53 protein-coding genes and 1 pseudogene (1 of these 54 cut by a window edge) are annotated in these 57382 nt (G+C 74.0%); 22 read left to right on the top strand and 32 right to left on the bottom strand.

Translation table 11 applies throughout. The features are described 5' to 3' along the window. Both ACI793_RS18370 and ACI793_RS18365 read right to left on the bottom strand, forming a co-directional pair. On the bottom strand, positions 1–759 hold the 5' portion of the coding sequence (locus tag ACI793_RS18370; protein WP_456607820.1) for a VanZ family protein. 207 nt of this gene lie to the left of the window's left edge; only the first 759 of its 966 coding nucleotides appear in the window; the start codon lies at positions 757–759; the stop codon falls past the left edge of the window. Positions 760–1052: 293 nt separating this feature from the next. After that, positions 1053–1253 (bottom strand): hypothetical protein, encoded by a 201-nt coding sequence (locus ACI793_RS18365; protein ID WP_456607819.1) that lies wholly within the window; start codon positions 1251–1253, stop codon positions 1053–1055. Between the two features lie 73 nt (positions 1254–1326). On the opposite strand from ACI793_RS18365, the gene ACI793_RS18360 reads away from it, so the two are divergent. The 4 genes from ACI793_RS18360 to ACI793_RS18345 all read left to right on the top strand — a co-directional run bounded on the left by ACI793_RS18360 (position 1327) and on the right by ACI793_RS18345 (position 4719). After that, complete coding sequence (locus tag ACI793_RS18360; protein WP_456607818.1) at positions 1327–1596, top strand: hypothetical protein; 270 nt, start codon at positions 1327–1329, stop codon at positions 1594–1596. A gap of 107 nt (positions 1597–1703) precedes the next feature. Continuing rightward, the gene (locus tag ACI793_RS18355; RefSeq protein ID WP_456607817.1) at positions 1704–2795 is read left to right on the top strand and encodes a peptidoglycan-binding domain-containing protein; all 1092 of its coding nucleotides are present in this window, start codon (positions 1704–1706) and stop codon (positions 2793–2795) included. After that, positions 2792–3505 carry an ABC transporter ATP-binding protein gene (locus ACI793_RS18350; RefSeq protein WP_456607816.1) on the top strand — a complete coding sequence of 238 codons (714 nt, stop codon included), beginning with the start codon at positions 2792–2794 and terminating at the stop codon, positions 3503–3505. The genes ACI793_RS18355 and ACI793_RS18350 overlap by 4 nt, the downstream gene beginning before the upstream one ends. Next, positions 3502–4719 (top strand): ABC transporter permease, encoded by a 1218-nt coding sequence (locus tag ACI793_RS18345; RefSeq protein ID WP_456607815.1) that lies wholly within the window; start codon positions 3502–3504, stop codon positions 4717–4719. Before ACI793_RS18350 ends, ACI793_RS18345 begins: the two co-directional genes overlap by 4 nt. A 205-nt stretch (positions 4720–4924) precedes the next feature. On the opposite strand, the gene ACI793_RS18340 is transcribed toward ACI793_RS18345, so the two are convergent. The 3 genes from ACI793_RS18340 to ACI793_RS18330 all read right to left on the bottom strand — a co-directional run bounded on the left by ACI793_RS18340 (position 4925) and on the right by ACI793_RS18330 (position 6478). Then, a complete protein-coding gene (locus ACI793_RS18340) occupies positions 4925–5674 on the bottom strand; it encodes an alpha/beta fold hydrolase (RefSeq protein WP_456607814.1) in 750 nt (249 codons plus the stop codon). A 133-nt stretch (positions 5675–5807) separates the two neighbouring features. Then, on the bottom strand, positions 5808–6059 hold the full coding sequence (locus ACI793_RS18335) for a helix-turn-helix domain-containing protein (RefSeq protein ID WP_456607813.1): 252 nt from the start codon (positions 6057–6059) through the stop codon (positions 5808–5810). Between the two features lie 230 nt (positions 6060–6289). After that, entirely contained in the window at positions 6290–6478 is a 189-nt protein-coding gene (locus ACI793_RS18330) for a hypothetical protein (RefSeq protein ID WP_456607812.1), read from the bottom strand. A gap of 291 nt (positions 6479–6769) precedes the next feature. Here ACI793_RS18330 and ACI793_RS18325 point away from each other — a divergent pair, with 291 nt between their 5' ends. After that, positions 6770–7594, top strand: coding sequence for an alpha/beta fold hydrolase (locus tag ACI793_RS18325; RefSeq protein WP_456607811.1), 825 nt, complete (start codon positions 6770–6772; stop codon positions 7592–7594). Positions 7595–7878: 284 nt separating this feature from the next. After that, complete coding sequence (locus tag ACI793_RS18320; RefSeq protein ID WP_456607810.1) at positions 7879–8976, top strand: alkene reductase; 1098 nt, start codon at positions 7879–7881, stop codon at positions 8974–8976. Between the two features lie 687 nt (positions 8977–9663). Here ACI793_RS18320 and ACI793_RS18315 read toward each other — a convergent pair. Continuing rightward, complete coding sequence (locus tag ACI793_RS18315; protein WP_456607809.1) at positions 9664–10392, bottom strand: NADPH-dependent F420 reductase; 729 nt, start codon at positions 10390–10392, stop codon at positions 9664–9666. An 80-nt stretch (positions 10393–10472) separates the two neighbouring features. Between ACI793_RS18315 and ACI793_RS18310 the strand changes: the two genes are divergently transcribed. The 3 genes from ACI793_RS18310 to ACI793_RS18300 are packed head-to-tail and all read left to right on the top strand — an operon-like array spanning position 10473 to position 13617. Continuing rightward, positions 10473–10853, top strand: coding sequence for an LLM class flavin-dependent oxidoreductase (locus ACI793_RS18310; RefSeq protein ID WP_456607808.1), 381 nt, complete (start codon positions 10473–10475; stop codon positions 10851–10853). Continuing rightward, positions 10850–12724: an FAD-binding protein gene (locus ACI793_RS18305; RefSeq protein WP_456607807.1), complete on the top strand. Its 1875-nt coding sequence runs from the start codon at positions 10850–10852 to the stop codon at positions 12722–12724. The genes ACI793_RS18310 and ACI793_RS18305 overlap by 4 nt, the downstream gene beginning before the upstream one ends. Then, complete coding sequence (locus ACI793_RS18300; RefSeq protein ID WP_456607806.1) at positions 12721–13617, top strand: LLM class flavin-dependent oxidoreductase; 897 nt, start codon at positions 12721–12723, stop codon at positions 13615–13617. The genes ACI793_RS18305 and ACI793_RS18300 overlap by 4 nt, the downstream gene beginning before the upstream one ends. 34 nt (positions 13618–13651) lie before the next feature. Here the strand turns inward: ACI793_RS18300 and ACI793_RS18295 are convergent, their stop codons facing one another. The 9 genes and pseudogenes from ACI793_RS18295 to ACI793_RS18255 all read right to left on the bottom strand — a co-directional run bounded on the left by ACI793_RS18295 (position 13652) and on the right by ACI793_RS18255 (position 21237). Continuing rightward, a complete protein-coding gene (locus tag ACI793_RS18295) occupies positions 13652–14140 on the bottom strand; it encodes a MarR family winged helix-turn-helix transcriptional regulator (RefSeq protein ID WP_456607805.1) in 489 nt (162 codons plus the stop codon). A gap of 131 nt (positions 14141–14271) precedes the next feature. Then, positions 14272–14955 carry an FMN-dependent NADH-azoreductase gene (locus tag ACI793_RS18290; RefSeq protein ID WP_456607804.1) on the bottom strand — a complete coding sequence of 228 codons (684 nt, stop codon included), beginning with the start codon at positions 14953–14955 and terminating at the stop codon, positions 14272–14274. 377 nt (positions 14956–15332) lie between these two features. Then, entirely contained in the window at positions 15333–15647 is a 315-nt protein-coding gene (locus ACI793_RS18285; RefSeq protein ID WP_456607803.1) for an MGMT family protein, read from the bottom strand. Beyond that, positions 15644–16849 (bottom strand): hypothetical protein, encoded by a 1206-nt coding sequence (locus ACI793_RS18280; protein ID WP_456607802.1) that lies wholly within the window; start codon positions 16847–16849, stop codon positions 15644–15646. Before ACI793_RS18280 ends, ACI793_RS18285 begins: the two co-directional genes overlap by 4 nt. A 15-nt stretch (positions 16850–16864) precedes the next feature. Then, positions 16865–17650 carry an SDR family oxidoreductase gene (locus ACI793_RS18275; protein ID WP_456607801.1) on the bottom strand — a complete coding sequence of 262 codons (786 nt, stop codon included), beginning with the start codon at positions 17648–17650 and terminating at the stop codon, positions 16865–16867. 151 nt (positions 17651–17801) lie between these two features. Continuing rightward, a pseudogene (locus ACI793_RS18270) lies at positions 17802–18668 on the bottom strand (NAD(P)/FAD-dependent oxidoreductase); the annotation flags it as partial. Positions 18669–18690: 22 nt separating this feature from the next. Beyond that, complete coding sequence (locus ACI793_RS18265; RefSeq protein WP_456607800.1) at positions 18691–19335, bottom strand: trimeric intracellular cation channel family protein; 645 nt, start codon at positions 19333–19335, stop codon at positions 18691–18693. 71 nt (positions 19336–19406) lie between these two features. Next, positions 19407–20156, bottom strand: coding sequence for an alpha/beta fold hydrolase (locus tag ACI793_RS18260; RefSeq protein WP_456607799.1), 750 nt, complete (start codon positions 20154–20156; stop codon positions 19407–19409). 118 nt (positions 20157–20274) lie between these two features. Further along, a complete protein-coding gene (locus ACI793_RS18255) occupies positions 20275–21237 on the bottom strand; it encodes an alpha/beta hydrolase (RefSeq protein ID WP_456607798.1) in 963 nt (320 codons plus the stop codon). 226 nt (positions 21238–21463) lie between these two features. Between ACI793_RS18255 and ACI793_RS18250 the strand changes: the two genes are divergently transcribed. After that, entirely contained in the window at positions 21464–24220 is a 2757-nt protein-coding gene (locus tag ACI793_RS18250; protein ID WP_456607797.1) for an AAA family ATPase, read from the top strand. Here the strand turns inward: ACI793_RS18250 and ACI793_RS18245 are convergent. Both ACI793_RS18245 and ACI793_RS18240 read right to left on the bottom strand, forming a co-directional pair. Further along, the gene (locus ACI793_RS18245; protein ID WP_456607796.1) at positions 24213–24932 is read right to left on the bottom strand and encodes a hypothetical protein; all 720 of its coding nucleotides are present in this window, start codon (positions 24930–24932) and stop codon (positions 24213–24215) included. The genes ACI793_RS18250 and ACI793_RS18245 overlap by 8 nt on opposite strands. Before the next feature lie 273 nt (positions 24933–25205). Next, positions 25206–27962, bottom strand: a complete 2757-nt coding sequence (locus ACI793_RS18240; RefSeq protein WP_456607795.1) for a helix-turn-helix transcriptional regulator — start codon at positions 27960–27962, stop codon at positions 25206–25208. Between the two features lie 143 nt (positions 27963–28105). Between ACI793_RS18240 and ACI793_RS18235 the strand changes: the two genes are divergently transcribed. Beyond that, a complete protein-coding gene (locus ACI793_RS18235) occupies positions 28106–28789 on the top strand; it encodes a GntR family transcriptional regulator (protein ID WP_456607794.1) in 684 nt (227 codons plus the stop codon). Between the two features lie 14 nt (positions 28790–28803). Here ACI793_RS18235 and ACI793_RS18230 read toward each other — a convergent pair whose 3' ends face one another. Further along, positions 28804–29157, bottom strand: coding sequence for a nuclear transport factor 2 family protein (locus tag ACI793_RS18230; RefSeq protein ID WP_456607793.1), 354 nt, complete (start codon positions 29155–29157; stop codon positions 28804–28806). A gap of 78 nt (positions 29158–29235) precedes the next feature. On the opposite strand from ACI793_RS18230, the gene ACI793_RS18225 reads away from it, so the two are divergent. Beyond that, a complete protein-coding gene (locus ACI793_RS18225; protein ID WP_456607792.1) occupies positions 29236–30033 on the top strand; it encodes a MerR family transcriptional regulator in 798 nt (265 codons plus the stop codon). A gap of 143 nt (positions 30034–30176) precedes the next feature. Here ACI793_RS18225 and ACI793_RS18220 read toward each other — a convergent pair whose 3' ends face one another. Both ACI793_RS18220 and ACI793_RS18215 read right to left on the bottom strand, forming a co-directional pair. Then, entirely contained in the window at positions 30177–30485 is a 309-nt protein-coding gene (locus tag ACI793_RS18220; RefSeq protein ID WP_456607791.1) for a hypothetical protein, read from the bottom strand. Between the two features lie 173 nt (positions 30486–30658). Then, positions 30659–31651, bottom strand: coding sequence for an EamA family transporter (locus ACI793_RS18215; protein ID WP_456607790.1), 993 nt, complete (start codon positions 31649–31651; stop codon positions 30659–30661). Positions 31652–31771: 120 nt separating this feature from the next. Here ACI793_RS18215 and ACI793_RS18210 point away from each other — a divergent pair, with 120 nt between their 5' ends. Continuing rightward, entirely contained in the window at positions 31772–32311 is a 540-nt protein-coding gene (locus ACI793_RS18210) for a CGNR zinc finger domain-containing protein (RefSeq protein WP_456607789.1), read from the top strand. A 73-nt stretch (positions 32312–32384) separates the two neighbouring features. On the opposite strand, the gene ACI793_RS18205 is transcribed toward ACI793_RS18210, so the two are convergent. Then, on the bottom strand, positions 32385–33227 hold the full coding sequence (locus tag ACI793_RS18205) for an SMP-30/gluconolactonase/LRE family protein (protein WP_456607788.1): 843 nt from the start codon (positions 33225–33227) through the stop codon (positions 32385–32387). Positions 33228–33430: 203 nt separating this feature from the next. Between ACI793_RS18205 and ACI793_RS18200 the strand changes: the two genes are divergently transcribed. Further along, entirely contained in the window at positions 33431–35167 is a 1737-nt protein-coding gene (locus ACI793_RS18200) for a DUF429 domain-containing protein (RefSeq protein ID WP_456607787.1), read from the top strand. A gap of 56 nt (positions 35168–35223) precedes the next feature. Further along, the gene (locus tag ACI793_RS18195) at positions 35224–36195 is read left to right on the top strand and encodes a quinone oxidoreductase family protein (protein WP_456607786.1); all 972 of its coding nucleotides are present in this window, start codon (positions 35224–35226) and stop codon (positions 36193–36195) included. A 34-nt stretch (positions 36196–36229) separates the two neighbouring features. Here the strand turns inward: ACI793_RS18195 and ACI793_RS18190 are convergent, their stop codons facing one another. Continuing rightward, on the bottom strand, positions 36230–36610 hold the full coding sequence (locus ACI793_RS18190; protein WP_456607785.1) for an ArsR/SmtB family transcription factor: 381 nt from the start codon (positions 36608–36610) through the stop codon (positions 36230–36232). 85 nt (positions 36611–36695) lie between these two features. Between ACI793_RS18190 and ACI793_RS18185 the strand changes: the two genes are divergently transcribed. Next, on the top strand, positions 36696–38411 hold the full coding sequence (locus ACI793_RS18185) for a SpoIIE family protein phosphatase (RefSeq protein ID WP_456607784.1): 1716 nt from the start codon (positions 36696–36698) through the stop codon (positions 38409–38411). A 23-nt stretch (positions 38412–38434) separates the two neighbouring features. Here ACI793_RS18185 and ACI793_RS18180 read toward each other — a convergent pair whose 3' ends face one another. The 6 genes from ACI793_RS18180 to ACI793_RS18155 all read right to left on the bottom strand — a co-directional run bounded on the left by ACI793_RS18180 (position 38435) and on the right by ACI793_RS18155 (position 46195). Continuing rightward, positions 38435–39391: a VWA domain-containing protein gene (locus ACI793_RS18180; protein ID WP_456607783.1), complete on the bottom strand. Its 957-nt coding sequence runs from the start codon at positions 39389–39391 to the stop codon at positions 38435–38437. Then, positions 39388–40404 (bottom strand): DUF58 domain-containing protein, encoded by a 1017-nt coding sequence (locus ACI793_RS18175; RefSeq protein WP_456607782.1) that lies wholly within the window; start codon positions 40402–40404, stop codon positions 39388–39390. Before ACI793_RS18175 ends, ACI793_RS18180 begins: the two co-directional genes overlap by 4 nt. Next, positions 40401–41612, bottom strand: a complete 1212-nt coding sequence (locus ACI793_RS18170) for an AAA family ATPase (protein ID WP_456607781.1) — start codon at positions 41610–41612, stop codon at positions 40401–40403. The genes ACI793_RS18175 and ACI793_RS18170 overlap by 4 nt, the downstream gene beginning before the upstream one ends. 254 nt (positions 41613–41866) lie before the next feature. Further along, positions 41867–43291 (bottom strand): NlpC/P60 family protein, encoded by a 1425-nt coding sequence (locus ACI793_RS18165; RefSeq protein ID WP_456607780.1) that lies wholly within the window; start codon positions 43289–43291, stop codon positions 41867–41869. 161 nt (positions 43292–43452) lie between these two features. After that, positions 43453–44988: a long-chain-fatty-acid--CoA ligase gene (locus ACI793_RS18160; protein ID WP_456607779.1), complete on the bottom strand. Its 1536-nt coding sequence runs from the start codon at positions 44986–44988 to the stop codon at positions 43453–43455. A 58-nt stretch (positions 44989–45046) separates the two neighbouring features. Continuing rightward, positions 45047–46195 (bottom strand): response regulator transcription factor, encoded by a 1149-nt coding sequence (locus tag ACI793_RS18155; protein WP_456607822.1) that lies wholly within the window; start codon positions 46193–46195, stop codon positions 45047–45049. Between the two features lie 186 nt (positions 46196–46381). Between ACI793_RS18155 and ACI793_RS18150 the strand changes: the two genes are divergently transcribed. Further along, entirely contained in the window at positions 46382–46798 is a 417-nt protein-coding gene (locus ACI793_RS18150; RefSeq protein WP_456607778.1) for a RidA family protein, read from the top strand. A 53-nt stretch (positions 46799–46851) separates the two neighbouring features. Further along, entirely contained in the window at positions 46852–48246 is a 1395-nt protein-coding gene (locus ACI793_RS18145) for an FAD-binding oxidoreductase (RefSeq protein WP_456607777.1), read from the top strand. Between the two features lie 43 nt (positions 48247–48289). Here the strand turns inward: ACI793_RS18145 and glsA are convergent, their stop codons facing one another. From glsA to ACI793_RS18130, 3 genes are read right to left on the bottom strand one after another with little or no spacing between them, the layout of a single operon-like run. After that, positions 48290–49222, bottom strand: coding sequence for a glutaminase A (gene glsA, locus ACI793_RS18140; RefSeq protein ID WP_456607776.1), 933 nt, complete (start codon positions 49220–49222; stop codon positions 48290–48292). 45 nt (positions 49223–49267) lie between these two features. Continuing rightward, positions 49268–50023: an SIR2 family NAD-dependent protein deacylase gene (locus ACI793_RS18135; RefSeq protein ID WP_456607775.1), complete on the bottom strand. Its 756-nt coding sequence runs from the start codon at positions 50021–50023 to the stop codon at positions 49268–49270. Continuing rightward, a complete protein-coding gene (locus ACI793_RS18130) occupies positions 50020–51060 on the bottom strand; it encodes a phosphatase PAP2 family protein (RefSeq protein ID WP_456607774.1) in 1041 nt (346 codons plus the stop codon). Before ACI793_RS18130 ends, ACI793_RS18135 begins: the two co-directional genes overlap by 4 nt. A 245-nt stretch (positions 51061–51305) precedes the next feature. On the opposite strand from ACI793_RS18130, the gene ACI793_RS18125 reads away from it, so the two are divergent. From ACI793_RS18125 to ACI793_RS18110, 4 genes are all read left to right on the top strand, one after another. After that, positions 51306–54161 (top strand): aconitate hydratase, encoded by a 2856-nt coding sequence (locus ACI793_RS18125; RefSeq protein ID WP_456607773.1) that lies wholly within the window; start codon positions 51306–51308, stop codon positions 54159–54161. After that, complete coding sequence (locus ACI793_RS18120) at positions 54161–54922, top strand: SDR family oxidoreductase (RefSeq protein WP_456607772.1); 762 nt, start codon at positions 54161–54163, stop codon at positions 54920–54922. The genes ACI793_RS18125 and ACI793_RS18120 overlap by 1 nt, the downstream gene beginning before the upstream one ends. Before the next feature lie 67 nt (positions 54923–54989). Then, positions 54990–55718 (top strand): sirohydrochlorin chelatase, encoded by a 729-nt coding sequence (locus tag ACI793_RS18115; RefSeq protein ID WP_456607771.1) that lies wholly within the window; start codon positions 54990–54992, stop codon positions 55716–55718. A gap of 17 nt (positions 55719–55735) precedes the next feature. Continuing rightward, the gene (locus ACI793_RS18110) at positions 55736–56464 is read left to right on the top strand and encodes a DUF881 domain-containing protein (RefSeq protein WP_456607770.1); all 729 of its coding nucleotides are present in this window, start codon (positions 55736–55738) and stop codon (positions 56462–56464) included. Here the strand turns inward: ACI793_RS18110 and ACI793_RS18105 are convergent, their stop codons facing one another. Then, positions 56465–57283 (bottom strand): sulfurtransferase, encoded by an 819-nt coding sequence (locus ACI793_RS18105; protein ID WP_456607769.1) that lies wholly within the window; start codon positions 57281–57283, stop codon positions 56465–56467. It lies immediately after the preceding gene. Between the last annotated feature and the right edge of the window lie 99 nt (positions 57284–57382).

Raw genomic sequence — 57382 nt, 5'->3', positions numbered from 1 at the left:
TCGGGCCGCCGCGGGGCTGCCGTGCTCGGCTACCGCGTCCTCGAAGAGCGCCTGCTGGTAGGCGGCGCTGCGCCACCCGCTGGACACGTGGAAGTCCACCCCGTCGGCCGTCGCGTCCCGGGCCGCGTCCTGCACCGCCGTGCGCAGCGCGCTGTCCAGGTTGGTGATGGCCGGGACGTCGGCGAAGGGTGACAGCTCCTCGCCGTCGGCGACGTGGCCGTCCTCCACGGTCCGTGGGCCCCCGTGCGACGTGCTCGGTGCCGGCGCGTCGGCGGCCCCCTCCGGTGCGGTCTGCGAGCACCCGGCCAGGCCCGCGATCACGGCGGGGGTGGCGAGCAGTGCGAGGCGCAGCCCGCGCCGCGGCCGGCGCCCGTCCCCGCGAGAGACGGCCAGGCGCACGGTGACGAGCACGACGCCCACGGACGCGCCGGCGGTGTTGGCGGCCACGTCGACCAGGTCGGGCACGCGGCCGGGCAGCGCGGTCTGCGCCAGCTCGATCAGCACCGACGTCGCGGCCGCGAGCGCAAGCGGCAGCACCGGACCCGAGCGCCGGAAGGCCAGGGCGGCCAACGCACCCACGGGGACGAAGAGCAGCACGTTCGCCACCGCCTCGACCTGTGCCCGGTGCACGGTGCCCGGCAACGGCGCGGTCAGAGCCTCGACCCCGGCCATCACGGTCCGGCGAGCGTCGGCGACGACCTCGGCCGGGCCGAGCGTGATGGCGGCGACGGCGAGCACGACGGCGACCGCAGAGAGCACCGACAGGCGCGGTCGCCACGGTGCCGACCGGGCGGCGACGGACGCTCGGGCAGCCCGTCTCGCCGCGATGGCAGGTGGTCGGCTGGTGATCCTCATGGTGGAGCTCCTCCCCGCCGGACGGTGCCGGCGCGGACGTGCGAACTGGTGGACGAATGCAGTGCAGTCCAGCGGCGGTTGCCAGGGCGTCTCCGATTCCGCATACGCGCACGACATGCCCGCGCCCACCTGTCGTGGACGTATCTGTTTTCGCGAACGCGCGCGCAACGGGCCGGCCGGTTGGGTCGATGGCGTCGCTACCGCGGCAACTGCCACTGACCCAGGAGGACCACCGTGCTCGCTCTCCGTTCCACCCCGTTGCGTCGTCGGACATCGGCGGCGTTGCTCGCCGCACCGGCGCTGACCTTGGCGTTGGCCGCCTGCGGCACCACTGCCTCACCGACCGGCTCCCCCGTCGGATCGTCGGCATCGGCCGGGGGAGGCAGCGGATCGTCCACCGGCGGTGCGTCCGCCGAGCGGGATGCCTACGACCTGGAGATGGCCCAGTGCCTGCGCAGCCGAGGACTGGACGTGAAGGATCCGGTCCCGGGTGTCGGGATCCAGGAGAGCGGCCCGGAGATCCAGGCCGCGGCCGCGGAGTGCATGGCCGAGATCGGCGAACCACCGACGCGCGACTTCAGCGACGAGGAGTTGCGCGCGATGCACGAGGCCGGGCTCGCCCTGGCCGAGTGCCTGCGCGAGCTCGGCCACGACGTCTCCGATCCCGAGGTCGGGGCTCCACTGGCCCTGAACGGCGTGCCCGACGCCGACTTCGCCGACTGCACGACGCCGGCCGAATGACGCCCCGGACAGCGGCGTGCCCGACGGGTGAGGCCACGCAGTCAGCGCCCGGGGAGGTGCAACGGCCGGAGTCGGTCGAGCCCGCCGCGACGGTGTGCTCCGGAGCGGTGGCCGATCCGCCAGGCCCCGCGCGTCGGCGGTGGCGGGCGGTGGCGGCCGGCGGGTTGCTGGTCGCCGCGCTTGCCGGCGTCGGCGTCTGGGCCCAGCAGGAAGTGCGGGGGGACGCCGCGGCAGCGCCCTCCACCCGACCGGCGACCGTCCCGGTGACCGTCGGGACGATGGTGGCCGAGACCGAGGTGCGTGGAATCCTGCGCTTCCCGGCCGGGCGGCCTGTCACCTCCGGATCGGCCGGCGTGGTCACGATGCTCCCGGCCGTCGGCACGACGATCTCCGCCGGCGATCCGCTCTACACCGTCGACACCCGGCCGGTCGTCCTCCTCATCGGGCAGATGCCGGCCTGGCGGGCCTTGCGGACCGGGGTGACCGACGGCGAGGACGTTCGGCAACTGGAGCAGAACCTGGTGGCGTTCGGCCACTTCACCGGCGCACCCGACGCACGCTTCACCGATGCCACGGCCTCCGCGGTCCGGGCCTGGCAGAAGGTCCTGGGCGTCGAGCGCACCGGCGTGGTCGAGCGGTCGGCGGTGCTGGTCTCCGACCAGCCCGTCCGCGTGGCGGCGCTCACCAGCCGGCTCGGCGCGGAGGTGTCCCCCGGCACGGAGCTGTTCACCACATCGGGCACCGACAAGGTCGTCGATGCCGACCTCGGGCTGGACGACCGGCGCCTCGCCGTCGTCGGCGCCGCGGTCACGGTCGTGCTGCCCGACGGGACCGAGCTTCCCGCCACCGTGCGCAGCGTGGGTGAGACCGTGGAGCGGCCCTCGGCCGACGGGACGAGCACGAGGATCGTGGTGCCGGTCGCCCTGGACCTGGACGACCAGACCGGCGCGGCGGCCTTCTCCCTGGCGAACGTGCTCGTCCGGTTCACCAGCACCCTCGGCGAGGACGTCCTGACCGTCCCGGTCGAGGCGCTCGTCGCCGTCGACGAGACCACCTTCGGCGTCGAGGTGCCCGGCCGGCGGGCCGGTGACCCGACGACCGTCGTCCCGGTCACCGTCGGCGCATTCGCCTCCGGACGCGTCCAGGTCTCCGGCGACGGCATCCGCGAGGGTCTCCACGTCGTGGTGCCGACCCGATGAGCGCCGTCCTCCGCCTCGACGACGTCACCCGGAGCTACGGAACGCCCCCCGCGCGAGCGCTGGACGGGATCACCCTCGCCGTGGAGGCGGGCGAGTTCGTCGCCGTGGTCGGCCCCAGCGGGTCGGGCAAGTCCACCCTGCTCAACGTCATGGGCACCCTCGACCACCCCACCTCCGGCCGGGTCTTCGTCGACGGTGTCGACATCGGCGGGCTGTCCGACGCGGGCCTCTCGGCCCTGCGGGCCTTCCGGATCGGGTTCGTGTTCCAGCAGTTCCATCTCGCCGAGGGGGTGAGCGCCGTGGACGCCGTCGCGGATGGGCTGCTCTACACCGGCGTGCCTCGCCGCGTTCGCCGGGAGCGGGCCCGTGCCGCGCTGGCCGGAGTGGGGCTCGGGCACCGACTGGACCACCTGCCCTCCCAACTGTCCGGGGGCGAGCGGCAGCGCGTCGCGATCGCTCGCGCCGTCGTCGGGAGGCCACCGCTGCTGCTGGCCGACGAGCCGACCGGGAACCTCGACTCCCGCTCCGGCGGCAGCATCGTGGAACTGCTGCACGAGCTGCACCGGACCGGGACGACGGTCGTCGTCATCACCCATGACCAGCGACTCGCGGCCCGCCTGCCCCGGCAGGTGTCCATCGCCGACGGCCGGGTCGTGGCCGACTCCGGGTCCCCGATGGCCGCCGGCCGCGACGGACGGGAAGCCCGGTGACCCCCGCCGACGGGCGCAGGCGACCCGGCTCCCCTGCCTCCCGGCTGCGCGCGGGGGATCTCGTGCACCTGGGCTCGGCAGGCCTTCGTGCCCGTCCGGTGCGCGCCGTGCTCTCCGCGCTCGGCATCGCCATCGGGATCGGCGCCATGGTCGCCGTGGTGGGCCTGTCCGCCTCCAGCCAGGCACGCCTGGACCGGCAACTGGCGGCGCTGGGCACCAATCTGCTCACCGCCGGCGTGGCCGACTCCCCCGGCGGGATCGAGTTCCCGTCGCTCCCGGCCGACGCGGCAGCCCGCGTCGAGCGGATCGCCGGGGTCACCGCGGCCACGACCACCGCCGACCTCGGCGACGTCGCCGTCTACCGCAGCAAGGCGGTCGACGCCGGGCTGACCGGTGGCCTGACGGTCACCGCCACCGAGCTGGACCTGCTGGACGTCGTCGGGGGGCACGTGCGGACCGGTCGCTGGCTGGACGAGGCCTCCGCCCGCTTCCCCACCACGGTCCTGGGCGCCACGGCAGCGCGGCGGCTGGGGATCACCGAGGTGGGACGGCAGGTGTGGCTGGGCGGCCGGAACACGACCGTGCTCGGCATCCTCGGTCCGGTGCAGCTGGCCCCCGAGCTCGACGTCGCCGCCCTGGTGGGAATGCCGGTCGCGACGTCCGAACTCGGCTACACCGGGACGCCGACCCGGTTGTACGAGCGTTCCACGGACGCAACGGTCGCCGCAGTCGCCCGTCTCATCCCCCCGTCCCTGCAGCCCGCCCGGCCCAGCGCGGTCGCGGTCTCCCGCCCCTCCGACGCCCTCGCCGCGCGCGCTGCCGCCGACGAGGCCTTCACCGGGCTCCTGCTGGGCCTGGGCGCGATCGCGCTCGTCGTGGGCGGGATCGGGGTGGCCAACACCATGATCATCTCGGTCATCGAGCGGCGCCGGGAGATCGGTCTGCGCCGTGCGCTCGGCGCCACCCGCCGGCACATCGCCGCCCAGTTCCTCAGCGAGGCGCTCCTGCTGTCGGCTCTGGGTGGCGTCGCAGGGGCGGGGATCGGGAGCACGGTCACCGCGGTGGTGGCCGTGGCCAACGGATGGCTCCCCGTGGTGCCGCCCGGGGTCCCCGTCGTCGGCGTGGCCGCGACCCTGGGCATCGGCGCCGTCGCCGGGCTCTACCCGGCCCTGCGCGCTGCCCGCACACCACCGACGGTGGCACTGTCCGCATGACCCGGCCGCTCGTAGCGGCCCGTGACCGGGGCGGACGGTGTCACCGTCCAGGTGACCAGGCCGTCCCGTCCCGAGAAGGCGACGGAGGCACCTGCCCATGGCAGGGCGGCGCGAGGTCGACCGGCTCCCTCGACGGAACAGAGGCGCCGCGGGCACGCTCCGTGATCGCGGAGCGTCACGGAGCGTGCCCGCGCGGTCGTCAGCCTCAGCCGGCTGTCGCGCGGGCGGCCTCGACGATCAGGTCGGCGACCGCCCCGGGCCGGGACACGGCGACGGCGTGGGAGGCGTCGACCTCGACGGGGGTGGACCGCGCCCGCTGGGCCATGAAGATCTGCGCCTCGGCGGGAACCGCGAGGTCCTGCCGCGTGACCAGGGTCCAGGACGGGATCGTCCGCCAGGCCGCCGCCGTCGCCTTCTCCTCCAGCGCCTCGCTGGTGATGGGCCGCTGCGTCGCGACCATCAGCTCGACGACCGCCGGCGGGACATCTGCGGCGAACACCTGCCGGAACTTGTCCGGCTGGATGTACAGGTCGGTCACCGTGCCGCCGTTCCCGTCGGGGACGGGAACGGGGTCCAGCGCGGACCCCAGTTCGTTGCCTGGGAACTTCCCGGCCAGCTCACCGGTGCTCTCCCCTTCCTCCAGCAGGAAGCTGCCCACGTAGACGAGCGCCCGCACGCCGGGGTGTCCGTCCGCAGCCACGCTCATCACCGAGCCGCCGTAGGAGTGCCCGGCCAGCACGATCGGGCCGCTCACCTGGTCCAGGATGCTGCGCAACTGCAGGGCGTCGTAGCGCAGGCCCCGGAGCGGGTTGGCCGCGGCGATGACCGGGTAGCCGTCGCTCCTGAGCTGCTCGATCACCCCGTTCCAGCTCGCGGACTCGGCGAACGCGCCGTGCACGAGCACCACGGTGGGCTTTTCCTGGGCCGTCGTGCCCGTGTCGGTGTCGATGGTCATCATCGTTCCTCTCGATCCGCAGCGACCGGGACGACCGGGACGGTCGCGTCAGCGCTGATGGAACGACCGTAGGAAGCGATGCCCCCCTCTCGCGTACGTCAGATGACCCTCGCGCCGACGGTGGATCGGCCGGTCACGGGCCGATCGCTGCGCGCAGGGCCACACGGGAGGTGATCCCCAGCCTCGGGAAGATCCGGTGCAGGTGCGTGCCGACCGTCCGGTGCGAGAGGTACAGCCGCGCGCCGATCTCCCGGTTGGTCGGGTCGTCCGCGGCGAGTTGCGCGATCAGCAGTCCCTGCAGGCTCGGCTGCTCGCGCGCCTCCGGGGTGCGCCGCCTGCTCTGCTCCGCGGAGGCGCGCAGTTCGTGGCGCGCCGGTCGCCCCACGCAGCGGCGCCCGGGGCGTCGAAGGTGTCCCGGGCGGCCCGCAGCGGAGCCCGGGACTCCTCCACCCGCCGGCACCGCCGCAGCCAGCCCCGTGGACCGGCTGCAGGCGGACACGCGCGAAGGGGCAGGCGCCCAGGTCGGCCGCCGGGGCCGCCGCGGTCGGCTCCAGGCGCCGCACGTCGCCCCAGCCCTCCATGCGGTTCAGTGTCGGTCGCTCCCGAGCGCGTGGGTCACCGTGCGGCGTCGTCCTGCCCGAGCGCGTCTCGCCGTCGGGCGGCCCTGATCCGGGCGGCCGAGACGAGGCGGTGGTCGCCGTCGCGCAACTGCCGTCGTTCCGCAGCCAGCTGGCGGACGGCGACCAGCGAGGCCGGTTCACTGCTCGACGACGTCGTGGAGGGGTGGTCCTCGGGCGATGTCATGTCCCGAATGCTCGCCGGGCGCAAGGACACGCACATCCGTCAGATGACCGGTCTTCGACGCCTCCCCCGAAGACGACGGTGCCCTACTGGCGACCCGATTCGGTCGCCCGGCAGGCGTCGACTGCAGGGCCACTCCTCCCGGCGAGTTCGTCGTTCCTCACGACCAGGAACAGCACCGGATCGGTCATATGACGGATGCGGAGCTGCCAGCCCTCGTCGAGCGTCGTACCCCTCATCTCCCGCCGGAGTCATCCCGTCCGGCGGACCAGACGCACACGAGGAGCCTCCGCCATGGGCACGATCACCACCGACGACGGAACCGAGATCTTCTACAAGGACTGGGGGACCGGTCAGCCGATCGTCTTCAGCCACGGCTGGCCCCTGTCGTCCGACGACTGGGACGCGCAACTGATGTTCTTCCTGGCTCAGGGCTACCGGGTCATCGCGCACGACCGGCGGGGGCACGGCCGCTCCGCGCAGGTCAGCGAGGGACACGACATGGACCACTACGCCGACGACCTGGCCGCGCTGACGGCGCACCTCGACCTGCACGACGCTGTGCACGTCGGCCACTCGACCGGTGGCGGCGAGGTCGCGCGCTACCTCGGCCGGCACGGTGAGGACCGCGTCGCGAAGGCCGTGCTCATCAGTGCCGTACCGCCGCTCATGGTCAAGACCGACGCCAATCCCGGCGGCCTGCCGAAGAGCGTCTTCGACGACATCCAGACCCAGGTCGCCACCAACCGGACGACGTTCTACCGCGACCTGCCGTCGGGGCCCTTCTACGGCTTCAACCGGCCGGGCGCCGAGCCGTCCGAGGCAATCATCCAGAACTGGTGGCGCCAGGGGATGACGGGCAGTGCGAAGGCCCACTACGACGGCGTCGTCGCCTTCTCCCAGACCGACTTCACCGACGACCTGAAGAAGATCGCGGTTCCGGTCCTGGTGATGCACGGGGACGACGACCAGATCGTGCCCTACGCGGATTCGGCGCCGCTGTCCGCGGAGCTCCTGCAGAACGCCACGCTGAAGACCTACGCCGGCTTCTCGCACGGCATGCCGACGACAGAGGCCGAGACGATCAACGCCGACTTGCTCGAGTTCATCCGCTCCTGACCCGCCGGAGCGGGAGTGCTGGCCACACCGGTACGGGCGAGCCTTGTCGGCGCGCCCACGGCATCCCGCCGCCGGGCCGGCGTGGAGAACATGACGGCGACGATCACCACCGACCACGGAACCGCGGTCTTCACCTGCCCTGCCCGCCGCGACCACTGTGCGTTCACGCGTGCCGCCGTGACAGCCACCTGTACGGCCCGTGCGATCGCGAACCCACCAGTTCGACGGCCACCGAATGAGTCCCCGACGCAACTGCGTCACCGAAATTTTCAAGGAGCAGCAGCATGTCGACCCTGCACGACCCACTGTCCCTGCCGGCCTTCACGGCCCCCAACCGGATCTTCATGGCACCGATGACCCGGATGCGCGCCGGCCAGCCCGGCGACACCGCCACGGAGCTCATGGCCGAGTACTACACCCAGCGCGCAGGCGCCGGCCTCATCGTCACCGAGGGCACCCAGATCAGCCCCGAGGGGAAGGGCTACTTCGCCACGCCGGGGATCTACTCCGCCGAGCAGGTCGCCGCCTGGCACCGCGTCACCGACGCCGTGCACGGCAGCGGCGGCAAGATCGCTGCCCAGCTGTGGCACGTCGGGCGGGTCACCCACCCCGACCTGCAGAACGGCGGCCCAGGAGTCTCGGCCAGCGCCCTGCCGTTCGATGGCACCACCACCATCACCGACACCGACGGCAATCTCGTCAGTGTCCCCTGCCCGACCCCCCGCGAGCTTCGGCCCGAGGAGCTCTCCCGCATCGTCGAGGACTACCGCCGAGCAACACGCAACGCCCGCGACGCCGAGTTCGACATGGTGGAGATCCACGGCGCCAACGGTTACCTCCTCCAACAGTTCATGTCGTCCAGCAGCAACCTGCGAACCGACGAGTACGGCGGCTCGCTGGAGAATCGGGCCCGCTTCCCTCTGGAGGTCGTCGACGCCGTCATCGACGCCTGGGACGCCGCCCACGTCGGCGTGCGCATCTCACCGCTCATCAAGTTCGGCGGCCTCGACGACGCCGACGGGCACGAGATGGGCCTCTACATCGCCGAACGGCTCAACGAGCGCAACGTCGGTTACCTCCACCTGAGCGAACCCGACTGGGCCGAAGGACCCGTTCTCGACGACGACTTCCGCATCAAGCTCCGCGAAGCCTTCAGCGGCGTCATCATCGCCGCAGGCGGCTACGACGCCGCCAAGGCTGAGCGCGTGCTCCGGAACGGATGGGCCGACGCCGTCGCCTTCGGCAAGTCCTTCATCGCCAATCCCGACCTGCCGGTTCGCCTCGCCATCGGCGCCGACCTCAACCCGCTGCGACCCGAACTCATCTACGGCGGCGGCAGAGCCGGCTACACCGACTACCCGACCCTTGAGAGGTCCGCCTGACCATGCCGCCCCAAGGGCTTGCTCACGTGCGTGGCTCGAGTTCCGGGGGCCTCGGGACGCGTTCAGCGGACAGTCCGAGCGGGTGCGCCGAGGGCGCAGGTATCCCATCAACGCCCACCACCGTCCGGCTGCGCGAGCCGCGATCCCCCTCGACGACGGCACATGTGCGGCGGGACATGCCGGGTGGAGTTCCGGGACGACGTCTCCGGCTCCGGTACGGCGAGGCGCGCGTGACCGCCCGCCGGTGGTCACTGCCTCGTCTCGTCCTTCCCGACCGGGACTCCCCTTCGGGCGGCCGGGATACGTGCAGCCGGGACGAGGCGGTCGTCGCAGTCGCGAAAGTGCCGTCGCTCCGCGGCCAGCTGGCAGACGGCGATGAGCGAGGCGGGCTCCTTGCTCTGCGATGGCGTGGCCGGGTCTTCCTGGTCTGGAGCCATGCCGGGATGCTCGCCGGGCGCCGGGCCTCGCACATCCGTCACATGACCGGTGGTCGACCTGCTCCTCTGCCACTCGGGCCGAGGCCCGTCCGAGCCACGCCGACGACGAGGGCACGGTCGTCGCGCCGCGACGACGGGGGCAGGGTCGTCGCGGCGCGATGACGAGCTCCGTGACGGAATCGCCGTCCATCGCGAAGCGGTAGCTGTCGATGAGGGCGCGGGTGCGGTGGCAACTCCCTGAGTGACTCAGTCACCGGGCCCCGTCTGACCTGCGGTGTCGGGGCCGTAGGCCGGCGGCCTCCTCGGCCAGCTGTCGCGCCGCGGAGTCGTCGATGGGGCGCCCGAAGACCGACCCGCCGGGCTCCAGGAGCCGCCCGAGGGGCAGCGCGCCCAGGTCGATCGCGTCGAAGCCGAGGCTCCGGACGAACTCCGCGACCACTGCACGCGCCTGGCTGTCGTCCCCGGCAACGGCGATGGCCTGCCGGTCTGCGGCGCCCGCCGGACGGGCCTCGTCCTCCAGCTCTCGGTAGCCGACGTGGTTGAGGGTCTTGACCAGACGAGCGCCCGGGATCGACCGCTGCACGACCTCGCTGCTGGACTCGGGGCCCTCGAAGTCAGGCATCCGACCGTCGACGGCAGGCCAGTAGTTCATCGCGTCGACGACCACAGCGCCTGCCAGCGTGGCCGCAGGCAGCTCCCCGTGTCGAGCCAGCGGAACGGCCAGCACGACGAGGTCGGCACCCACCGCGGCGTCCGCCGGAGCGACTGCCGCAGCCCCTGGCGCGACGACCACGACCATGAAGCCGAGCTCCTCGAGACTGCCAGCGCGCGCAAGCCGCACGTGGTGTCCCGCCCGTAGCGCGAGCCGCGTGATGGCGGTGCCCGCCTTCCCGGCGCCGATGACCCCCACCAGTGAACTGACTCGCCTCTGCCCCGCTTCTCGGTGCCATCGCCGTTCACCCCTGCCGGAATAGATCATCTGATGTACAGATTATCTCAGGTGCAACTTAGACGGAGGGGATCGACATGGAGCTCGGCATCGGAGCATTCGGGGACGCGATGCGCGACCCGGCCACGGGTGCATACATCTCAGAGGCTCAGGCGATCCGCAACGTCGTGGAGTCGATCGTGCTCGCGGAGCAGGTCGGTCTCGACTGGTTCGGTGTGGGCGAGCACCACACCCCGGAGTTCCCGGCATCGGCCGCGGCTCCGATCCTCGCGGCTGCGGCGGCACAGACCTCTCGCATCAAACTCCTGCACGCGATCGAGCTCTTCGGCACGGAGGTCCGCCCGATCGTCCAGGCGGAGCTCGGCACGACCACGGTGGACGAGCGACTCGGACGCACGCCACTCAGCCCTCGGCGCGACGATCCCGGCGCGCGCTCACCGGGTGCCGGATCCGAACCCGGCGCTGCCTCCGTCGTCCGGATCGGGGCGTGACGGCCGTGGAGATGGGGATCGCGCTGGACGTGTCGGCGTCCCACGGGCAGCCGGAGCGCCTCACGGTCATGGCGCAGCGCGCCGAGGGCGCCGGCCTCGAACTGGTGGTCCTGACCTCGGACGCCGCGACCGACGACGGCTCCGGACTTGACCGGTGGACCGCCGCGGCATGGCTGGCAGGTGCCACGCGACGAATCGGGATAGGCATTGCGCTCCCCGACGCGAACCCACCCGACCCGGCCGACGCGACGGCGGCCTACCCGTCCGTCATCGCGAAGGCCCGGGACAGCCTGGACCTCCTCGCCGGGGCCCGGGTCCTCACGGATCCGTCCGCCTGGACCGTCGTGGCACCCGGCACGTCCCCGGCGGAAATCGCGACCCTCGGCGCGGAGGGCGGCCCGGTCGTCGTGCCGGTGTCCACCGAGGCCGAACTCGACGCGCTGCTGTCCCGACTCTCCACGCTGGCCCCCCCGACCCCGCGCCGCTCCCTGGCGGCGCGCGCCCGACGCGCTCCCGGCATCGACTACGACGGGGTACCGCCCTCGCTGGTAGAGGGGGCCGTCGAGCCCGGCGACCCGGGATACCGGGCGGTCTCGTCGACCTACCTGCGCACGGGCGCGCCCGGTCTCGTGCTGCGGCCGCGCAGCCCCGAGCAGGTCGCCGACGCGCTCGCCTTCGCGCGCCACCATCGGCACCTCCCGCTCGGGATCCGCAGCGCCGGACACGGCATCAGCGGCCGCTCGACCAACTCCGGCGGCCTGGTCGTCGACGTGAGCCGGATGAACACCGTGGAGGTCCTGGACCGGGAGCGACGGCTGGTCAGGATCGGCCCCGGCGCGACGTGGAAGCAGATCGCCCGGGCGATCGGACCGCTGGGGTGGGCGATCGGCTCCGGGGACTACGGCGGCGTCGGGGTCGGTGGGCTGGCGACCGCGGCAGGCATCGGCTACCTCTCCCGCAAGCACGGCCTCACCATCGACTACCTCAGGGCCGTGGAACTCGTCCTCGCCGACGGCAGCGCGGTACGGGCGACCAGCCAGGAGAACGCCGACCTGTTCTGGGCGGTCCGCGGCGCAGGCGCCAACTTCGGCGTCGTCACGTCGTTCGAGTTCGAGGCCGCCCAGGTCGGCGACGTCGGCTGGGCGAAGCTCTCCTTCGTCTCCACGGACATCGCGACGTCACTGCTGCGCTACGGCGAGCTGGCGTCGACCGCCCCGCGGGACACGACGGCCTTCCTCGTCACCGGTGTGCCCCGGCGGGGGTCGTCGAGCATCACGCTGTACGCAGTCGTCGACAGCTCCGACCCCAACGTCGTCGTGGAGCGGCTGACCCCGTTCCTCGAGATCGGCGACCTGGTCGGGCAGCGGGTGGTGATGACGCCGTACGCCGGCGTCATGGGCGAGGCCGCCGACGTCGGACCGGAGGGTCACCACGGGTACGGCGAGCCGCACTCCCGTTCGGCGTTCCTGCCCGCCCTGACGACGCGGTTCGCGACCGACGCCGCCGCGCTGCTGGAGAGCGGCGTCGCCTACTTCTTCGAGCTGCGCGCGATGGGCGGCGCCATCACCGACGTGGCTCCGGACGCGGCGGCGTTCAGCCATCGCGAGCCGGCGTTCCAGCTGACCGTCATGGGTGGGGACGACGCCGCGCTGGAGGCCGCGTGGGCGCCACTGCGGCCACACGTCGACGGTCTCTACCTCAGCTTCGAGACCGGCCGGAGCGAGGAACGGCTCCTCGACGCGTTCCCGGCACCGGTACTGCGGCGACTGCGCGACCTGAAGCGCCGATACGACCCGGACAACCTCTTCCGCGACAACTTCAACATCGACCCCGACACCTCGGCAGCGACACCACAGGAGGCAATCGCATGACCGACTACGGACACGATCTGCTGTTCGGCGCCTTCGTCACGCCCTCGGCCCGGGCGGCGCAGCAGGTGGTCGACCTGGCCGTCACTGCCGACCGCTCCGATCTCGACCTGGTGACCTTCCAGGACCACCCCTACCAGTCCTCGTTCCTCGACACGTCCACACTGCTCGCCTACGTCGCGGCCCGCACCCGGAAGGTCCGGGTGAGCGCGAACGTGACGAGCCTTCCGCTCCGGCCGCCCGCGGTCCTGGCCAGGGCAGCGGCCTCGCTCGACCTCCTCAGCGGTGGCCGGTTCGAGCTCGGCATCGGCGCCGGCGCGTTCTGGGACGGCATCGCCTCGATGGGCGGGCGACGGCTCACCCCGACACAGGGCGTCACCGCACTGCGCGAGGGCATCGAGATCATCCGGGAGCTCTGGAAGGAGGAGCCGGGGCGCGCCAACTACGCGGGCCGCTACTACTCCCTCGACGACGTGCGGCGCGGCCCCTCCCCGGCCCACGACATCTCCGTCTGGGTCGGCGCGTACAAGCCGAGGATGCTCGAGCTGACCGGCGCCGTGGCCGACGGATGGCTGCCCACCGTCGAGTACCTGCCGCAGGGCGCCGACTCGCTGCCCGAGCTGAACGACCGCATCGACGCGGCGGCTGCGGAGGCGGGGCGGCCGCCGACGGCGGTCCGCCGGCTGCTCAACGTCATGCGCGTGCAGATGGCGCCGAGGCGCTCCGGGCTGCTCGACGGTCCGCCCGACGCGTGGGTCGACGACATCGTCGGGCTGGCCCTCGACCACGGCATCAGCGCCGTCCTCGTCGGGGGCGATGACCCCGCGGTTCTCGAACGGCTGGGCAAGGAGGTCGCGCCCGCCGCGCGTGAGGCGATCACGCGCGAGCGCGGCTGACCTGGGGGCGCCCCGGGGTCGCGTGAAAGGCTGGTCAGGCGTCCAGCACGGTGAGGCAGGCGTCGGTGGCCGGATCGCCGGCCGTCGAGGCCGCCTTGCACAGGAGCGTCCGGAAGAGCTGCTGCTCGTCGGGGTCGAGGCCACCGAGCACGTGGCACTCCGCTTCCACGACCTTGTCGTAGACGAGCTCGACCGCCTGCCGACCACGATCGGTGGCCACGACCTGCCGCTGGCGGCGATCGTCCGGGTTGAGGCGGCGCTCGACCAGGCCGGCCTTCTCCAGGTCGTCGATGAGGTAGGTCATCACCGTGCGGTCGATGCCCAGGTGGTTCGCCAGCGCCTGCTGGGTGGGGCGGTCTCCCTGGAGCACCTCGAGGACCGTCTGGTAGCCGCGCGGCCCCTGGGGGAAGCCCCCCAACGCCGGCGCCACGACGTCCCGGTAGCTCCGCAGCAGCCCTCCGAGGGCCCAGCCGATGTCGTTCTGGGTGGCCGGCTCGCTCACGGATGCACGGGGCGGGGACACGGCCACATCCTACTGCGCTCAGGTCGTCGACCGGCTCCCTCGAAAGGAGCGGACGATCCGCTCGGGCAGTCACCTGCCCGAGATGCCCTGGTGGTCGCCAGTGCGACCACCAGGGCTCGGGGCGACGGCGGCTACGACGCCAGGGAGGAATGCTCGTCGGGGGCCGCACCCCGGAGCTTCAGGGTCACCGACCGACCGCCCCGCCGCGCCGTCTCGTGGGACTCCGCGAGCTGCCGGTGCGCGATCTCGCGCAGCTCTGCCATCGCCGGCGTGACCTCGGCCAGGGTGAGCTCGGTCTCGATGACGTCGAGGTCCAGTGCCCAGAGGTCCTCGAGCACCCGTCGCATCCAGCCGGTGGCGTGGTCCCATCCCGCCCGGGGCGTCCCCGGTCCATACCCTCCGCCGCGGGCGGTGACGAGGAACGCCGGCCTGCCGGCGAGCGCCGTGGTCCCCGGTGCGAATCGAGGATCGGTCGAGACCAGGTCGAACCACGTCTTGAAGTGCTGGGAGACGCCGAAGTTGTACATCGGGACGGCGAAGATCAACGCATCCGCTCCCACCAGCTCGTCGGCCAGCTGCGCGGCGACCGCGAGCGCGCCCTCCTGCTCGGTGCTCCGCTCCCCGACGGCCGTGAATCCGGCGTACGCGGCCGCACCCCACAGCGTCGCCGGGACGGGTTCGGTCCCCACGTCCCGACGGACGACGTGCGCGTCGGGGAGGTCCTCGAGGATCGCCGACTCGAGGGTGTCGGCAACCGCGCGGGTCACCGACCCCCTGGTGCGGATGCTCGAATCCAGCCTGAACAGCGTGCTCATGGTGTCTCCCTAGGGCAGATAGTCTGTCTGCAAGACAATCTATCGCACGGAGTATCTGTACCCACAGCGCGGGCCGGACCAGGCACTCGTCCGACGTGGCGCGGGCAACGGTGTGCTCACCCCCTCCTCGCCAGGCCAGGCGGTCGGGTGCCGCGCCATGGAAGCGGGTGGCTGACGGACCCGGCCGCCACCGTCCCCGCATCCGGGGCAGCCGGGCCGCGCGGGCCCTGCTGCCGCCGAGCGACGGTCGGTCCCAGCCTCGGGTCAGCTGGACGCCGACGAACCGCAGATGCCCGCGCTCGCCGGCGCACCCTCAGACGCGACGCGATCGCTGCACGTGGATGGCTCCGGCACTGCAAGCGCTCCCCTGACCCGGGTCACGCATCACGCACGGCATCGTGAATGGGCCACGCGGCTTGCGCGAGGTCCACGCGCACGTCGTCGCGTCGGTGCAGCAAGGGGGTGGATTCCTCGACGAAGTGTGCGAGGGCTTCGCGAGCCGCGCCTTCGACCGGCCGCCCCATCGCATCCACCACCCGCCACCACGGCACGTCGTGACCGCCGTTGCGCAGGATCTGACCAACGGCGCGCGCACCTGTGCCAGCCGCCTCCGCGACATCGCCATAGGTCATCACTCGCCCGCTGGGAATCCAGGACACCGTCTTCAGTACCCGCTCGGCCACGTCGTTCACGACCTCGCCCCTTCATGCCTTCGTCGATCGGCCGTCCCTCGGAGCTCTCGTCGACCATTCCGACCGACGTGACTCGCGTCCTCATCACCGTTCTCCTCCCGACCCTCCCTTCCCAGGACGAACCCCGCGGGTGGCGAGAGAACCCCGTTCGCCTGCACCGTGACGTGGTGCGGCCCCGGGTAGTACGTCCGGGTGGTGATGGGGCGGAAGGAGTGGGTCTTCGTGACGACGGCGCTGCCGCCGGCGGCGATGCGTCGCGACCCGAGCTTGAAGGTCTTCGGGCTCAGGGCCCCGTTGGCGCGTCGGAATCCGATGGAGTAGTCGATCGCCACGTGGGCGTCCGTCTCCCCGTGGTTGGTGACGACGGCCGTGAACGTGAGCTCTCCGTTCCAGGGAACGACATCGCCGGAGATGCGCGGTCGGGCCACGTGCAGGCTGTCCCCGGTGAACCCCAGAAGTGCCAGCGCGGTGGGATCGGCTCGCTTGATCAGCGTCCTCAGGCCGTGCCGGAGCACCCAGGGCGTATGGGCGTCCGGAGTGCCGGCCCACGCCGTGGCGGTCTCGGTGACGACGGAGGGATCGACGCGGCTGAGGTCGTTGAGATGGTTGGCGACCGAGCGCCGCACGTACTCGGCCGGATCGCGATAGGTGGCGTCCAGGATGTCGTGCGTCGCACGGGGATGGGCGAGCAGCCACGGCACCCGTTTCGCCCAGGGCAGGTACGCGCGAGATCCCTCCGTGGCGAGTCGCCGCACGTGCTCGCTGTCGTGCCCCGTCCAGGTCTGCATGATGCCGAGGCCGCGCTCGGGGCGCGCGTTCAGCAGCTCGCGGACGGCGAACTCGCCCGTCAGCCCCTGTGTGAGCCGGGCCAGGAGCGACATGGCTGCATCGAAGTCCCGTGTCGACGCGGATTCGAGCGCTCTCGATGCGATGAACTCCGTGACGGGCCAGATCATCCAGCCCTCGAATCGCGGCTCGTCCAGCACGTCGAGCACGACTCGCTCGGCGGTGGGAAACCCCGCAGGGACGTCGCCGAGCAGAGCGTCGCGGACGATGTCCACCCGTTCCCGGAGGCGGGCACCACGCACGGCAGCTTCGGCCCGGACCAGACCGGAGAAGTCGCCGGTGGGCGCGACCGCCTCGAGCGCTGCCCGTAGCCGTGCGACGACGAGGGGGCTGATCAGTTCGTCCATGGTGCCCACGGCACACTCCTAGGTTCAGGTCGTCGGAACGGTCCCACCGTCGATCACGTATTCCGCACCGACGATCGCCGACGCCTGGTCGGACACCAGGAAGCCCACGAGATCGGCGATCTCCTCCGTTCTCGCGAAACGGCCGAGGGGCACTCCGCCGAGGGAGTCGAGGATCTTCTTCTTCGCCCCCTCGCGGCTCAGACCGTTCCCTTCCGCGATGCGATTCACGAACCTCTCGTAGGCCTCGGTCTCGATCCCACCAGGACTGATCGCGTTGACCCGCACTCCGTGGGGCGCGAGCTCGTTCGCCAGGCCCTTGCTGTACGTGCGCAACGCAGCTTTCGCGGCCGCGTACGCCAGAGATGCGTCGTACTGCGGCATCTGCCGCTGGATGGACGTGAAGTGGAGCACGACACCATTCCCGGACCGGATCATCGAAGGCAGCAGCGCCCGGTCGAGACGCACGGCGCCGAGGAAGTTGAGGTTCAGCTCGGTCAGCCACTGCTCGTCCGTGATCGCCACGAACCCCCCGGACGGCGTCGACGCACCGCCGACGACGTGCACGAGGACGTCGACGCCACCGGCCTCCTCGATGCGCGACGCGACCAGCGCCGCGCCCTCGACGGTCGAGGTGTCGGCCGCGATGAAGCGGTTCGCGGACTCGTACCCGTCGGGCATCGTGCGGGCCGTCACGTACACGTCGGCGCCGAGCTCGCGAAGCCGTTCTGCCACGGCCTTGCCCGAACCCTTCGTCCCACCGGTGACGAGCGCGCGACGCCCGTCCAGGCGGCCGCGATCCACGGTTCCCATCTCTTCTCCTCGGTGTCATCCGGAACGGTGCGGGGCCTTCGATCCCTAGGACGCCTGCTGGACCTCGCTCCGGGCCTGCTCGACGGCGGCCCGCGTCCTCGAAGACCAGGTCGACGTTGATCGCGGTGGCGGCGGCCATCCCCTGCGCCGCCGAGGTCATGACCTGCGCCGTCACGTCGGCGACGTTGCCCGCGACCCAGGCCCCGGGCACCGCGGTCAGGCCGGTGGGGTCGGCGGGCACGCGGGTGCCCCGGACGGCGCCGTGGACCACCTGGTCGACCGGCTCGACGCCCAGGCCGGCGAGCAGCCCGGCGTTGGCCCTGAACCGCGGTGCCGCGACCAGCGCCTCACGGGCGACCACCTGTCCCGAGGCCATCCGGACCCCGGAGAGCGACCCGTCGGAGATGTCGAGCGCGGCGACCTCGCCCTCGACCACCCGCACCCCGCGAGCGGCGAGCTGTTCGCGCTGCTCCGGCGTGGGCTCCCCGCCGGTGTGCGGGAACAGCACGACGTCGTCGCTCCACTGCCGCCACAGCAACGCCTGCACGGTGCTCTGCGGGCCCGGACCGAGCACGCCGATCTCCCGGTCCCGCACCTCCCAGCCGTGGCAGTAGGGGCAGTGCAGCGCGCTCCTCCCCCACAGCTCGGCCACGCCGGGCACGTCGGGCAGCTCGTCGGTGAGCCCGGTCGTCACCAGCAGCCGGCGCGCCAGCACCGACTGCCCGTCGGCCAGGGCGACGTGGAACCAGCCGTCCTCCCGGCTCAGTGCGGAGACCCTGCCCTCCGCCACCGTGCCGCCGTAGCCCGCGACCTCGCGGCGACCGATCGCCACGAGCTCCGCGGGCGGCGTCCCCTCGCGGCCGAGCACGTTGTGCACGTGCTCCGCCGGTGCGTTGCGCGGGCTGCCGGCGTCGACCACCAGCACGCTGCGCCGCGCCCGGGACAGCGCCAGTGCCCCGCTGAGGCCGGCGGCGCCACCGCCGACGACCACGACGTCGTACCGGTCGTCCAGTGTCATGTCGTTCAGTCCTCTCGTCGTGTCAGGAAGGCGGTCCGCCCGCTGCGGGCGGACCGGGAACTGCCGTCCGCAGCGCCCGCGGACCGCGCCAGTGGCGCCGAAGGGCGAGCACGCGGACGACGAAGATGGCGGCGGCGACGCCGGCGCCCAGCGCCGAGCCGTCCGCGTCGAACGTCGAGGCGACGCCGACGACGAGCGCCCCGACCACCGCCGGCACCGCGTAGAGCTCGGAGTCCGCCCGGAACAGCGCCGGGGTCTCGCGGGCGAGCACGTCGCGGAGGACGCCGCCGCCCACGGCGGTCGTGACCCCGAGCAGGGCGGCCGCCACAGGCGCGAGCCCGTGTTCGAGTGCCTTCTCGGTCCCCGCGACGCAGAAGAGCCCCAGGCCGGCAGCATCGAAGACGAGCAGAGGTCGGCTCAGCCGCCCGAGCCACGGGTGGGCGACGGAGGTGACCGCGGCCGCCGCCAGGGCCACGACCAGGTACTGCCACCTGGTGAACGCCGGAGGCGGCGTGTCGCCGAGCACGAGGTCCCGGACGAGGCCGCCGCCCAGTGCGGTGACCACCGCCAGGATCGCGATCCCCACGACGTCGAAGTCCCGGCGGATCGCGATCAGTGCACCGGAGACCGCGAAGGCGAAGACGCCGACCAACTCGAGAACCTGCATGGGAGTTCCCGGTCCGGTGCCGGGCCGCTCCACCCGGTGGGCGGAACGGCCCGGCCGACGGGCCCGTGGGATCAGGCGGCCGCCGCGCGGGCGGCCTCGTCGATCAGCCGGGCGACAGCCTCCGGCTGGGAGACCGTCACGGCGTGGGAGGCGTCGATCTCGACGTTCGTCGCCCCGGCACGCTCGCCCATGAACTGCTGCGACTCGGCCGGAACGGCGAGGTCCTGGCGCGTGATCAGGTTCCAGGAGGGGACGGTCTTCCAGGCTGCCTTCGTCGCCTTCCCCTCGAGCGCGTCGGCGACGATGGGACGCTGGGTGACGGCCATCAGCGCGGCGACGTCCTCCGGCACGTCCGCGGCGAAGACCGCCCGGAACTTCTCCTGCTCGATGTAGAGGTCGTTCACTGGCTGCCCGTCGGGACCGCTGACGGGGACCGGGCGCAGGGCCGGCCCGAGCTCGTTGCCGGGGAACTTCCCGGCCAGCTCTCCGGTGCTCTCGCCCTCCTCGAGGAGGAAGCTGGCGACGTACACCAGCGCCTTCACCTTCGGATTGCCGTCGGCCGCCTCGCTCATCACGCTGCCGCCGTAGGAGTGCCCCGCGAGGACGATCGGTCCGTCCACGGTGTCGAGGACGCTGCCCAGGAACTCCGCGTCGCGGTGCAGGTCTCGGAGCGGGTTGGCCACCCCGATCACGGGATAGCCGTCGGCCCTGAGCCGGGTGATCACGCCGTTCCAGCTGGACGAGTCGGCGAAGGCCCCGTGGACGAGCACCACGGTGGGCTTGGTCGGATTCGTGCGGGCGTCGAGGGTGCTGGTGGTCATCGGTTCTCTTCCTCTCGGTGGACAGCGACCCCGGTGCGTCGGATCCGACGTCGCGGCGCTGGTGGAGCGAACGTAGGAAGCGCGGCGGCGGCTTCGCGTACGTCGATCGACTGTTCGTTCACTTGCCGAAGGCCGCCCGGAGCATCGCGATCGACTGCGCGATGGCGGCGCGTGCGCCGAGGGTCTGGCTGACCGGGTCCAGCATCATGAAGTCGTGGTGCACCCCGTCGTAGCGGACCGTGGTGACCGGGACGCCGGCCGAGCGCAGGGCGGCGGCGTATGCCTCGCCCTCGTCGCGCAGGACGTCGGCCTCGGCCACCAGGAGGAACGCCGGCGGGAGACCCTCGAGCTGCTCCGGGGTGGCCCGCAGTGGCGACGCGGTGATCTGGGCACGCTGAGTGGGGTCGGTGGTGTAGGCGTCCCAGAACCACTCCATGGCTTTCGCCCTCAGGAAGGGCCCCTCGGCGAACTGGCCGTACGAGGGGGTGTCCATCGCGGCGTCGGTGACCGGGTAGTACAGCGACTGGTGCACGAAGGAGACGTCACCGCGGTCCTTGGCCATCAGGGTGAGGGCCGCGGTCATGTTGCCGCCCACCGAATCGCCGGCGACGGCCAGCCGGGCGGCGTCCAGACCGTGCTCGGCGCCCTGCTCGGTGATCCACCGAGCCGTGGCGTACCCCTGCTCGATGGCCACCGGGTACTTCGCCTCCGGTGACCGGCTGTACTCCACGAACACCACGGCGGCGCCGGCGCCGACGGCCAGCTCGCGGACCAGCCGGTCGTGCGTGCCCGCGTTGCCGAGAACCCAGCCGCCACCGTGCATGTAGAGCAGCACGGGGAGCCGGCCGGACGATCCGGCGGGCCGGACGATCCGGACCGGCACGTCGCCGACGCCGACCGGGACGGTGATCCAGCGCTCCTCCACGGGGAGCTTCTCGACGGTGCCGGACTGGAGGTCGTCCAGCACCGCACGGGCGGCCTCGGGGCCGAGGTCGTACAGGTAGGGCGGGTTGGCCGTGGCGTCGGCGAGCTGCTGGAACTCCGGCTCGAGAACGACGCGTGGGGTCTGCTCAGTGGTCACCGAGTTGCTCCTTCCGGGCGGGACGACGCGCGCTGCGCCGTCGGACGGCAGACGCTGGCACCGCCTCTCCGCCGCAGGCATCCGTCGATCGACTGCTCCGCCGGTGCCCTGCGACGTCCGCGGGGCAGCTCGGCTGCCCGGCCGGCCCCGCTGGGCCCGGACCTGGACTACCGTGCTTCCGCCGCAGCCGACGGCGTGGCCGTGCTCGGAGCAGGAGGGACCGGCGGTGCTGATCGGACGGGAGTCGGAGCTCGCCGCGCTGCGCGAGGCGGTCCGCACCGCGACCGCCACGGGTCTCGCGCTGGTCGTCGAGGGCGACGCCGGCCTGGGCAAGTCCGCGCTGGCCGCGGCCGCGGCCGAGATGGCCCGGTCGGCCGGCTTCCGGGAGCTCCGGTGCTCGGGTGTCCTGGGCGAGGCGTCTCTGGGGTTCGCCGCCCTGCACGAGTTGCTCCACCCGGCGCTGCACCGGGTCGGCGCCCTGCCCGCGCGCCAGCGGAGCGCGCTGCTGACGGCGTTCGGGCTGGAGGAGGGACCGGCGCCCGACCCCCTCCTCCTCTCCCTCGCCGTGCTCCGCCTGGTGGAGGACGTCGTCGCCACCGGGCCCGCCCTCGTCGTGGTCGAGGACCTGCACCACGTCGACAGGTCGAGCATCGACGTGCTCGCCTTCCTCGCCCGCCGACTGGCCGATCTCCCGTTGCTGCTGCTGGCGACCGTGCGGAGCCGCCCGGACACACCGGTCCCCCAGGCGGACTTCCCGGGCCGCCGGCTGACCCTGGCTCCCCTTCCCGAGGCGGAGTCCCGTCGGCTGGTCGAGGAGGTGGCCCCGGAGATGGAGCCGGCGGTGCGCGAGGCGGTCCTCGCGGTGGCCGGCGGGAACCCGCTCGCGCTCACCGAGCTGGCCGCGGCGCCCGGCGGGTTGCGACCGGCCGTGGCGGTGCTCCCCGGCCAGCTGCCGACGACGGCACGGATGAAGCAGGCGTTCCTCGAGTCGTTCGACCAGCTGCCGGCCGCCAGCCGGCAGTTGCTGCTGGTCGCAGCAGCTGACGGGGGCAACGTGCCGCTGTTCCGCGTCGTGGCCGCCGCGGGCGGCTTCGACGAGGCGGTCGCGCTGCTCAGGCCGGTCGAGAGCACGGGCCTCGGGGCGGTGACCGGCGGTTCCTTCTCGTTCCGGCACCCGCTCATCGGCTCAGCCGTCTACGGCGCCGCGACGTCCGCGGAGCGCGCCGCGGCACACCACCTGCTGGCCGGGCTGGCGGACGACCCCGAGCGCGTCGCGTGGCACCGCGCGGCGGCCAGCTACGGCCCGGACGAGTCGGTCGCGGAGGGGCTGGAGGCCGCGGCGGCACGCGCACTCCAGCGCGGTGCCCGCTGGGAGGCGTTCGCCGCCCAGCGCCGGGCCGCCGCGCTCTCCCCCGCCCTCGGGAACCGGGTCCGCCGGCTCGCCTCCGCCGCCGAGTCGGCCCGGCGCGCGGGCCTGACCCGGGAGGCGGTCGATGCCCTGCGGGAAGCCATGCCGCTCGCCGAGGACGGGAACGCCGTCCGCGACCTCACCCTGGCCGAGTGGGCACTCAGCAGCGGGACCGACCTGGTGGTCGGCCGGTCCCCGGAGGAGCTGGTGGTGGTGGCCGGACGCCTGGGCGGGCCGTCGGGCCGTGACCATCCCGAGGCCCGTGTCCAGCTCCTCGCCGGGGCAGCCACGCGAGCCTGGGAGCTGGCGGCGCCCGAGACCACCCGCGCGGCGGTCCGCGGAGGGCTGGAGACCGTCGACGACTTCCCGCACCCCCTGAAGACGGTCGGCCTGGCGCTGCTCGATGCCGCCACCCACGCCGCGGAGTCCCGATCCGCTCCGCTGGAGCTGCTGGACGTCGTCCGGGCCCGGTACCCGTGGGCGCTCGCGAGCCTCGCAGCGATGGCCGAGGCGCTGCACGACGTGCCGGCGGCCCAGGTGGTCTGGGACGACGGCTGCCGACTGCACGCCCCGGCGGAGGCGCCGGGGGACGCGGCATCGTTCCTGTGCGGCCGCGCGGCGATCCGGGTGCTGAGCGGGCAACTGGTCGACGCGCTGGCCGACGCCGAAACGGCAGCCCGGACGGCGCTGGACTCCGAGCTGCCGTTGCTGGCCGCCGCCGCCGAGGTCGCGGCCGCACGGGCCCACGCCTGGCGCGGTGCGGACGCCGCAGCGCAGGAGGCCCTGCGCCGGCACCGGGAGCTGGCCGGATCGCACCGCACCGCCGTGGTGAGCGCCCGGGCGCACTGGGCCGCCGGGCTGGTGGCGATGAACCAGCGCCGTTACCGGGCCGCGCAGCAGGAGTTCGCGCTCGTCGGGCAGCACCCCACGACCGCCGCGTGGGCGGTGGCCGACCTGGCGGAGGCAGCCGTGCGTGCCGGCCGCGGGGACTCGGCGACCGCCGTGGTCGCCGACGCCGAGCGCCGGGCCCGCTCCGTCGACTCTCCGTACCTGTGGTCCCTCGTGCACCGGGCGAGGGCACTGCTCTCCGTCGGCGAGGAGGCCGGTAAGGCCTACGCGGTCGCGGTGGCGGCCGGGCTCGGCAGTGGCGCACCGCTGGAACTGGCCCGCACCCGGCTGGTCTACGGCGAGTGGTTGCGCCGTCAGCGGCGGATCGCGGCCGCGCGGGAGCAGCTCGCCGCCGCACTGGAGACGCTGACCGCCGCCGGCGCGAGCCCCTGGGCCGACGCCGCCGCGGCCGAGCTGCGGGCTGCCGGCGGTACACCGGACGCGGCGCCGCGGCGAGGGGCACCCCCGACCGAGCTCACCACGCAGGAGCGGCGGATCGCCGAGCTGGCTGCCGAGGGCCTGTCCAACCGCGAGATCGCCGCGCGCACAGGCCTCTCCCCCCGCACCGTGACGACCCACCTGGCCCGTGTGTTCCCGAAGCTGGACATCGCCCACCGGGCCCAGCTCCGCGACGCCCTGCGGACGCAGCCGGGCGGTCGAGGGCCGGCGGCGCCGCCGCTCAGGTGACGGTGACCTCGGCGAGGTCCACCGACACGAGGACCGGGCCGGGCACGGCGTGGTCCGCGGCATCCCTGCCGTGCACGACCCGCCGGGTGGGGACGACCAGCCCGGAGTACACGCGGTGCCCGCTCACGACGTCGGCGCCGGGCAGGCCGCCGGCCACGTCGATGCTGTAGTCCCTGCGGCGGATCAGCCCGTCGTCGTCGACGTGCAGCAGCTGCTCACGGCTGTGGGTGGCCATGGTGACCGGATAGGTGGCCAGCAACCGGCGCAGCCGTCGGCCGCCCTCGGTCCACGGATCGATCTCCACCGTGCGCACCCCGGGGAAGGTCAGGTGCCACGGCTCGGTGAGCCAGGTCCACATCGCGTACCCGCCGACGTAGGCCTGCTGCAACGCCGTCCACGGCGTCGTGATCCCGTGGCCGGCGAACGACGCCCGCGGGTCCGGCAGGGACTCGAGCGTCCGGCCGTCCTCGGTCTCGGCGTGGACCAGGCCCGGGGTGACGATCGTGCGCTGCCCCGGCCCCGGGAACCGGGCGTACGAGACGCGCTCCCGGTGCAGGTCCACGGACACCTCGACGTCGGCCAGCGCGTCGGGCTGCCCCTTGACGGCGCCGAGCCGTCCGCCGGTGCGCTGCCGCCCGGTGATCCGCTGCGCCGCCCGCCAGCGGTCCAGCCCGCCGTGGGCCGCGAGGAGGAACTCGAGGAGGTCACTCATGGTCGTCGTCCCGGGGCGGGGCCGGCCGGCTCCCGGCGGGGCGGCTTCTCGCGGCGTCGAGGCGGAGCCGGGCTCGGACGCCGTCCGTGCGGCGCTGCCTGGCCTCGGTGGCCAGCTGTCGCATGGCGACCACCCAGGCGGGTTCGCTCTCGTCCACGGCGCCCTCCTGCCTCGATCTCGACGGATGCCGGACCGAAGCTAAGGAGCACCGCCCGGGTGCCACATCCGCACGATGACCACTCCGCCGGGACCACTCCCGCCGATGGGGCAGCCTCAGCCTCCGACCGGGCCGAGGACGTCGCGGAGCTGGCCCCGGCTGGTGACGCCGACCTTCGGGTAGATGCGGTAGAGGTGCGCCCCGATCGTGCGGTGCGAGAGGTAGACCCGGTCGGCGATCGCCTTGTTCGTGAGGCCGCTGGCGGCCAAGCGGGCGATCTGGAGCTCCTGCGCCGTGAGCACCTCGGCCGGTTCGATCCTGGTGGAGGGCACACTGCGGCTGGGGACCACTCCGGCCGCGCGCAGCTCCGCGGCCGCCAGCTCCGCCCAGGGCGCCGCGCCCTCGGTGTCGAAGACGTGCAGCGCCTCCGCCAAGGGGCCACGCGCCGACACCACCTGGCCGTGCCGGCGGAGCCACTCGCCCCACGCCAGCCGGCTCCGGGCGAGCTCCAGCGGCGAGCCTGCCCGCCGGCCGGCCTCGACGGCCGCCTCGAAATGGTCGGCCGCGTCGGCGCCGGGGGCCAGCAGCGCCCGGCTGCGGTGCACCAGCGCCTGCAGGTGCACCGAGCGCAACGCCTCGGCGACGCGCTCGCCCTCGGCCACCACCGGTTCGACAGTGGAGGCGGCACCGGATCGGACGGCGGCCTCGGTCAGGTCTGCCAGGGCGAGCAGCGCGGTGCTCGGGTGGACCGACACGTCGCGCAGGGCCGCCAGCGCCTCGTCGTGCCGGCGGCGGCCGAGCGCCCGCAGACCGGCCGCCCAGGCGACCAGCGCCCGGACCAGCGCCGCAGGGTGCTCACCCGAGAGCTCGAGAGCGCGGGCACCGGCGCGGGTCGCTGCCTCGTCCGCGCCCGACCAGGCATGTCCCCGCGCGGCGGCGGCCGCGGCGAGGCCGGCCAGCACCGGCAGGTCGAGCGCCTCGGCCAGCCGTTCTCCGTGCGCCGAGTCGGCGAGCCCCTCGTCCAGTCGGCCGGTCGCCAGCCGGAGGGCACCACGCCCGGTGACGACCTGCGCCTCGTCGCTGAGCGCCCCCGTACCGCCCCGGAAGAACAGTGCGCCGAGGTCCCAGAGGGTGGCGGCCGCCGAGAGGTCCTGGATCGACTCGGCCATGCGCGCGGCCGCGAGCACCAGCTCGCTGCTGCCCGGATGGTTCTCGGTGCCGCCGGTGTAGGCGTAGTCGGAGACGAACTCCGTGAGCCCGGGCAGCGCCGCTCGGGCCCGAGCCGCGTGCGCAACCGGATCCACGAGGGCCGACCCGATCGCGACCATGGGATCCCCGCCCTCCGGGTCGAGGGCGGTCAGGGCGCCGGCGAGGCGGTTCCCCGCCGGCTCGTCGACTCCCTGCAGCCAGGCCCACGCCGCGGCCCCGACCAGCACCTGTGCTCGCCGCGTCCGGTGGTCGTCGCCACTGCTGCCCGACAGCCGCTCCGCCAGCGCGACGGCCTCCCCGACGGGGCGGACCGGCGTGCCCACCGTCACGCCGAGCATGACCTCGGTGGAGGCGGCAGTGGCGACGACGTCCGCGGCGGTCGCGAGGGGCAGCGCCTCCTCCAGCAACTGGACGGCTTCGCCCGCCCGGCCGCCCTGGCGGGCGGCGACGGCCGCCGCGATCAGCCGACGCGCCCGGGCCTCGGTGTCCACCGAGAGCGCCGCGGCGCGGCGCAGCGTGACGACCGCGTCGGGCCGCGCGCCCCGCTGCAGGGACCGCCGAGCCGCCGCCTCCAGCTCGGCGGCGATCGTCTCGTCCGGCGCGAAGGCGAGCGCCGCGCGGTGCCAGGCCGCGCGGCCCGGGTCCGGCGTCGCCGCCGCCAGTGCTGTGTGGGCCGCCGCGCGGTCGGACCAGGTCGCCGCTCCACGGACGGCCGACCGGAGCAGCGGATGGCGGAAGCGCACGCGCTCCCCCACCAGGGTGACGGTGCCGGCGTCCTCGGCTGGCGCCAGGTCCTCGGGCGTCAGGTCGAGCAGTCGTCCGGCAGCGACGAGCTCGGGCAGCGTCTCGACGTCCGCGACCGCGGCGAGGAGCAGGAACCGACGGCTGGCCTCGGGCAGGGCGTCGACCTCGGCGAGGAGTGCCCGCTCGAGGCGTGCGGTGGTCGGCAGCGGACCCGCCGGGGCCGGACCGCCGTCCCGGGCGCTCACGGCGGCGGCGAACTCGCGCACGGCCAGGGGGTTCCCGGCGGCCTCGGCGAGGATCTGCCGCCGTTCCTGCTCGCCGAGCCGGTGCGGCAGACCGTCCAGCAACAGGGCGGCCTCCACCTCGGGGAGGGGTTCCAGGTGCAGGCGCGTGATCTGGGCGGAGGGCAGCGGGGTGGGTTCACCGGACTCGGTGCGAACCGTCGCCACCATCAGGATCGGGGCGTTGCTGAGCCGGCGGGCGACGAACTCGAGGGCCTCGGCGCTGGACCTGTCCAGCCACTGCAGGTCCTCCACCACCACGAGCAGCCGCTGCCGGTGCGCCACCTCCTCCAGCAGGCCCAGGACGGCGAGGTGGATGAGCAGCCGGTCCGCGGGGCCGTCGGACTCCCCGAAGGCGGAACGCAGGGCGGCCCGCTGGCGCGCCGGCAGTGCCACGGCGTCGTCGAGCACCGGCCGGAGCAGTTCGTGCAGGCCGGCGAATCCGGCCGTCGCCTCGCTCTGGACCCCGGTGCAGCGCAGCTCGCGGAAGCCGACGTGGCGGGCCCGCGCCGACAGCGCCGCCGCGAGGGTGGTCTTGCCGATGCCGGCCTGGCCCGAGACGACCGCGGCCTCGCCACCCGGGGACACCGAGTCGAGCATCGCCGTCAGTACGGCCAGCTCCTCGGAACGTCCGATCACGATCCGCTCGCCGCCGTGCGATCACCGGGAGGCATGTGCAATATATTGCCGGAGACGGGCTGAGTCGCCAATGGCCACCCGCACCCTCCTCCGCCCATGCGGTGCGAGCGGCTCCGCGAGCCGCGCCGGAAGAAGGTCCGTAGGTGCCGATACCCGAGACGGCTCCCGGTCTCGGCCGCGACCTGTTGCGCGACGACGTCTACCGCCGACTTCGCGACGCGATCGTGGACGGGACCTTCGAGCCCGGTGAGCAGCTGAAGGACCTGGACCTCGCCGCCTGGCTCGGCGTCAGCAGGACGCCCGTGCGGGAGGCACTGCTCCGGCTGGCTCAGAACGGGCTCGTCGTGGCACAGCCGGGCCGATCGACGGCCGTCACGCCGCTCGACGCCCGCGAGATCCGGGACGCCCGGGACGTCGTCGCGGCGATGCACGAGCTGGCAGTGCGCGATGCGGTCGACGGGCTCACCGAGGCGGACCTGGCGGCGATGCGCGACGCCAACCTCCGGTTCGCCGCTGCCCTCGAGGCCGGCGACGTGGATGCGGCCCTCCGTGCCGACGACGAACTGCACGGTGTGCTCGTGACCATCGCCGGCAACCGCGCAGTCGCCACCGTCCTCGAGCAGTTCACCCCCACCCTGCGCCGCGCGGAGCGGTTGCGGTTCGGCTCGCTGCAGGGCCAGGAATCGGTCGCCCGTCACGGCGAGCTCATCCGGCTCTGCGCCGCCGGTGACGCCGACGGTGCGGCGGCCGTCGCCTACGACACCTGGCACAGCCTGCCGACCGCCGTCGAGCCGGACGGCGCGTCCGCCACCGCCGCGGAGGACTGATCGCCGTGCCGTGGTCACGGCGCGATGACGAGCTCCGCGATGAGGTCGCCGTCCATGGCGAATCGGTAGTGGAGGTCGACGACGCCACCGGGGAAGTTCCCCTCGAGGTGCTTGGTGGCGACCCAGTGCGCGTCGTCGGTGCGCTCCGCGGCGACGAGGGTGCTGGTGTACGTGAACTCGGCCCCCGCCTTGGTCAGGAAACCGCCGATCTGCTCGGTCCCGCGGTAGGTGATGCCGTCGTCGACCACCACGGCGGTGGGCGTGAAGGCGCGGAGCGCGGTGTCCAGGTCGCCGGCGTCGTGCGCGGCGAGGTAGCTGCGGATCGGAGCCGGGAGCTGGTCGGGCTGGATGCTGGTCGGTGTGGTCATGGCCCCACCGTGCGGCCTCCCGATGCGGGAGGGTCAAGCGCTGGACTCTCCCCCGGGGAGAGGGTGCACAGTGCACGCATGCTGGCCATCGGCGAGTTCTCGCGGCTGACCCACCTCAGCGTGCGCACGCTGCGCCGCTACCACGACGCCGGGCTGCTCGAGCCCGAGACCGTGGACCCCGCGACCGGTTACCGCTACTACGGCGCGGATCAGATACCGATCGCCCAGGTCATCCACCGGCTGCGGGAGCTCGACGTCCCGCTGTCCGACGTCCAGCGCATCCTGCGCTCCCCCGACCCGGGGACCCGTGCCGCCCTCGTCGCCGACCACCTGCAGCGGCTCGAGTCGGAGCTGGACCGGACCCGCGCCGCGGTGGTGTCGCTGCGCCGGCTGCTGCGGCCGGATCCGGCCCCGTTGGCCGTCGAGCTCCGTGCGGTCCCGGCGGCGACGGTGGCCGCCGTGGAGGACGACGTGGCGCACGAGGAGGTGCTCGCCTGGTACGCCGGCGCCATGGCCGAGCTGGACGCGGTGGTCCACGAGCCGACCGGAGCCCCGGGCGGGCTGTACGACAACGGGCTGTTCGAGAACGGCCGCGGGCACCTCCTCGTGTACCGGCCGACGGCGGAACCGCCGCGCAGCGGCCGGGTGCATCCGGTCACCTTGCCGAGTGTGGAGCTGGCCGTCACCACCCACGTCGGCGAGCACGACGACATCGACGTCACCTACGGCGAGCTCGGCACCTGGGTGGTGCGCAACGCCCTGGCCGTTGCCGGCCCGGTACGGGAGACCTACCTGGTCGGCCCTCGTGACACCGCCGACCCCGCTGCCTGGCGCACCGAGATCGGCTGGCCCGTCTTCCGGATGACCCCGCGATGAGCGGTCGGCTCGTCCGGCCCTCGTGACGACCGGGCCCCGCCAGTGGGCGGACGTTTCTCGGCCAGGGCCCCGCCGCAGGGCAGTCGAGCCGCGCGACACGGCCGGCCCTCAGGCAGGTCCCGAGACGCGCCGTCGCGAATCGCTCATCCGACGAGCAGCGGCGCGGTCCGCCCGTCCGCCGCCCCGAGCGCCTGCTCGCCGGACGGGACGAGCTCGTCGATGCACCGGTCGCTGAGGTCGTGGCACGCCCCGGTGACGCGCACGGTCGCCGTCCACTCCGACAGATCCCGACCACGGTGCTCGACCTGCCGGATCGGCCCTTCCACCTCGAGCGTCGACCAGTCCGGGAAGGCGCCGGCGGCGGCGGCCATCACGCGGAGCTGCCCACGCAGGCCGGCGGTCGCCATGGCCGGGTCGTCGAACGGGAGCGCGGCGGCGGCACGGTACATCACGGAGACACTGTGCTCGCCACGGCTCCGGTCACACACCCGTTCACGAATCGTTATCTGAATCGGACCCGGTCCGAGGTCAGCGCCCCGACCGGGGCGCCGCGCACGGGACCGCCGTCTCGACAGCAGCACGCCCGTCGGTGCGACCGGGACGCGCCAGGGGGGGGTGACCGTCCTCAGCGGCCGGCGGCCTCGACCGTGGCCGGGTGCCCCGGGGTGCCGACCGCCCCTGCGTCGGGGCCCACGGCCGGCTCCCCGACCGGGTGCTCGCCCCGTCGGACGAGCACGATCCCCGCCAGGACCACGGCCCCGCCGACGAGCTGCACAGTTGCCGGCCGCTGACCCAGCGCCAGCCAGGCGGCCACGACGGCGAACAGCACCTCGCTGAGTCCCACGAACGAACTCAGCCGCGCCCCGAGGAGGCGGATGGCGGCGATGCCGGTGGCGTAGGCGACCGCCGCCGCGACCAGGGAGATGCCGAGGACCGGCACGAGCCAGCTGGTCGACCGGCCGACGAGTTCCACGTCGGCCGCCGTCGTCCGCCACGGGACGACGCCGACGAGCGCGGCTGCGGCGAGCACCAGCGCACCGACGACCAGCCCGGCCCACGCGCTGACCAGCGGCGGAAGGGCCCCCTCGGTCCGGGCGGAGAGGACGAAGTAGGCCGCCAGCCCCAGCGCGGCCACCAGACCCCAGACGATCCCGATCGGGTCGAGCTGGGCGCCCCGAGCCACGTCGAGCACCAGCACCAGCCCGACGAGCGCCACGCCCACCCCGGTGGTGGTGACGGCGCCGGGCCGCTGACCGAGCCGCAGCCACGCCCACAGCACCACGAGCAGCACGGCGGAGTACTCCAGCAGCAGCGCCACTCCCACCGAGAGCCGGGCGACGGCGGAGAAGAAGGCCAGCTGCGGGAGTGCGACGGCAAGTGCGCCGAAGGCCAGGACGGCGCCGGCGTTGGCCCGCAGCAGCTGCCAGCGCCCGCGCAGCTGGAGCAGGGCGGGCGCGGTGAGCGCGAGCGCGCCCAGCCCCACGCGCACCGTCACGGCGGAGCCCGCGCTCCAGCCGGCGTCCATCAGGCTCGCGGCGAAGACGCCGGACGTACCGAAGGCGGCGGCGGAGACGACCGCCAGCAGCAGTCCGAGCGGTCCGGTCCAGCGTCCGGCCATGGCTGACCCTCTCTGTCAGGAGTGAACGGGTGGACGCTCCTGACGCCGGGACGCTAGCAGAGTCAGGAGTCAACCGACGTAAGCTCCTGACAACCGAGCACCGGCCGAGTCGGGAGCCCCATGCTCTTCGCCCATGACACCGAGATCGCCTTGGCCGCCGCGGCCGCACTGGTGAACACCGCGGCGGACGGCGCGGAGCGATTGCCCGATCCCCCGGCTCTTGCTTCCTTCCTGGACACCTGGGAGTTCACCGGCAGCCGCAGCGGTGACGCGGCCGAGCTGGCCGAGGTGCACCACCTCCGCACCGTGCTCGCCGAGGCCTGGACCGCGGACGAGGACGGCGTGGTCGTCCTGGTGAACCGGCTGCTCCAGGAGGGGCGCGCGCTTCCGCAGCTGGTCCGGCACGACGGCTGGGGTTATCACGTGCACGCGACCGAGCCGACCGCCCCGCTGGCCGACCGGATGGGCGTGGAGGCGGCGATGGCCCTGGCCGACGTGGTCCGCGCCGATGCCCTCCACCGGCTGCGTCGCTGCGCGGCCCGCGGGTGCGGCGACGTCCTCGTCGACCTGACCCGGAACGCCGGCCGCCGCTTCTGCGGAACCAGCTGCGCGAACCGGGAGCACATGGCCAGCCACCGCGCTCGCCGCTCCGCCGGCTGACGGGCGCCATCCCGGCCTGGCGGTCGCCGTGCCGTTCACCTCGGTCGGCGGCGCCGCTGCGCGAAGGGCGGCGTCAGCCCATGCCCGCCCCCGGGACGTCGACCGGGGCCACTTCGATGCGACCGGCCCGCGGCCCGCCCTGGGCCCAGCTGGGCGCGGTGCAGACGAACAGCGTGCGACCGTCGTCCCCGCCGAGCGCGCAGGCGTAGGACAACGCCCCCGAGCCGACGACGACCCTGCCGGTGATCGCGCCGCCCTCGCGCACCCGCACCACCTCCGGCGTACGCGCCGTGGCCACCCAGACGTCGCCGGCCGCGTCCAGGCAGATGCCGTCGGGTGCGATGCCCGGCGTCTCGGCGAAGACCCGCCGCCCCGACAGGGAGCCGTCGGCGGCGACGTCGAAGGCGGTGAGTCGTGCACCGTAGGTCTCGGCGACCACCAGCGTCCGACCGTCCGGCGACAGCACCATCCCGTTGGGGAAGACGACGTCCTCGGCGACGACCGTGACACTGCCGTCGGGGTCGGCGCGCACCAGCACCGTCGGCTCCACCGACGCCCCGCGGACCAGGTCGAAGCCGAAGCTGCTGACGTAGGCGCGGCCCGCCGCGTCGACGACCATGTCGTTGGCCCGGAACCGGGTGTGTGCCGTGAGATCTGCCCGCACCGTCGGATCGCCGCCGGCGACCTCCAGCAGCAGCCGGCGCTGCATCGACACCACGAGCAGGGTGCCCTCGGGCGTCCAGCCCAGCCCGGACGGCGAGTCGTCGAGGTCCAGCACCGACGTGAGGTCGCCGGCCGGCGTCAGCGTGCGCACCCGGCGGTCGTGGAAGTCGGAGAACCAGAGCCGGCCGTCGTGCCAGCGCGGTCCCTCCGGGAATCCCAGTCCGTCGGCCAGTGTCGTCGTCTCGGCGGTCACCCGCGCAGGATAGGTCGGCCTCCGTCGGGCCGACCGGGCGTGCGCTCGCGCCCTCCAGGGGCCGACGACGGCGTCGTGACAGGCCTGCGGGCCAGTGGAACGGCGCTCATCCGAGCGACCTTCGGGCGGACCGTCACACGCACGCGCCAGCACATCCCGCGGGAGGAGCCCCGACGAGGTGTGGGGCAGGGCAAGCTGACCCCGTGCAGCACATCGGGATCGACCTCGCCTGGGGGTCCAGGCAACCCACCGGCCTCGCCGTGCTGGACGATGCCGGCCGGCTCGTGCACGTCAGCGCGGTGCGCACGGACGAGGAGATCGAGGCCGCGCTGGCCCCGTTCACCGCCGGCCCGTGCATCGTGGCGATCGACGCCCCGCTGGTGGTCACCAACGCCACCGGCAACCGGGCCGCCGAGCGGGCGCTCAACGCCGACTTCGCGAGGTTCCAGGCCGGGGCGCACCCGACGAACACCGGCAAACCCGAGTTCACCGATGGTGACACCCGCGGCGGACGGATCGGCCGGCGCCTGCGGCTGGACCTCGACCCCCGCTCGGGCCGCGACCGCCGGGCGATCGAGGTCTACCCGCACGCGGCGACGGTGGCGCTGTTCCGGCTGGGCCGCACGCTGAAGTACAAGAACAAGCCGGGCCGGGTGCTCGAGGAGATGCGTGCGGAGCTGCTGCTGCTCGTCGACCTGCTGGGCGCGGTGGTGGAGCTCGACCTCGGTGCACCGTTCGCCGCGCTGCGCCAGCAGGTGCAGTCCGCCACCCGCAAGAGCGAGCTGCGGGTGGCGGAGGACCAGGTCGACGCCGTGGTGTGCGCCTACGTGGGATGGATCGCCGTCCGGCGCCCGGACGAGGTGACCACCTACGGCGACGCCGCCGGCGGCGCCATCGTGACCCCGACCCTGCCGCCGGACCTGCGGCCCGGCCCCCGGGTTCCGGCACCCGCGGCCGACCCGGTGCAGCAGGCCATCCAGGCGTACGCCGACGGCCGGCCCGAGACCCTGGTCGCCGGGGCGCAGGCGCTCGCGCTCGTCACCGGGGTGCTCGACGACGCCGGGATCAACTACCTGTCGGTGACCGGGCGGACCAAGACCATCGCCTCGTTCGCGGAGAAGGCGGCCCGCACGGTCGACGGCGTGCCCGTCTATCCGGACCCGGCGAGGGACATCACCGACCAGATCGGCGTGCGGGTGATCACCTACGTGCAGAGCGACGTGGAGGCGGTCGCCGAGCTGTTGGCCGCGCAGGTGCGGGTGATCGACGACCGCGACATGGGTCGGCGGACCGCGCAGCAGGGCCGGTTCGGTTACTCCAGCCGGCACCTGCTCATCGGCGTGGACCCGGGCCGGGCGGCCGAGCTGCCGGAGCTGGTCGGGCGCGTGGTGCAGGTGCAGGTGCGCACGGTGCTGCAGCACGCCTGGGCCGAGTTCGAGCACGACATCCGCTACAAGGGCACGGTGCCGGACGAGCACGCCTCCGAGTTCGACCGCCGGTTCACCCTGGCCGCCGGGCTGCTGGAGCTGGCCGACCAGCAGTTCACCGCGATCCGCGAGCGCCTCCGGGCACCGGTTCCCGCCGACGAGGCCGACGACACCGACCCCGACGACCCTCGGATCGCGCCCCGGGAGCTGGCTGCGTTCCTGGCCGGGCAGTACGCCGACGCCGGCTGGTCGCGCCCGGACCACTACACCTGGATCTCCGGCCTGCTGCTGGAGCTGGGCGTGACCAGCCTGGTGGAGCTGGGCGAGGTGCTGCGCGGCGCCGACGACAGCGGCATCCTCGCCCGGATGGACTACCGCTATCCCCCGGGTGCCGTGCGCCGGCTGGACGACACGCTGCTGGCCGGCTTCGGGCAGCGGTACGTGGAGCTGCACGGCAACGCCGACCGGCGGGCCGCGCTGACCACCCGGCTGCAGCGGCTCACCGGCGGCTGACCGACGGGACCGGCCAGGATGACGTCCGGGGGTGAGCAGGTCATAGCCTCACCCGCATGCGCGCAGTCCAGATCACCGAGTTCGGTGGCCCCGAGGTCCTGACCGTCGTCGACGTCCCCGAGCCCGAGGCGGGGCCGGGTCAGACCCTGCACGACGTCTCCGCGGCCGGCGTCAACTACGCCGACACCCACCAGATCGAGAACTCCTACCTGGCCGCCCAGCAGCTGCCCCTGATCCCCGGTGCCGAATTCGTCGGCACCCCGGTCGGCGGCGGCCAGCGGGTCGTCGGGCTGCTCGACGGGGGCGGCTACGCCGAGCGAGTGGCCGCCAACGACCGGCTCACCTGGGCCGTGCCGGACGCCGTGAGCGACGAGCAGGCGCTGTCGCTGGTCCTCCAGGGCACCACCGCCTGGCACCTGCTCCGCACCTCCGCGCACCTGGCCGAGGGCGAGTCGGTCGTGGTCATCGCCGGTGCCGGCGGCGTCGGCTCGATCGCCGTGCAGCTGGCCCGCCGGTGGGGTGCCGGCCGGGTCATCGCCACCGCCTCGTCGGCCGAGAAGCGGGCGCTGACCGAGGAGCTCGGCGCGCACGCCACCGTCGACCCGGCGCTCGCCGACGACGACCCCAAGCAGTTCGCCGCCGCCCTCCGCGAGGCCAACGAGGGCAAGCCGGTCGACATCGTGCTGGAGATGACCGGCGGCAACGTCTTCTCCGGGTCGCTCTCCGCGCTGGCCCCCTTCGGCCGGCTGGCCACCTACGGCATGGCCGCCCGCCAGGAGACGCCGTCGGTGCCGCCGGGCGCACTCATGCAGAAGAGCCGCGCCGTCATCGGCTTCTGGCTGGCCCACTGCATGGCCCGCCCGGACATGCTCGACGCCGCGATGACCGACCTGCTGGCGATGACCGCCGACGGCTCGCTGAAGCCGGTCGCCGGCGGGCGGTACCCGCTGTCCAACGTGCGCGACGCGCACCAGGACCTGCTCGCCCGCCGCACCACCGGCAAGCTGGTGCTCGACCCGACGCGCTGAGCCAGGTCGCCGGTCCCGGCGCCGGGACCGGCGGTCAGCTCCGCGCGCGGGCGGAGTCGGCGAGGGCGACGGCGTCCTCGGCGCCGTCGAGCGCCTCGAGCAGCACCTGCCCCTGCCGGAGGTTGGCGGTCAGCATCCGCCGGGCCACCGCGAGCAGTTCCGCGGTCTGCGGGTCGCACAGCGAGCAGATGACGTTGTTCCGGACGCGCCGGCTCCCCACGACGCCCGCGCGACGCAGCACGCTCACCTGCTGGGACAGGTGGGAGAGCTCCAGCCCGGTCCCCTCGGCCAGCTCACCGATCGTCCGCTCCCCCTCGGCCAGGAGCTCGAGCACCCGGATCCGCGCCGGGTGCGCGAGGGCCTTGAAGAGGTCCGCCTTGGCGTCGGCCAGGGGGCGGCCGGGGGTGAACGGCACCTCCTCAGCATACGAACACGCACCCTCCTGTGGTGCTTGATAAGTTCGTCAAGTACCCAAGTTGGTCGGCTGCTGAAGAGGTGTGATGTCCCGCTGGTGGCGCACGGACGGCGAATCCGGCGAGGGGGAGAACACCGACGCCCAGACGCTGGAGTCCATGCCCATCGGCCTCATCGAGCTGGACACCGACTGGATCGTCCGCTTCGTCAACGCGGCGGCCGAGCAGATGGTCGGCTACGAGCGCGCCGAGCTGCTGGGGCGCTCCTACTGGGAGGCCTTCCCGGCCACCGTGGACAGCGAGTTCGGCCGCGCGTACCGCCACGCCGTCGACACCCGGCAGCCGCAGACCGTGGAGGCCTTCTACCCGGAGCCGCTCAACAGGTGGTTCGAGGTGCAGGCGGTGCCCACCGGGCAGGGTCTCTGGCTGTACGTCAGCGAGGTGACCGCCCGCCGGCAGGCCGTGGAACGGCTCGCGCTGCTCGCCCGCGTCAGCGAGGACCTGGTAGGCACGCTCAACGCGCCGTCGGCGGTGGGCCGCATCCCGCGGCTGATCGTGCCGGCCCTGGCCACCTGGGCGACGGTGTCCCTGCTGGCCCCGGACGGCAGCCTCCGGGACGCCGGCGCCTGGCACGTCGACCCCGCGAAGGTGCCCCTGGTGCGGCGCTACGCCGCGGCCGCGCAGGACTCCTCCCCCACCACGGCCCCCGTCCTGCGGGCGGCGACCAGCGGCACCGCGGTCACCGTCGCCGCCGGGCAGCTGACCGGTCCGGCGCTGGCCACGGTGGCCACCGGCGAGGCCCGCCGGCTCCTCCGGCTGCTCGAGCCCGGCAGCATGACCGTGCTGCCGATCCGCGGACGGGACCGGGTGCTGGGCGCGCTCACCCTCGTGCACGACCGGTACCGGGCGCCCGACCCCGCGGACGTCGCCACCGCCACGGAGGTCGCCGACCGGGCGGGCCTGGCCCTGGACAACGCCCGGTTGTACGAGCAGCAGCGGCGGCTCGCCCAGGAGCTCCAACGAAGCATGCTGACCGCGCCGCCCGAGCCCGACCACGCCCACATCGTGGTGCGGTACCTGCCCGCGGCCGAGGCCGCCCGCGTCGGCGGCGACTGGTACGACGCCTTCGTGCAACCGGACGGGGCCACCACCCTGGTCATCGGCGACGTCGTCGGGCACGACACCTCGGCCGCCACCTCCATGGGGCAGCTGCGCAGCATGCTCCGCGGCATCGCCGTCACCGGCGACGCCGGGCCCGCGCGGCTGCTCTCCCTGCTCGACGGGGCCATCACGCAGCTGCAGCTGCACACCTACGCCACCGCGGCCCTGGCCCGGTTCGAGCAGACGCCGGAGGACCTCGAGCGCGGCATCACGCGCATGCGGTGGGCCAACGCGGGGCACCCGCCACCGCTGGTCATCCACCCCGACGGCACCATCGCGGAGCTGGCGAGCTGGCGCGGCGACCTCATGCTCGGCGTGGACCACACGACGAGGCGCAGCGAGTCGGTCATCAGCCTGGACCGCGGAACCACCGTCCTGCTGTACACCGACGGGCTGATCGAACGGCGCGACTCGATCCTGGACGACGGGATGGACCGGTTGCGCGCCGCGGCGGCCGAGCTGGCCGACCGGCCCCTGGACGAGCTGTGCGACCAGCTGATCGGGCGGCTCGTCGAGGACCGGCCGGAGGACGACGTCGCGCTGGTGGCCATCCGTCTGCACCGGCAGGACCGCCCGCGACCGGCCGAGGCCGGTCCGGTCGACACGCCGTCGACCGTGCCCCCGGACCCCGCCCGTCCCTGAACCGCCCGGGGCGGCCGCGGAGGTCAGACCAGGCGGTTGGTCCAGAGCAGGCTGAGGGCAGTGCCGACGAGGAGCACCAGGACGCCGACCCGCACGAAGCGCGGGCTGATGTCCTGGGCTTCGGTCGTGTACCCGATCTGGCTGCCGAGGTCGGCGTAGACGTCCTCCAGCTCTTCGGCGCTGGCGGCCTCGCTGTAGCTGCCACCGGTCTGGTCGGCGATCTTCTCCAGCGTCGCGCGGTCCACCGGCACCGGCACGCTCTCCCCGTCCAGGTCGAGGGTGCCGTAGTCGGTGCCGAACGCGATGGTCGAGACGGGGATCGACACGTCCTTCGCGGCGGCGATCGCCTGGTTCTCGTCGCGGCCCACCGTGATGAAGCCGTCCGAGAGCAGGACGACGCGCGCCGGGGGCGCCTCCTGGCCGTCGGCCGCGAGGGTCGCCTGGAAGTTCTGGATCGCGGTCAGTGAGGTGAAGACCGCCTCGCCGATCGCCGTCGACTCCGCCAGCTCGAGGTTGCTGATGGCGCTGCGCACCTGGTCCCGGTCGGTGGTGGGCGGCACGAGCGTGCTGGCGGTGCCCGCGAAGGCGACCAGCCCGAGGTTGATCCGCTCGGGCAGGACGTCGACGAACTCCTGCGCCGCCTTCTGCATCGCCCGGAAGCGGCTGGGCTCGACGTCCCGGGCCTCCATCGACAGCGAGACGTCGACGGCCATGATCACCGTCGCCCGCTCGCGGGGCACGCGCACCTCGGTGCTGGGCACGGCCAGCGACACCACCAGCGTGGCGATCCCGAGGGCGACGAGGCCGAAGGCGACGTGCCGTCGCCAGCCCGGCCGCTTGGGCACCAGCGACCCGAGCAGGGCGACGTTGGTGAACCGGGCCGCGTAGGCCTTGCGACGCAGCTGCAGGACGACGTAGAACGCCACCAGCGCTGCGACCACCAGCAGCCCGAGCAGCCACCACGGTGCCTGGAAAGTCATCGCGACGCCCCTCCCGAGCCTGCTCGGCGCTGGTCGCCGACGAACCGGACGACGTCCATGAGCCAGTCCCGGTCGGTCCGCAGCTGCAGGTGCCCGGCACCCGCCCGGCGCAGCGCCGCGGCGATCCGCGCCCGCTCCGCCGCCGCGCCCTGCGCGAAGCGCGCCCGGAACTCGGCGTCCCCGGTGGGGACCTCCAGCGTCTGCCCGCTCTCGGGATCGACCACGGTCAGCAGTCCCACGTCGGGCAGCTCCAGCTCGCGCGGGTCGACGACCTCGATGGCCAGCAGCTGGTGCCGGGTGCCCAGCGCGCGCAGCGGGCGTTCCCAGTCGCTGTCGCCCAGGAAGTCGGAGATGACCACCACCAGGCCGCGGCGGCGCTCCGGCCGGCGCAGCGTCTCCAGGGCAGCGGCCAGGTCGCCCCGGCGCCCGCCCTCGGCCCGCGGGGTGTCGACGACGGAGCGCAGCAGGCGCTCGGCGGCCACCCTGCCCGGCATCGCGGGGTGGCGGTCCACCCGCTCCCCCGTCGTCACGACCGCCCCCAGCCGGTTGCCGCCGTGCACCGTCAGATGGCCGACCGCGGCCAGGCCGGCGATGGCGAGGTCGCGCTTCTGGCAGTTGGCGGTGCCGAAGTCGAGGCTGGCCGACAGGTCGACCACCGCCCACGTCTCCAGCTCGCGGTCGGCGATCGTCTCCCGCACGTGCGGCACCTGGGTGCGCGCGGTGACCGGCCAGTCCATGCGGCGGACGTCGTCACCCGGGTGGTACGTGCGCGAGTCGCCGGCCTCGGACCCCGAACCCGGGACCAGGCCCAGGTGATCGCCCTGGAGCAGCCCGTCCAGGCGACGTCGCACCGTCAGCTCGAGGCGGCGCAGCAGCACGTCGGCCGGGCCGTCGGTGAAGCGCGGCGGCGCACCGCTGTCGGCGCCGGGGCTGTCCCCGGCGTCGTGCAGCAGGAGCCCGGGATGCGCGGAGCCCGCCGGGGGCGGCTCGGCGCTGCGACGACGCCGGATCACGCCGGGCGCGGCCCGTGCCCGTTGGCGCCCGGACCGCCCTGCGCGGGCGGCGCCGCGTGCGCACCCTGGCCCGGCGCGCCGTAGGCCGTCGCACCCTGCGCGGGCATGCCCTGCGGCGGGCCGAACTGCGGCACCTGAGGGCCGCCCCCGGCGCCCGGGCCGAAGCCGCCGGCGTTCTGCCGCGGCGCGACCTGGGGCAACGGCACCGTCTGCACGATCCGCTTGACGATGTGGTCGGCCGGCACGCCGTCGGCCAGGGCGTCGTAGGAGAGCACCAGGCGGTGGCGCAGCACGTCGGCGGTGATGTCCAGGACGTCCTGCGGGAGGACGTAGTCGCGGCCGCGGACCAGGGCGAGCGCACGGCTGGCGGCGATCAGGCCGAGCGAGGCACGGGGGCTGGCGCCGTAGGAGACCCACGTCGCGACGTCCTCCATGCCGTGCTCGCGCGGCATGCGGGTCGCCACGACCAGGCGCACGACGTAGTCGACCAGCGCGTGGTGCACGAACACCGAGGAGGCGGTCTTCTGCAGCCGGCGCAACTCGTCGGGTCCGAGCACGGTGGCGGCGACCGGGGGCTCGGAACCCATGCGGTAGATGATCTCCCGCTCCTCCTCGGGGCTCGGGTAGTCGACGAGCACCTTCATCAGGAAGCGGTCCCGCTGTGCCTCGGGCAGCGGGTAGACGCCCTCGGACTCGATCGGGTTCTGCGTGGCCAGCACGAGGAAGGGGTCGGGTAGCGGGTGGGTGACCCCGCCGATGGAGACCTGCCGCTCGGCCATGACCTCCAGCAGCGCCGACTGGACCTTGGCCGGGGCGCGGTTGATCTCGTCGGTGAGCACGAAGTTCGCGAACACCGGGCCGAGCTCGGTGTCGAAGGCGTCCTGGCCGGACTTGTAGATCCGCGTGCCGATGATGTCGGCCGGCACCAGGTCGGGAGTGAACTGGAGGCGGGCGAACCTGCCGCCGACGGCGGTGGCCAGGGTCTCGACGGCGAGGGTCTTGGCGACGCCGGGGACGCCTTCGAGCAGCACGTGCCCGCGGGCCAGCAGCGCGACCAGCATCCGCTCGACGAGGCGGTCCTGGCCGACGATGACCCGCTTGATCTCGAACAGCACCCGCTCCAGCCGGGCGGCGTCGGTCGCCGGCGGCACCGGGCCGCCCGCCTGCGCGGGCGAGTTCTCGGTCGGCGTGCTGGCAGCGCTCGTCACGGGGCTCCCTGGTCGTGCGGGCCGCGGCCCCGGAACTGCGGAGGCCGTCGACGGGGCGGCACAGCCGTCCCCGCGCCCAGTGTCCTACACCTTCCTGGGCGACAGCTGGACGCCGTGACCGAGGGCCCGCGAGGAGCGCGTCCGCTGCCTGCGACGCTCCGCTCGACGCTGCCCGGGAGACGTCATGACTGCTAGCCTGGAGGGTGCGTCGGGCAGCTCCCCCCGTGGCTGCCCGACGCCTCGAACCCCGGCGCCTACGCGCTGGGACGCACCGCGCCGGCGTACTTGCCCCAGCGCATCGCCGTGGTCCGCACGTGCTTGCCGCTCTCCGGCGCCTCGAGGATCCGGTCGCCACCCAGGTAGATCGCCACGTGGTGGATGGTCGTGGGCCGGCTGGGATCGGTGGCCCAGAAGACCAGGTCACCGGCCTTCAGGGCGCCACGGGCGACCTTCGGCAGCTGGGCGTACTGGGCACGGCTGTTGCGCGGGATCGAGATGCCGGCCTGCCCGTAGGCGTACTGGGTCAGCCCGCTGCAGTCGAAGCCGAAGACACCCAGGTCGATGCCCCAGCCCCAGCCGGGTCCCTGCCGTCCCCCGCCGCCCCAGGCGTAGGGGGTGCCGATGTACCGCATGCCCGCGGCGATCGCGGTCTGCGCGGCCGAGGACGAGCCCGGCCCGGCGGGCGGAGCGGGAGCAGGGGCCGGGGCCGGAGCCGGAGCCGGGGCCGGGGCCGGGGCCGGGGCCGGGGCCGGCGGGGCCGGCGGAGCCGGCGGAGCCGGGGGTGCGGCCGGGGGCCCGGCCGGCGGAGCCGGGGGTCCGGCCGGCGCCTCGGGGGCCGCGGCGTCGGGCACGTCCGGGGCGGGAACGACGGGCGCCGGCCGTTCGGTGGCCGCGCGCTCGGCGGCCGCCAGTTCGGCGGCTTCCCGCGCGCCGACGAGGGCGGTCAGCTGCTGCTCGGCCGCCTCCAGCTCGGCCTGCACCGCGGCCTGCTCGGTGCGCACCTGCGCCTGCTGTGCGCGGGCGGACACCTCCGCCGTCCGGGCGACCTCGAGCTCCTCGGCCGCCTGCTGCCGCAGCTCGTCGGCCTGCACGAGGGCGGTGCGGGCGACGATGTCGGCCTTGGTCGCCCGCTCCTGCAGGACCGTCACCTGGTCCAGGACGTCGCTGCGGTGGGAGCCGGCGGCCTCGAGCAGCGCGGCGCGCTCGATCAGCTGGCCCGGGCTGCCGGCGGTGAGCAGCGCACTGGCGCCCGGGCTGGTGCTGCCCTCCATGTACGTGCGGCGGGCGAAGGAGACGAGGTCGTCGCGGGCCACGCCGAGCTCGGCGGTCGCCCGGGTGGCCTTGGCTGCGGCGGCCTCCGCGTGCCCCCGAGCGGCCTCGGCGGCCTCCTCGGTCGCCTGGTACTCGTCGAGGGCGAGCAGGGCCTGCTCGCGTGCGCCGTCCACCGCGGCCTGCGTGGCGGCCAGCTGCGCGTCGAGGGCACCGATGCGGGCGGCGACGGCCTCGGCCTGGGCCTGGGCGGTGGAGATCTCGCCGTCGCTGGGCGCGCCGGGCGTCGCGCCGGCGACGGCGGGCGCGAGGCCGACGAGGACCGCGGCGGCGATCGCCGTCCCACCTGCCCGCAGCGCCCCACGCCGCCACGCCGACCACGCCTGGCTGTCCGGGATACCGCTGTGCACGTCGCGACCTCTTCCGACTTCTCGACGGTCGGCACCCGGGAGGGTGCCGTCGAGAAGGCATCGGTCGACGCGACGACGTCGTTGAGCGCCGCCTCACCCCTTGGGGTGGGACGACACGGGCAGGTGAACGGTGCGGCTCCGCCGGGAGCCGGCGCCGGGCCTCAGTTGACCTGGCGCTCGGCGCCCTCCCAGAAGGACTCGCGCAGCTTGAACTTCTGGATCTTGCCGGTGGCGGTCCGTGCCAGCTCGTCCCGGAACTCCACCCGCTTGGGGACCTTGTAGCCGGCGATCTTGCCGCGGCAGTGGGCGATGATGTCGGCCTCGGTGACCTGCTCGCCCTCGGCGACGACGACGATCGCGGTGACCATCTCGCCCCACTTGTCGTCGGGGACGCCGATGACGGCGACCTCCGCGACCGCCGGGTGGCTGAAGACGACGTCCTCCACCTCGATCGAGGAGACGTTCTCGCCGCCGGTGATGATCACGTCCTTCTTGCGATCGGAGATCGTGACGTAGCCGCCGTCGTCGATCGTGCCGCCGTCGCCGGTGTGGAACCAGCCCCCCTCCAGCGCCTCGGCGGAGGCGTCCGGGTTCTCCCAGTAGCCGGCCAGCACGGTGTTGCCCTGCGCCAGCACCTCGCCGGACTCGCTCACCGACATGCGCGTGCCCAGGGCCGGGACACCGGCGCGGGACAGCCGCTTGGCGCGCTCCTCGGGCTCGAGCTCGTCGTACTCGGCGCGCGGGCGGTTGATCGTGAGCAGCGGGGCGGTCTCGGTGAGGCCGTAGATCTGGTTGAACTCCCAGCCGAGCTCCGCCTCGACGCGGGCGATGGTCTTCGACGGCGGCGGCGCACCGGCGACGACGATGCGCACCTTGTCGCGCCCGGGGATCTCGCCGTCCCAGTCGGCGGCCGCCTCCAGGACGGCGTTCCACACCGCCGGCGCCCCGGCCATGATCGTGACGCCGTGCTCCTCGACCCGGCGCAGGATCTCGGCGCCGTCAACCTTGCGCAGCACGACCTGCTTCGCCCCGAGCCCGGCCATCGTGTACGGCAGGCCCCAGCCGTTGCAGTGGAACATCGGCAGCGTGTGCAGGTAGACGTCGCGGTCGCTGACCTGCATGTGCATGCCGAAGGTGACCGCGTTGATCCACAGGTTGCGGTGGGTCATCTGCACGCCCTTGGGCCGGGCGGTGGTGCCGGACGTGTAGTTGATCGTCGCCGTCGCGTCCTCGTCGGGCTGCGCCCAGGCGCGCGGCTCGACGTCGTACCGGAGCAGCTGCTCGTACTCCTCCCCCGTGCCGAACCGGTGCTCCGCCGTCACGTTCCCCAGCGTGGACTCCAGTTCCGGGTCGACGAACAGCACCCGCGCGCCGCAGTGCCCGACGATGTACCCTGCCTCCTCCGGGGAGAGCCGGAAGTTGATCGGCACCGCGACCCGGCCCGACGCGGGGACGGCGAGCAGCACCTCCAGCAGCCGGGCGGCGTTGTGGCTCACGATCGCCACCCGCTCGCCCTCGCCGATGCCGAGCTCGTCGAGGGCTGCCTGCAGGGCCCGGCCACGGCGGGCGACCTCGCGGTAGCTCAGCCCCCCGAGGGACGGCGCGGGCTGGTTCGGCTCGTCCACGATGCCGGTGCGGTCGCCGTAGACGAGCTCGGCCCGCTCCAGGAAGTCGCGGGTGGTCAAGGGCACGCGCATGTCCGGCTCCCGGGTTCGGTGGAGGTGGTCCCCGTCACGCTAGCCGGGGGGATCTGCCCTACGGCAGCGGACGGCGTGGTGCCGGGACGGTGGCCTCGGCGAACCAGCCCGACGGGGCGACGCCGACCCCGGCGGCCAGGTGCGGGGCGTACTGGTCGAAGTAGACCTTGGCGGTCAGCTCGCGGCGGCTGCGCACCCCAACCTTCGCGAAGATCGCCTTGAGGTGGTCCTGCACCGTGTAGGCCGACAGGTGCAGCGTCGCCGCGATGGCCGCGGTGTCCAGACCCTGGAGTACCAGCTGGACGACGTCCTGCTCGCGTGGGGTGAGTCCGAAGGCGGCCACGACGATCGGGACGATCTCCGGCGGGCGGGCCTCCTCGATGGTGACCACGACGTCGGCGGCGGATCCGTCCCGCTTCATCAACGGCGAGGCGTGCGCCACCACCCAGTGGCCCGAGCGCGTGCGCAGCCGGACGCGCGGCGGGTGCACCCGGCCGTTCGCGGCACCGCGTCGCGCGGCTCCCACGAGGGCGAGCAGCGCCAGCGGCAACGGGGACTCCCCCAGCGGCCCGCCACCCAGGTCGGCGACCTGCGCGTCGGCGCCCACGCTGGCCGAGGCGAGCTCGCCGGACGGGTCGACCACCAGCACGGCCGGGCCGTCCACGGGGTCGCCGCCCGGTACGGCCGCCGCGGTGAGCAGACCGCTGCGCAGCCCGCCCGCCAGGGTCGAGCTGACGCCGCTGAGGAACGACTGCTCCGGCGGGGTGAAGGCCGCTCCCGGGCCGTCGCGGAACAGCGCCACGAACCCCCAGGTGGTGCCGTCGAGGGTCAGCGCGGCGCGCATCTCGTCGTCGAAGTTCCAGTAGCGCCGGATGAAGTCGGCGAAGCGGGGAGACCGCTCGACGTGGCCGCCGGTGGCCGAGTGCAGGGCCATGACCGCGCCGGGATGGCGGCTGAGGTCGAGGAACGCCGACGGGTCCGGGACGACGTACTCGAAGTGCGCCCATTCGTCGTCGTGGTGGTCGTCGAGCCCGACCTTCACGGTGCCGGTGACCAGCCCGGTGGCCGGGTCGGCCGTGGCGAAGCACGCCGCGGAGAACGGCACCGCCCGACGCACGGACTCCAGCGCCGCGGCGGTGAAGGTCGGCACGTCCAGGCCGCTCACCGCCAGGCCACCGACCTGGGCCCGCACCCGTTCGGTCAGCATGCTGCTCACGAGTCCACCTCGCCGACGCCTGTCCCCCGTGTTCCCAGGGAGTGCCTCCGGGCGCGTTCGCTGCCCGCGCACAGTGTGTCGGTCCGCGCCCCGCCTGAGTACCCCAGAAGTCTGGGGGCGCAGATTCCCAGATCCATGGGATGTGCCGCGGCTGCGGCGGCCGCCAGGTTGGTCGCCATGACCACCTCCGCCCCGTCCGCTCCCGTCGAGCGGATCAACCCCGTCCCCTGGAGCGCAGCCCTCGGCTTCGACCAGGCGCAGCTGCGACCGGCCCCCGCCCGACTGCTCTCCGTCGCCGGTCAGGGTCCGGTCGACGCGACCGGCGCACTGCTGCACGAGGACGACCCGGCCGCCCAGCTGGCCCTGGCCGTCGAGAACCTCGAGACGGTCCTCGCCGCGGCCGGCCTGGACCTCTCGGACGTGCTGCGCCTGACGGTCTACGCGACCGACGTCGACGCCGTCCTCGCGCACTCGGACGTCCTCGCCGAAAGGCTGGCCCGTGTCGGTGCCACCCCGCCCATGACGCTCGTGGGCGTCGTCCGCCTCGCCCTGCCCGGCATGGTCGTCGAGATCGAAGCGACGGCCGGCCGATGAACCTGCGTCTGCGTCCCCGATCCCGCTCGCTCGTCCCTCCTGGAGTCCCCGTCATGACCGCCGCACCCGACCTGTCCCCCGACCGCACCGCCGTCCCCGATGTCCCCGCCCTCGCCCGCGCCGTCGCCGGGCCCGTCCTGACCGCCGGGGACCCGGGGTTCGCCGCCGAGGTGGCCCCGTTCAACGTCGCCCACCGCCCGGATCCGGCGGTCGTCGTCGGCGCCACCAGCGCCGAGGACGTCTCCGCCGCGGTCCGCTGGGCCGTGGACACCGGCCGCGCCGTCGCCGTGCAGGCCACCGGCCACGGCCTGCTGGGCCATCTGCGCGACGCCGTGCTGGTGACCACCAGCCGGCTGGACCGCGTCGAGATCGACCCGGAGGCACGCACCGCCCGCGTCGGCGCCGGCGTCCGCTGGCGGCAGGTGATCGACGCCGCGGCGCCGCACGGCCTGGCGCCCCTGAGCGGCTCCTCCTCGGGGGTCGGCGTCGTCGGCTACACCCTGGGCGGCGGACTGGGCGTCCTCGCCCGCCGGTACGGCTTCGCCGCGGACCACGTGCGGCGCGCGCGGCTCGTGACGGCGGACGGCGCCATCCGCGACGCCGACGCCGTCAGCGACCCGGAGCTGTTCTGGGCGCTGCGGGGCGGGAAGGGCAACTTTGGCATCGTCACCGAACTCGAGTTCGACCTGTTCCCGGTGGCCGGGCTGCACGGTGGGGCGGTCTTCTTCCCCGGGTCGGCCGCGCACGGCCTGCTGCACGCCTACCGGGAGTGGACGCCCACGCTGCCGGAGGAGACGACCACCTCGATCGCGATCCTCCGGATGCCGCCGGACCCGGCGGTGCCCGAGCCGCTGCGCGGGCAGACCGTCGTCCACCTGCGGTTCGCCCACCTCGGTCCCGCCGCGGAGGGGGCGGCGCTGCTCGCGCCGATGCGCGCGGTGGCTCCCGCGCTCATCGACACCGTGGCCGACATGCCCTACGCGGCCGTCGACGGCATCCACATGGACCCGCCGGACCCGATGCCGTCCTTCGACCGGGGGATGACCCTGCGCGAGCTGCCCGCCGAGGCCGTCGACGCGTTGCTCGAGGTCGCCGGGCCGCAGGTGGAGGTGCCGCTGGTCCTCGCCGAACTACGGCACCTGGGCGGTGCGCTGTCCCGCCCAGCCGCGGTGCCGAACGCCGTCGCCGGACGGGACGCCGCCTACTCGGCGTGGGTGCTCGGGCCGATGGTCCCGCCGCTGGTCGACGTCGTACCAGCCGTGACGGCCGCGGTCCTCGACCGGCTCCGGCCCTGGGCGGCGCGCGGCTCGCTGCTCAACTTCCTCGGCGCAGCGGGCCCGCAGGAGGTCGGCACCCTGTGGGGCGGCGAGGACCTCGCCCGTCTCCGGGCGGTCAAGCGCCGGCTGGACCCGACCGGCGTGTTCGCGCACGGCCACGCGATCGCCTGACCCTCCCGCGCACCCGACCGCCGCGGAGCGGCCGGGTGCGCGGTCACAGCAGGGACAGCCCCAGCCGCTCGCTGAGCAGGTGCAGCGCCGCTCGGCCGGCCCGCGAGTTGCCGGCCCGGTCCAGCGGCGGGGACCAGGCGCAGACCCCGAACCGGTTCGGCACGTCGCCCATCACCGCGCCGCCCACCCCGCTCTTGCACGGGAAGCCCACGTCGTAGGCGAACTGACCGGCCGCGTCGTAGGTGCCGCAGGTCATCATCACCGCGTTGACCCGCCGGGCCAGGGGCTCGGTCAGCACCTGCTCGTCGTTCCGCGGGTTCACCCCGTCGTAGGCCAGGAACCGGGCAGCCCGGGCCAGCTGCCGGGAGGTGACGGTGAGCGCGCACATCTGCAGGTAGGCGTCCACCACATCGGGCACCGGGTGGGTGAAGTTGTCGAACGAGCTCATCAGGTGGGCCATCGCCAGGTTCATGTCGGCGCCGGCGCGCTCCTCCTCGAGCACCTCGGGGTCGGTCTCGAGCTCCTCTCCGACCAGCTCGGACAGCAGGTCGGAGACCGCGGCCGTCGCCGCCTCGGGCGAGCCGGTGGCCCCCACCAGCACGTCGCAGACGACGACGGCACCAGCGTTGATGAACGGGTTGCGGGGGATGCCGCGCTCGCGTTCGAGCTGGACCAGGGAGTCGAAGGGGTCGCCCGACGGCTCCCTGCCCACCCGCTGGAAGACGTCCTCGCCGACCCGGTGGAGCGCCGCGGTGAGCGCGAACACCTTGACCACGCTCTGCACCGCGAAGCCGACGTCGGCGTCACCGGCGACGTGCTCGGTGCCGTCGAGCTCGCACAACGCCAGGGCGAACCGCTCGGGTCCCTCCCCGGGCTCGGCCACCTCGTCGTCCTCGGCCAGCGGGCGGGCCTCGGCCGCCACCTCGTCGAGGATCCCGGTCAGGTCGTCGGGCAGGTCGGAGGGAGTCGGCGGCACCCCTGCACGGTGCCACGGCGGGCGCCGGCCGGCCGGGCGAGCGGGTCAGGCGCGGACCAGCCGGGGCAGGGCGGCCGAGATCGGCTCGGACACCAGCAGCGAGGCGAGGTCGTCGAAGGGCGTCGGCTCGGCGTTGACGATCACCACCCGGGCCCCGGCCCGCAGCGCCACCTCGACGAGCCCCGCCACCGGCCAGACCTGCAGCGAGGTGCCGACCGCGAGGAAGACGTCGCAGTCCCGCGCCGCGGCGACCGCGGCCTCGACGGATCGGGCGTCCAGCTCCTGGCCGAAGCTGATCGTCGCCGACTTGAGGATGCCGCCGCAGACCAGGCAGGCCGGATCGGCCTCCCCGGCGTCGACCCGTTCCAGCGCCTCGCTCATTGACGACCGCTCGCCGCACCCGAGGCACTCGACCTCGTGCACCGTCCCGTGGATCTCGACCACCCGGTCCGGCGAGGAGCCGGCGGCCTGGTGCAGCCCGTCGACGTTCTGCGTCACCAGCATGCGCAGCCGCCCCTGCCGTTCGAGGTCGGCGAGCGCGGCGTGCCCGGCGTTGGGGCGCGGCTGCCGGGCGCCCATCTCGCGGCGCATCAGCCAGGCGCGGCGGCGGATGTCGGGGTCGGCCACGTAGTACGAGAGCGTCACGAGCTTCTCGGCGTCGGGATCCCGCGTCCACACGCCCTGCGGGCCGCGGTAGTCCGGGATGCCGCTGTCGGTCGAGATGCCCGCACCGGTCAGCGCGGTGATCCGCGTGGCCGCGGTCAGCCAGTCGGGCAGGGGCTCGGGAACGGCTCCGGTCACGCCTCCACGGTAGGAGCCGCGACCCGTAACCGGTTCCGCAGGACGACCCCACGCACCAGCGGCCGGGCGTGCGCGGCGACGAGGACGACGCCACGGGCGTAGATCGCACCCAGCACGGTGTCCACGACGTAGTGCTCCCCCGCCCACACCAGGACCAGCGCCATCGTCGGGCCGTAGGCGAGCAGCAGCAGCCGCTGCCACGTCCGCCGCGCCACGGGCAGGAGGACCAGGCAGGTCAGGACGGCGAAGGCGGTGTGCAGCGAGGGCACCGCCGCGACCTGGTTGACCTGCCCCTGGCTGTCGGCGAGCAGCGCGCCGGCGCGGGGCAGCCCGAGCACCTCCCACCCGGCGCCGCTGAGCCGGCGCACGGGTTCGATGACGCCGTCCTTCGCGGCCAGCCACGGCGGCGCCGCCGGGTAGAGCACGTAGGTGACCAGCCCGGCCGCCGAGAGTGCGATGACCAGCCGGGCGTAGCGCACCCAGCGCTGACGGTCGCGGACCCACAGGACCGCCAGGACCAGCGGCGTGACGACGAAGTGGCTGGCGTAGACGAGCGTCGCCAGCGCCTGCCACCAGGCGGCGTCCCAGTGCGCCTGCAGCACGACGGTGGGCAGGTTGCCCGCCGCCAGCCACCGGTCCGCCGCGGCGGGCTCGCTCACGTGCACCGGCGCCCCGAACCCGTCGGCGAGCCCCCGGCTGGCGTCGTAGGCGAGCAGCAGGGCCACCAGGGGCAGCCAGTCGGCGAGCAGCCGGGTCAGGCGGCGCGCGCCGTCGGCGACCGCGTAGAGCGCCAGCCCGGCGACCACCCACCCGAGCAGGACGATCCGGTCGGTGGGCAGCCCCTCCAGCACGCAGGCGCCGGCGAAGGACAGGCAGAGGAGGGAGAGCAGGACCCGGCGCACCACCCGGCGCCGGTCGGGGCGCGCGATCTGGAGGGGAGCCGGCCCCCCGGCGAGCCCGGCCCGGGCCGCTGCGGGAAGGGCTGTGCGCGGAGCGGGGATCACCGCGGTGCTCGCCGCTGACTCGACCACGGTCATGGCCGGGCACGCTAAGCGGCCGCACGTCCCGATGGCAGGAAGTCGGCTTCCGTTCACCCTGCGGCGGGCACCTGCGGGACACCAGTGACCGCTGGGTCCGGTGGGTCGCCTCCGGTGATCGACGTCACCGGGGGAAGGAAGGGTTGCCTGACCCGGTGCATCGCTCCGCGAACTGGGATGATCGGGGATGGACACGAGCGCGACGAACCAGCCGCGACGAACCAGCGAGGGGTAGGCGCAGAAGAGTGGCAGCCAGCAAGGACAGCTTCGGAGCCCGGTCGACGCTCTCGGTCGACGGAACCGACTACGACATCTACCGACTCGACGCGGTGGAGGGCTCCGAGAAGCTGCCCTTCAGCCTGAAGGTCCTCCTCGAGAACCTCCTGCGTACCGAGGACGGCGCGGACATCACCGCCGACCACATCCGGGCGATCGCCAACTGGGACCCGTCGGCCGAGCCCGACCAGGAGATCCAGTTCACCCCGGCCCGCGTGGTCATGCAGGACTTCACCGGAGTCCCCTGCATCGTCGACCTCGCCACGATGCGCGAGGCGATGGCCGAGCTCGGTGGCGACCCGCAGAAGATCAACCCGCTCGCCCCGGCCGAGCTGGTCATCGACCACTCCGTGATCGCCGACATCTTCGGCACCGAGGACTCGTTCGAGCGCAACGTCGAGATCGAGTACGAGCGCAACGGCGAGCGCTACCAGTTCCTGCGCTGGGGCCAGGGCGCCTTCAGCGACTTCAAGGTCGTCCCCCCGGGCACCGGCATCGTGCACCAGGTCAACATCGAGCACCTGGCCCGCGTGATCTTCCCGCGCCCCGAGGGCGACCGCGTCGTCGCCTACCCCGACACCTGCGTGGGCACCGACTCGCACACCACGATGGTCAACGGCCTGGGCGTGCTGGGCTGGGGCGTCGGCGGCATCGAGGCCGAGGCCGCGATGCTCGGCCAGCCGGTCTCGATGCTCATCCCCCGCGTCGTGGGCTTCAAGCTCTTCGGTCAGCTGCCGGACGGCGCCACCGCGACCGACCTGGTCCTCACCATCACCGAGATGCTGCGCCAGCACGGCGTCGTCGGGAAGTTCGTCGAGTTCTACGGCGAGGGCGTCTCGGCGGTCCCGCTGGCCAACCGCGCCACGATCGGCAACATGAGCCCGGAGTTCGGCTCCACCGCGGCGATGTTCCCCATCGACGAGGAGACCATCACCTACCTGAAGCTCACCGGTCGCGACGAGCAGCAGGTGAAGCTGGTCGAGACCTACGCCAAGGAGCAGGGCCTCTGGCACGACGCCTCCCGCGAGCCGGCCTTCTCCGAGTACCTCGAGCTCGACCTCGGCACCGTCGTCCCCTCGATCGCCGGCCCGAAGCGCCCGCAGGACCGGGTCGCGATCACCGACGCCAAGCCCGCCTTCCGCGAGGCGCTCAAGGACTACGTGGCCGCCGACGAGACCGGCGGTGAGGACCGCAAGCCCGGCGTCCCCGGCCACGAGCAGCCCTACGGCGTCGAGTCCAGCGCCGACGAGGCCTCGGCGGAGTCCTTCCCGGCGTCCGACCCGGTCAGCCCCTTCGCCCACGGCAACGGCGAGGCCGGCAAGCCGCACCACGTCGACGGCCACCCCGTCGCCGAGCGGCCGCGCAAGCCCACGAAGGTCGTCATGGAGGACGGCACGGAGACCGAGGTCGACCACGGCTCCGTCGTCATCGCCGCCATCACCTCCTGCACCAACACGTCCAACCCGCAGGTGATGATCGGCGCCGCGCTGCTGGCGAAGAACGCCGTCGAGCGCGGGCTCGCCACCAAGCCGTGGGTGAAGACGACGCTGGCCCCCGGGTCCAAGGTCGTCATGGACTACTACGAGAAGGCCGAGCTCACCCCGTACCTGGAGAAGCTGGGCTTCTACCTGGTCGGCTACGGCTGCACCACCTGCATCGGCAACTCCGGTCCGCTGCCGGAGCCGGTCTCCGCTGCGGTCAACGAGGCCGACCTGGCCGTCGTCTCGGTGCTCTCGGGCAACCGCAACTTCGAGGGCCGGATCAACCCCGACGTCAAGATGAACTACCTGGCCTCCCCGCCGCTGGTCATCGCCTACGCGCTGGCCGGCTCCATGGACGTCGACCTGAACAACGACCCCCTGGGCCAGGACGCCGACGGCAACGACGTCTTCCTGCGCGACATCTGGCCCTCGCCGCAGGAGGTCCAGCGGGTCATCGACCACGCCGTCTCGGCCGAGCAGTTCGGCCGCAGCTACGAGGACGTGTTCGCCGGCACCGAGCAGTGGCAGAACCTGCCCACACCCACCGGCGACACCTTCGAGTGGGCGGAAGACAGCACCTACGTGCGGCGTCCTCCGTACTTCGAGGGCATGCCGGCCGAGCCGGCCCCGGTCGAGGACATCTCCGGTGCCCGCACCCTCGCGGTGCTCGGCGACTCGGTGACCACCGACCACATCTCGCCGGCCGGCTCGATCAAGGCCGACAGCCCCGCCGGGAAGTACCTGCGCGAGCACGGTGTCGACCGTCGCGACTTCAACTCCTACGGCTCGCGCCGCGGGAACCACGAGGTCATGATCCGCGGCACCTTCGCCAACATCCGGCTGCGCAACCAGCTGGTGCCCGGCACCGAGGGTGGCGTCACCAAGAACCACCTGACCGGCGAGACGACGACGATCTACGACGCCTCGCGCGCCTACATCGACGCCGGCATCCCGCTGGTCGTGCTGGCCGGCAAGGAGTACGGCTCGGGCTCGTCGCGCGACTGGGCGGCCAAGGGCACGGCGCTGCTCGGCGTCAAGGCGGTCATCGCCGAGAGCTACGAGCGCATCCACCGCTCGAACCTCATCGGCATGGGTGTCCTGCCGCTGCAGTTCCCCGAGGGCCAGGACCGCGAGTCGCTCGGCCTCACCGGCGACGAGGAGTTCACCATCACCGGGATCACCGCGCTGAACGACGGCTCGGTGCCCCGCACGGTGAAGGTGAAGGCCGGGGACGTGGAGTTCGACGCCCGGGTCCGCATCGACACCCCCGGTGAGGCGAACTACTACCGCAACGGCGGGATCATGCAGTACGTGCTGCGCTCGCTGCGGGGCTCGGCCGCCTGATGGACCTGGGTCTGGGCGGTCGCGGATTCCTGCTCACCGGCGCGAGCCGGGGGCTCGGGTTCGCGACCGCCCGGGCCCTCGTCGACGACGGGGCACGGGTGCTCGTGAGCTCCCGCTCCGCCGACTCCGTGGACGCCGCCGTCGCCTCGCTCGGCGGGGCGTCCTCGGCGTTCGGCACCCCGGCCGACCTGGCCGACGCCGACGCCGCCGATCGGCTGGTCACCGACGCGCTCGACCGGCTCGGACAGGTCGACGGCGTCCTCATCAGCGTCGGCGGCCCCGCGCCGGGGACCGTGCTCTCGACCCCCGAGGACGCGTGGCGGGCCGGGGTGGAGTCGGTGCTGCTCGGGCCGCTGCGCCTGGTCCGGGCGCTGGTCCCTCACCTGCCCGAGGGCGCCGCGATCGCGTTCGTGCTGTCGGTCTCGGTCCGGCAGCCGATCGGTCACCTGGCCATCTCGAACGGGCTGCGTCCCGGCCTGGCGATGACGGCGAAGGCCCTGGCCGACGAGCTCGGCCCCCGGGGCATCCGGGTCCTCGGCCTGCTGCCGGGGACCGTCGCCACGGACCGGATCGCCGAGATCGAGGCGGCCTCCGGTGATCCCGCGGCCGCCCGCGCCCGCACCGAGGGGAGCATCCCGCTGCGCCGGCTGGGGCGGCCGGAGGAGTTCGGGCGGGTGGCCGCCTTCGCCCTCTCCCCCGCGGCCTCCTACCTGACCGGCATCATGATCCCCGTCGACGGCGGCATGACGCGGGCGCTGTGAACCCGACGCCTCCCGCTCCCTGCGCGGAATGTGCACGAACCGTCGTCTCCGGGGCCCGGATACGACGATGAGTGCACAACCGGTCCTCGTCGCCTGCGCGCACGGCACCCGCAACCCGACCGGGCGCCGGCTGATCGCCGAGCTGGCGCTGGCCGCCCGGGCACGGCGCCCCGACCTGGTGACCACGGCGGCCTTCGTCGACGTGCAGCCCCCCACGGTCGTCGACGTGGTGGCCGGGCTGGCCGCCGAGGGGCGTCCCGCCGTCGTCGTCCCGTTGCTGCTCTCGGGCGGCTACCACGTGCACGTGGACATCGCGGACGCCGTCGCCGGGGCCGAGGGCACCGTGGCCGCGCGCCCCCTGGGTCCCGACCCGCGCCTGGTCGCCGTCCTGCACGACCGGCTGGTGGACGCCGGGGCCGACCCGCGCGACCCGCGCACCGCCGTCGTCCTGGCCGCCGCGGGATCCAGCGACCCGCGATCGGTCGCCGACGTCGAGAACACCGCCGCCCTGCTCCAGCGCTCGTGGACCGGACGCGTGACCACGGGCTACGGGTCGGCCGCCCGGCCCCCGGTGCCCGACGCCGTCGCCGCGGCCCGCCGGGCCGGCGCCGAGCGTGTCGTGCTCGCCGCCTACCTGCTCGCCCCGGGGCACTTCCACGACAAGCTCGCCGGCGCCGGCGCCGACCTCGTCACCGCTCCCCTGCTGCCCGACGAGCGGATCGCCGAGGTCCTGCTCGACCGGTACGACGCCGCCGTCACGCCGGCTCCCGATGGGGCTGCCCCGGCCGTCCGGTGACCTAGGGTGGGGCCACGATGACCGACCCGATCGACGGGCAGGCCCCCGAAGCGGGCTCCCCCACCCCAGAGACGACGCCGTCGGGCGGCCGACGGTGGAACCGGGTGGTCTCCGGCGTCGTCACCGCGGCACTCGCGCTGGTCCTGGGCTTCGGGCTCGTCGTCCAGATCCGCAGCACCGAGGAGGCCGACGAGCTCACGGGGGCGACCGAGGCCGACCTCGTCCGCATCCTCGACGAGCTCGACACCCGCGAGGAGCAGTTGCGCCAGCAGCTCGCCGAGCGGGAGCAGGCCGTCGAGGAGCTCAGCGGCGGCCGGACGCAGTCGGGGTCGGCGCTGGCCGAGGCCCAGCGCCGCGCCGAGGCCATCGGGATCCTCAACGGGACGCTGCCCGCCGAGGGCCCCGGGCTGCGCGTGGTGGTCCAGGACCCGGACGGCGCCGTCACCCCGGCCGTGCTGCTCGACGCCATCCAGGAGCTGCGCGGCGCGGGCGCCGAGGCCATCGAGATCGACGGGATCCGGGTGGTGGCCTCCAGCTACGTCGGTGGCACGCCCGGCGAGCTGACCATCGACGGGCAGGAGCTGAGCTCGCCCTACGAGATCCTCGCCATCGGCCCGCCCACCGTCCTCGAGGTGGCGCTCAACGTCTCCGGGGGCGTGGTCGCCGACGTGGCCCGTACCGGCGGATCGGCCACCGTCACCCAGTCCGACTCGCTCTCGATCGACAGCGTCGTCTCCGAGGGCTGATCAGCCGCCCGTCGCCACCGGCCGGTCGGGGTCCGCCGACCACTGCGACCACGACCCCGGCCACAGCGCCGCCTCGATCCCCGCGACGGCCAGCGCCGCCACCTCGTGCGCCGCGGTCACGCCCGAGCCGCAGTAGACGCCCACGGGGCCGCCCGGCCGGGCACCCAGCGCCGCGAATCGCGCAGCCAGCTCGTGCGCCGGGCGGAAGGTGCCGTCGCCGCTGAGGTTCTCGGTCGTCGGGGCGCTCGTGGCACCGGGCACGTGACCCGCCCGCGGATCGACCGGTTCCACCTCGCCGCGATAGCGCTCGGCAGCACGGGCGTCCAGCAGGACCCCGCCGCGACCCGGCAGGGCGGCGGCGTCGTCGGCGTCGACCACCGGCATGCCGCCACCGCGGAGGACGACGTCCCCGGGTGGCGGTACGACGTCCCCGGTCTCGAGCTCGCCGCCGGCACGGACCCAGGCGCGCAGCCCGCCGTCGAGCAGCCGCACGTCGGTCAGGCCGCCCCAGCGGAGCAGCCACCATGCCCGGGCCGCCGCCAGACCGCCGGAGTCGTCGTAGGCGACGACGGGGCGGTCCGCACGAACACCCCAGCGTCGCGCGCGCGCTTGCAGTCGCTGTATCGACGGCATCGGGTGCCGTCCCATCGCAGGAGTGGGTGGGTCGGCGAGCTCGGTCTCGAGGTCGACGTAGACCGCACCCGGCAGGTGACCGGCCAGGTACTTCTCGCGCCCCCGGTCGTCACCCAGCGCCCAGCGGACGTCGAGCAGCACCGGACGCTCCCCCGCCGCGAGCAGCTCCGCGGCCGACACCAGCACCTCCCCCGCTTCTCCGCGGCGTAGCGGCCCGCGGGGGCGGGGGGGCGGGGGGGCGGGGGTCGCCGGGGCGCCGTGGTATCTCCCGGTGGGGGGGGCGCG

It is taken from the genome of Blastococcus sp. SYSU DS0617, assembly GCF_054051075.1.
Note: the sequence above shows the minus strand (reverse complement) of the source record. Positions and strands in the feature narration are given on the sequence as shown.

Coding starts and splice junctions, on each gene's coding strand:
- ACI793_RS18325 (WP_456607811.1), top strand. CDS start 6,770: ATGGGCACGATCACCACCGACGACGGAACCGAGATCTTCTACAAGGAC.
- ACI793_RS18145 (WP_456607777.1), top strand. CDS start 46,852: ATGACCGCCGCACCCGACCTGTCCCCCGACCGCACCGCCGTCCCCGAT.
- ACI793_RS18155 (WP_456607822.1), bottom strand. CDS start 46,195: ATGCTGACCGAACGGGTGCGGGCCCAGGTCGGTGGCCTGGCGGTGAGC.
- ACI793_RS18290 (WP_456607804.1), bottom strand. CDS start 14,955: ATGAGCACGCTGTTCAGGCTGGATTCGAGCATCCGCACCAGGGGGTCG.
- ACI793_RS18215 (WP_456607790.1), bottom strand. CDS start 31,651: ATGGCCGGACGCTGGACCGGACCGCTCGGACTGCTGCTGGCGGTCGTC.
- ACI793_RS18315 (WP_456607809.1), bottom strand. CDS start 10,392: ATGATCTATTCCGGCAGGGGTGAACGGCGATGGCACCGAGAAGCGGGG.
- ACI793_RS18245 (WP_456607796.1), bottom strand. CDS start 24,932: ATGAGTGACCTCCTCGAGTTCCTCCTCGCGGCCCACGGCGGGCTGGAC.
- ACI793_RS18120 (WP_456607772.1), top strand. CDS start 54,161: ATGGACCTGGGTCTGGGCGGTCGCGGATTCCTGCTCACCGGCGCGAGC.
- ACI793_RS18330 (WP_456607812.1), bottom strand. CDS start 6,478: ATGACATCGCCCGAGGACCACCCCTCCACGACGTCGTCGAGCAGTGAA.
- ACI793_RS18225 (WP_456607792.1), top strand. CDS start 29,236: ATGCTGGCCATCGGCGAGTTCTCGCGGCTGACCCACCTCAGCGTGCGC.
- ACI793_RS18185 (WP_456607784.1), top strand. CDS start 36,696: ATGTCCCGCTGGTGGCGCACGGACGGCGAATCCGGCGAGGGGGAGAAC.
- ACI793_RS18160 (WP_456607779.1), bottom strand. CDS start 44,988: ATGCGCGTGCCCTTGACCACCCGCGACTTCCTGGAGCGGGCCGAGCTC.
- ACI793_RS18210 (WP_456607789.1), top strand. CDS start 31,772: ATGCTCTTCGCCCATGACACCGAGATCGCCTTGGCCGCCGCGGCCGCA.
- ACI793_RS18110 (WP_456607770.1), top strand. CDS start 55,736: ATGACCGACCCGATCGACGGGCAGGCCCCCGAAGCGGGCTCCCCCACC.
- ACI793_RS18180 (WP_456607783.1), bottom strand. CDS start 39,391: ATGACTTTCCAGGCACCGTGGTGGCTGCTCGGGCTGCTGGTGGTCGCA.
- ACI793_RS18275 (WP_456607801.1), bottom strand. CDS start 17,650: ATGGGAACCGTGGATCGCGGCCGCCTGGACGGGCGTCGCGCGCTCGTC.
- ACI793_RS18320 (WP_456607810.1), top strand. CDS start 7,879: ATGTCGACCCTGCACGACCCACTGTCCCTGCCGGCCTTCACGGCCCCC.
- ACI793_RS18350 (WP_456607816.1), top strand. CDS start 2,792: ATGAGCGCCGTCCTCCGCCTCGACGACGTCACCCGGAGCTACGGAACG.
- ACI793_RS18265 (WP_456607800.1), bottom strand. CDS start 19,335: ATGCAGGTTCTCGAGTTGGTCGGCGTCTTCGCCTTCGCGGTCTCCGGT.
- ACI793_RS18130 (WP_456607774.1), bottom strand. CDS start 51,060: ATGACCGTGGTCGAGTCAGCGGCGAGCACCGCGGTGATCCCCGCTCCG.
- ACI793_RS18300 (WP_456607806.1), top strand. CDS start 12,721: ATGACCGACTACGGACACGATCTGCTGTTCGGCGCCTTCGTCACGCCC.
- ACI793_RS18195 (WP_456607786.1), top strand. CDS start 35,224: ATGCGCGCAGTCCAGATCACCGAGTTCGGTGGCCCCGAGGTCCTGACC.
- ACI793_RS18230 (WP_456607793.1), bottom strand. CDS start 29,157: ATGACCACACCGACCAGCATCCAGCCCGACCAGCTCCCGGCTCCGATC.
- ACI793_RS18150 (WP_456607778.1), top strand. CDS start 46,382: ATGACCACCTCCGCCCCGTCCGCTCCCGTCGAGCGGATCAACCCCGTC.
- ACI793_RS18260 (WP_456607799.1), bottom strand. CDS start 20,156: ATGACCACCAGCACCCTCGACGCCCGCACGAATCCGACCAAGCCCACC.
- ACI793_RS18115 (WP_456607771.1), top strand. CDS start 54,990: ATGAGTGCACAACCGGTCCTCGTCGCCTGCGCGCACGGCACCCGCAAC.
- ACI793_RS18310 (WP_456607808.1), top strand. CDS start 10,473: ATGCGCGACCCGGCCACGGGTGCATACATCTCAGAGGCTCAGGCGATC.
- ACI793_RS18340 (WP_456607814.1), bottom strand. CDS start 5,674: ATGACCATCGACACCGACACGGGCACGACGGCCCAGGAAAAGCCCACC.